Raw genomic sequence first — 56954 nt, 5'->3', positions numbered from 1 at the left:
CTGGGCTCTGCGGGCGCGTTCGGCGACGGCCGGCAGCGCCTCCAGAAAGGCGTCAACGTCGGCCTGCGTCGAGGTATGCCCGAGGGTGAGGCGCAATGCGCCGCGCGCTCGTTCCTCGGGGATGCCCATGGCGAGCAGGACGTGGCTGGGACGCGGCACGCCGGCCTGGCAGGCCGAGCCCGTCGAGCACTCGACGCCCGCGGCGTCGAGCAGGTAGAGCATCGAGTCGCCGTCACAACCGGGAACACGCAGGTGGGCGTTGCCGGGGAGCCGTGACGTGCTGTCGCCGCGCGTCCAGGCGCCGCTGATCTCGATACCGAGGTCGAGCGCGAGGGCGCCGTCGATGAGGGCGTCACGCAGGCCGACGAGACGCACGGCCTCATCTTCGCGTGCGGCACAGGCGAGTTCGACGGCGATGGCCAAGCCCCGGATGCCGGCGACGTCGAGCGTTCCGCTACGCACCTGACGCTCCTGGCCGCCGCCGTGGGTCAGCGGGTCGAGCTTCGCGTCGCGGGCGAGCAGCAGCGCTCCGACGCCTTGTGGCCCGCCGAGCTTGTGGCCGGTGAGCGCGAGCATCGTCGTGTTCGATGCGGCGAAGTCGACGTCGACGTGGCCGATCGCCTGCACCGCGTCGGTGTGGAACGGGATCGCGAACTCCGCGCAGACGGCACCGATCTCGGCGATGGGCTGCACGGTGCCGACCTCGTTGTTCGCCCACATGACGCTGACGAGCGCGACGGTCTGCGGCCCACCGTCAGCCTCGATCGCGGCACGGACGGCTGCTGCCGTGATGACACCGTCGCTCGTGGGTTCGACCCAGGTGACGGCCGCACCCTCGTGCGCGACGAGCGCCTCGACGGCGTCGAGGACGGCGTGGTGCTCGATGCCACTGACGACGAGCCGGCGCCGCGCGTCATCGATGCGGCGCGTCGCGCGGTAGGTGCCCTTGATGGCCATGTTGTCGCTCTCGGTGCCGCCGGAGGTGAAGATGACCTCCGACGGACGCGCCCCCAGAGCCGCTGCGATCCGCTCGCGCGACTCCTCGACGACGCCGCGCGCATTGCGGCCACTCGTATGCAGGCTGGACGCATTGCCCACGATTGCCATCTGTTTCGCCATCGCGTCGATCACCTCGGGGTGGATCGGCGAGGTGGCAGCATGGTCGAGATACACGCGATTCGGCACCCGCCAAGCTTAGTCCCGCCCGCCGACAGCGCCATGTCGCGCCCGATGAGCCTGGTGAACGCCTGGCGCGCAGGCCCGGTGTGGTCCCTGGAAATTCGGATGCATGCGGCGGACCTCACGGGTCACACTGACGGCGATGACCACCTCACCTGAATCCTCAGTCGGCCTCCACGACGCCATCACGACCGCTGCCCTGCGCGACGTCCACCCCCGATTGCGCGACTGGTACGACGAACCGACGCTGGCCACGAACATGCGGGCCCACCTCGCCGAAGGTGCCGAGTGGGTCGGAGACGAGGAGTTCGGCGCCGCCTACCGCGACGGCGTCGCCGTCATCGACGTGCCCGATGCCGTCGACTGGGCCAATCGCCTCCTCACCCTGCCCTGCGGTGGCTGGGCCGTCACCGGGATCCGGTTTCGAGGTCGCGACCTCACCAAGCCGTTCGTGGAGATCGCGGCGCACGACGTCGGCGACGCGTCGTCGGGCGATCACTGGCACGCCATGGCCGACGAGATCGCGCGGGCCTACGCCCCGTTCGCGCCCGGGAGGCTCCAGGTCTTCACGTCGTCGCCGGACTCGGCGCGCGTTTCCCTTGAAGCCTTCGGGTTTCAGACAGAGGTGGACACCTACCTCGTGGCCGGTCTCATTCGCGAGTTGCGAGAGCGTCCTCGGAGCACGAGGTTCGACGACGTGACCCTCGCGCCCATCTCGGCATCGGCGGCGTCGCGGCTCGCGGAGCGGGTCCACGACGATCTGGCGGAACAGAACCCCGAGACGCGTCTGTGGTCCACGCCCCAGACCCTGGAGGAATTCGACGAACACGCCGCGGCGGGAACGCTCTTCGGCATCCACCTCGCCGACCGACTCGTCGGGATCATCGCCGCCTTTCGCTGGAACGCCCATGGCATGACGGGATTCACCGTCGCCGAGAACGTCATCGACGCGCCGCACCGCGGCCAAAAGCTCGCCCCCGCTGCGATGCAGCACCTCTTCGAGATGCTGCCGGCCGCCGACGGCGACGTGCTGTGGGGCACCATCCACCCCGACAACACACCGTCACTGCACAACGCGTTGCGCGTCGGCCGCGAGATAGTCGGGGCTCACCTATGGCTCACGCCGGCGGGGTGGCCCGGCTGGTGACGCCGCCCCGACATCACCCTGCGCTCTCAGCATCGGGTGCCGGGATGTTGCGTACGGCATCTGAGAACGTCCCAACGGCTGCCGCGAGCAACAACAGGACGGCCACGCCCCCGGCGAGCGCCTCGAAGCCTGCCCAGTCGAGCACCAGACCGGACAATGCTTGCGCGCTGGAGCTGAACACGAGAGAAGCGAGGCCCGCGGCCGTCAGCACGCGTCCCCGCAGCTCGTCCGGAATGAGGCCGAGCAGGTAGGGCTGCGCCGCCACAGCGACGGTGGGCACGGGCATGAAGAGAAAGAGTGCGAGACCCACCATCCACCTGAAACTATGCGTGACGGCGAGAACGCTGGCGATCACCGCCATGGTGAGCATGGCTCCTGCTATGAGTTCACGAGCCGGCCAGCGTCCCATGACCCGGTGGGCGAGCATCCCGCCCAGCACGAGGCCGATTCCAGCGACGCCGTCCACCACACCCACACGCCAGGCGCCCTGCCCCGTTGCCTGCAGGTGCAGGTTGAGCCCGATGGCGAGTGAGATGACCGCGCAGTTCCCGATGAGCCCGAGTAGCAGGAGCGTCTGGGCCGCGCGCGAACGACGCAGCCACCCGAACCCTGCGAACAGCGCGGCATGCAGAGGCTCGGTGGGCCGCTCGCGGTCGAGTGTGCCGAGGCGGCGCGGCAAGCGCGTCGTGAATGCCCACTCCATTGCCGAGAGCACCACGTTGGACATGAACGGCACTACCGGCGCGATGCCGTAGAGCACACCACCGAGGGGCGGGCCGAGGGTGGCGATCACCGCGTCCCTCGTCTGCATGCGCGCGACGGCCTCTCCTAATTCATCCTCCTCGACGAGGTCAGGCAGAACGGTGTGGCGCACCGAGCCCAGTGCCCCACTGCACGCGCCTTGGATGACGGCCAGCGCTGCGAGCAGCCCGAGACTCAGCACGTCGGTGACGATGAAGGCAGCGAGCACGCCGTAGAGGAGCACCTCTACCCCGGCGTCGAGGAGGAGCAGGCTGCGACGGTCAAGGCGATCCGAGATCAGCCCGCCCGGTAGCACGGTGACGATCTGAGTGGCGGTGCGCAATGCACCCACCAGCGCCGCGGCCCTGACGTCGTGCGTCACGGAGTAGGCGAGGAGCGTCCAGCCAAGCATCGCCAAAGACGTGCCCAGCTGCGACACGGTCTCGCCCGCGAACCACAGGGAAAAAGCAGACCGACCTTTGGTAATCGTCATAGAACAGCTTCCCCGAGGACACTTTTGCAGACATCGATCGACAGTCTTCTCAGCGACGGGTCGAGGGCGCCAAGCCCATGCTCAGCCCCCCATACTCCGCGAGCCGTATGCGCAGGGGAGGACGTTCCCAAATCCAAGCGGCGGCCCAGCTGCGCGCGGTTGGCGGCGAGCCACGCCTGCGCGCTCGACGCATCGAGAGTTCTCAGCAAACCCGCCAAGCCGGCGTGCCACCCGAGACTGTGACTGTAAACGGGTCGAGAAAGACGATTTCGGAACATATCCAGACCGTGACTCACGCGGCGCCCGCCCACCTCAAGAGCTTTGGCGGCAAGAAGGAGGCCAGCAGCTCCCTCGACGAGATGAGGACTGCGCGCATCTGCCTGAGCGATAGATGGGAGTGAGTCTTGACTCACATTCAACATAGTCAAGCGACGCGAGACGTGGCGCGTACAGGCGTCCAAAACATCATCCTCGAGCCGGCCGACGATCGGTGGGATTGCCGGAAGTAGAGAGCAGACAATCTTCTCTTCACTCTGATCCTCGAAACATGTATTTTCCAACCAGAAGCCGGCAGCCCCTCGGAACTGCCCCAGTAGTCCCACATGGGCACCCCACCCCACGACGCGAGCCCCACCGCTCCAAATCAGTGATCCGACTCGGTCTGGATCAGAAGCGAGCTGATCACTGAGAAACAGGTCTTACTCGGGTGCCCTTCAGCGCGTCGACAGTCGGCGCGGACTCGATGGACTGCATTTCAATCGGTTGTATGGTGCTCTCCCAGAGTTTACACAATGTCAACTCTGGGAGGCTTGACTTCCTTGAGTATACTCGTAGAACTTTTCAAAGTTCGCTTTATGAGGCAGCCAGTTCTCGCGGTCGGCAGCGAAGCACGGTTCGCTGATCGTCGGACCCCCGCCGCGCGAGGCAGACCCCGGCAAGGATGAGTCAACGCTCGACGCCCCCGGTGTCGCACGTGTCGACGATCAGGCGCCTCGCGTTCTGGAAGGTGCAGCGACGACCAGCGAGTACTCCCCCGGCGACGAGGGTGGATCATGTCCCAACAGCGATCAGCAACCCACCGGGTGATGCCGCACCGGCGGCCCAGGACGGACAAGCGGCTCGCGGTCAGCTGTTGGAATGACGAAAGCGCCCGGCCTCCCTGATCGGAAGCCGGGCGCCTTCGACGCGCGAGAGGTGCGTCAGGTCAGTTCTTGGCCTTCGCGACGGCCTCGGTGGCCTGCGGCAGCACGTTGAACAGGTCGCCGACGACGCCGAAGTCGACGAGCTCGAAGATCGGCGCCTCCTCGTCCTTGTTGACGGCGACGATCGTCTTGGACGTCTGCATACCGGCGCGGTGCTGGATGGCACCGGAGATGCCGGCGGCGACGTACAGCTGCGGCGAGACCTGCTTGCCCGTCTGGCCGACCTGATTGGTGTGCGGGTACCAGCCGGCGTCGACGGCGGCGCGCGAGGCACCGACAGCCGCACCGAGCGAGTCGGCGAACGCCTCGACGGGCGAGAAGTCACCGTTCGTGCCGCGACCACCGGAGACGACGATGCGCGCCTCGCTGAGCTCGGGACGACCCGACTTCTGCTTCTCCTTGCGGTCGGTGATCTGGGCGCTCTTCGCCGCGTCCGACACAGACACGGTGACGGCGACCGGAGCAGCCTGCGACTGCGACGCCTGCGGCGTCGCCGAGTTCGGCTTCACCGTGATGATCGACATCGGCGTCGTGGCCTGTGCCTTGAGCGTCCAGGAACCGGCGAACACGGACTGCGTCGTCACCGGCGCACCACCGTCGCCGGCCTCGACGTTGACGGCGTCCGTCGTCAGACCCGAGTTGGTCTTGACGGCGAGGCGCGCCGCGGCCTCGTTGTTCGTGCCCGACGAGGGCAGCAGAACGGCGGCCGGCGAGGCCTGCTCGACGACGGCGGCGAGCGCCTCGGCGAGCGGGGCCGGGTGACCGTCGACCTCGGCGGAGTCGATGACGTAGACCTTCTCGGCGCCGAACTGCGCGAGACGCGGGCGTGCGGCGTCGACGTTCGAACCGACGAAGACGGCGGACGGCGTGCCGAGGCTGCGCGCGAGCGTCAGCAACTCAGCGGTGACCTTGCGGACCTGGCCATCGACGTGGTCGACCAGGACGAGAACTTCAGCCATGGTGTGTTTCTCCTCAGTCAGAAAGTGTCGGTGGCGATCAGATGAGCTTGGCGCCGGAGAGGAACTCGACGAGCTTCGTGCCGCCCTCGCCCTCGTCGGTGACGATCTGGCCCTGCTCGCGCGGGGGGCGCTTCGTCGTGTCGAGCACCTTGGTGGCCGCGGCGTCGAGACCGACCTGGCCGGCGTCGACACCGAGGTCGGCGAGGCTCATCTCCTCGACCGGCTTCTTCTTGGCCGCCATGATGCCCTTGAAGGACGGGTAGCGCGGCTCGTTGATCTGGTCGGTCACCGACACGACGGCCGGCAGCGACGCGACGACCGTCTCGGACGCGACGTCGGAGTCACGACGACCCGTCGCCTGAGCGCCGGAGACCTCGAGGGTCGAGACCTGCGTGAGCTGCGGCAGGCCGAGGCGCTCGGCGACCATGGCCGGGATGACACTCATGCCGCCGTCGGTCGAGGCGAGACCGAACATCACGATGTCGGGCTGGCCGACCTTCTTGACGGCCTCGGCGATGACGAGCGACGTCGCGAGGGCGTCGGAGCCGGCGATGGCGTCGTCGCTGATGTGGATGCCCTTGTCGGCGCCCATCTGCAGCGCCTTCTTGACTGCTTCGGCTGCGTCGGCGGGGCCGACGGTCAGCGCCGTCACCTCGCCGCCTTCGGACTCGACGATCTTGAGTGCTTCTTCGACCGCGTACTCGTCGAGCTCCGACAGGAGGCCGTCGACGTTCTCGCGGTCGGTGGTGTTGTCCTCGGAGAAGCCGCGCTCGCCCTGGGCGTCGGGCACGTGCTTGACACAGACGACGATGTTCATGCGTCTACCGTCCTTTTCGTAGGAGCTTGTCCGTCCGAGATTACGTTACCCGTCGGTAACGTCGGCGTCGAGCCCTCGCACGGATCGTGGATGTGAGGAAGTGAATCAGCCGTGCGTCAGCTTGACGACGAGCAGACCGATCAACGTCAGCGCGACGATGATCCAGGGCAGCAGACGGTTGACGAGAGTCGAGGCGGCACCCGTCTCCCCCTGTGTGAAGTCGGCCTTGCGGCCGAGGAGCGTGTCGACGATCGCGGCCGCGATCGCGATGACGAGGCCGACGACGAACCAGATCGTGGGGTTCGCGCCCCACACCTTGTCGACGTCGCGCACCATGCCGGTCCAGCCCAGCAGGGCGAAGAACATGCCGACGAGCCCGGCCAGGGCCAGCACGATGGCGCGCGTGCGCGCCTGGCCCGCCTCGCGGGCGGTCAAGGGCGATGACACGGGGTAGTCCTTTCCGTAGGCGACGGGATCTCCGAAGATCTCGCGTGCCGTCTTGTTCTGGCGGATGCAGGCGTCGTCGACGTCGCCGAGGGCGTCGTCACGCTGCGCGGGGGTCGCGCCCCGATCGGCGAGAGCCGCGAGGAACGGCTCCTGCCAATCGGGTTCGACCTTCCACTGCTTGATCATGCTCAGCGGCCTTCGAACTGCGCCTTGCCCGGCCCCTGCTCGACGAACGAACGCATGCCGATCTCGCGGTCCTTCGTGGCGAACAGGCCGGTGAACAGCTGCGACTCGATGGCGAGCCCCGTCGCGAGGTCGCCGTCGAGGCCACGGTTGATGGCCTCCTTCGCGGCGCGCAGGGCGACACGCGGGCCGTTGACGAACGGCTTGACCTTCGCGAGCGCCGCCTCGTACGTCGTGCCGGGCTCGACGAGTTCGTCGACGAGACCGATCTCCAGCGCCTCGTCAGCCTTGACGAAGCGACCGGAGAAGACGATGTCCTTCGCCTTCGACGGCCCGACGAGACGAGCGAGCCGCTGCGTGCCGCCCGCACCCGGGATGACGCCGAGCAGAATCTCGGGCTGGCCGAGCGTCGCGTCGTTCGCGGCGATGCGGAAGTCCGCCGTCATGGCGAGTTCGCAGCCGCCGCCGAGGGCGTACCCCTCGATGGCGGCGACCGTCGGGAACGGCAGCTCGGCGAGCGCGCGGAACGCGTTCTGCAGCTTCGTGCCACGTTCGACCATGTCGACGTAGTCGAGCTGCTGCATCTCCTTGATGTCGGCGCCAGCCGCGAACACCTTGTCTCCACCGGTGATGATGGCGGCGCGCACGTCGGCGTCGTCGAGCAGGTCGGCCGCGACACGCGCGAGCGAATCCTGGATCTCCGCGTCGAGCGGGTTCATCTTGGGTCGATCGATGCGGATGGTGGCGACACCGTCCGTCACATCCAGCTTGACCCACTGGCCGTAGGCGACCTGCTCAGCCATGGCTCAGGCCTGCCCGCCGGCGGGCGCGTCACCCTCGCCGGGCTGCGCGAACGCGGGGACGCCGCCCTCGGCCGCGTGCGGGCCGTCGGAGCTGGCGCTCTGGTGCCACAACTGCGTCGCCTGCAGGATCATCTGCGTCGTCGACGGCAGCACCATCTCGAGGTCGAGATCCGGCGTCACGAGGTGCTCACCGGAGACGACGACCATGTCGCGCGCGATGCCGACCTTGACGATGTTGAGGCTGAGGGTGACGTCGTTGGCCGCGTTGAGGCGCTTGGTCAGGTCGGACGTGATGTCGTCCGTGATCTGCCACTGACCGAACAGGCGAATCAGAGCGATCTCACCCTCCATGACGCGCACGAAGAGGTTCTGGTCCTCGACGGAGTACATGATGTCGCCGTCGGAGTCGATCTGCGGGTTGAAACCGAAACCGCCGAGGATGCCGACGATCTTGTCCGTGAGGGAGGCCGCGCCGGAGGTGTCGCCGGCGCCCGTGCCGGGCGCCGGAGCGGGCTGGCCGAAGTTGGGCAGAGCTGTGGGATCAGTCATGTGGCCAACCTACCGACTCTTATCCTGGTTCGCATGGCCGACCCGCAACGAGTCTTCGTCCGCACCCCTCGTCCGGGCGTCACGCTCGAGCGGGACGGCGCGATCTTCTGCGTCGTCGCGGCCCACGCGAGCGCAGTCGAACTGTGCCTGTTCGGCACGCAGGATGCCCCGGCGGGCGAGTCGCGCGTTTCGATGATGCGCTTCGACGGCGGCCATTGGGCGGCGTTCGTTCCGGCGGCCGGCCCCGGGACGACGTACGGGTACCGCGCGCACGGAGCGTGGGCGCCCGCGGCGGGCCTGCGTCACAACCCCGCGAAGCTGCTGCTCGACCCGTATGCGGGCGCCGTCAGCGCCGAGATGACGTGGCGGCCCGAAGTGTTTGGGCACGTCGTCGACGACGCGTTCGCGGGCGACGCCCGGGTGCGGGATGACCGCGATTCCGCGCCGTTCGTGCCGCGCGGCGTCGTCGTGAGCCACGATTTCGACTGGGGCGGCGACGCCCGCCCCCAGGTGCGTGACGCCGACCGCGTCATCTACGAGGCGCACGTCAAGGGTCTGACGGTGCAGCATCCCGACGTCCCCGAAGAACTGCGCGGCACCTACGCGGGGCTCGCGCACGCGTCGATGACGACGTACCTGCGCGATCTCGGCGTGACGAGCGTCGAACTGCTGCCGGTGCATGCGTTCGTCGACGAACCGCACCTGGTGAAGCTCGGGCTCAGCAACTACTGGGGTTACAACACGCTCGGTTTCTTCGCGCCGCACGCGGCGTATGCCCATGCGAGTGATGCGCAGGGGGTCGTCGACGAGGTCAAGTCGATGGTGAGGTCGCTGCACGCGGCGGGGCTCGAGGTCATCCTCGACGTCGTCTACAACCACACGTGCGAGCAGGGCGGCCACGAGGGCGCGATGTTGTCACTGCGCGGGCTCGACAATGCGACCGCCTACCGTCTCGGCGAGCACGGCGAGGACATCGACGTGACCGGCTGCGGCAACACCCTCGACGTGCGCGAACCCGCCGTCATGCGCCTCGTGCTCGATTCCCTGAGGCACTGGGTGAGCGAGTATCACGTTGACGGTTTTCGCTTCGACCTCGCCGTCGCGCTCGGGCGGGCGCCCGGTGATGACTTCGACCCGCGGGCGGCGCTGCTCATGGCGATGCAGGCAGACCCGGTGCTGTCGCAGGTGACGCTGATCGCCGAGCCGTGGGACATCGGCCTCCACGGGTGGCGAACAGGGCAGTTTCCCGCCGGCTTCGCCGAGTGGAACGACCGGTTCCGCAACACGGTGCGTGACTTCTGGCTCGCCGACCTTGCGGCGGCATCACGAGGCGACGGTGGCGGCGGGCAGCACCCCGGCGGCGGGGTGGCGGATCTCGCGACGCGTTTGACCGGGTCGCAGGACCTGGTCGGCGGCCCTCTGCGCCGGCCGCAGGCGTCGATCAACTACGTCACGGCGCACGACGGTTTCACGCTCGCCGACCTGACGGCCTATGAGACGAAGCACAACGAGGCCAACGGGGAAGACAACCGCGACGGCACGAGGGACAACCGGTCGTGGAATCACGGTGTCGAGGGTTGGCCGGGTGACGCGGTCGACGAGTCGGGTGGTGAGCCGACGTCAGACGCCGCCGCCGGGAGCGGCTCGGGTGGTGCGGGCGATGTGGCAGCGGATCTCGCAGCCCGACGACTGCGCTCGATGCGCAACATGCTCGGCACGTTGCTGCTGTCGGCCGGCGTGCCGATGCTGACCGCAGGCGACGAGTTCGCTCGAACGCAGCATGGCAACAACAACGCCTATTGCCAGGATTCGCCGATCGGCTGGGTCGACTGGAATCACTCCCCCGCCCAGCGTGATCTGCTCGCGACGACGCGGCACCTGCTCGCCCTGCGGCGCCGCTTCGGCGTGCTGCGCCATCCCGATTTCTATCCCGGTTCCCGCGCCGTGGCGGGTGAGCCTGACGTGCGCTGGTTCTCCGCGGCCGGGGTCGGGCTGAGTGACGCCGAGTGGACGTGCCCCTCGACGCGCACGCTGCAGGCGTTGTTCGACGGTGGTGACACGGACGACGAGTCGGTCCTGCTCGTCCTGCACGGGGCGCTCGACGCTGCATCGGTGACGTTGCCGCCGTCACCGGACGGGGGCGGCTGGAGCGTCGTGTGGGATTCGGCGCAGCCGCCGCCGCCGCCAGAGGGCCAGTTTGTAGCCGACGGTGGCACGTTCGCCGCCGATGGCCCCTCGATGCTCGTGCTCACGCCGTCGCGCGGCTGAGCTCCCGGAAGGGGTCGAGGAGAAACGCGCTCCAAGAAGCGCGAATCTCCACAACCCCTATCTGTCGTCACGACGACGCCAGATCCTCCAGGCGCGAGCGGACCCAATCGTCGAGGTCGTCGTCAGTCGTCAGCTCGCCGAAGCGAGCGAAATCCACTCCGTACACCTCGCGAGCCGTGGGCAGCTCCGCGACGACCAGTTCCCCGCGGTATTGCATCAGATGCGAGATCCGAACGGGCGTCTGCGTCAGAAAGGCTATCGGTCGTTTCGATAGCCCCGCGATTTTCCGCGCGACGAGGTCTGACGGGCTGATAGATTCGCATCTAATGCACGATTAGCGCGTTATGTGGATGGATTGGGTGGTTGATGGGACGAGTTCCACACGGTGCGTCGTCACTGTATCTTGCGGGCGGGGTGTCGTTCCTCAACGCTCATGAGGCCGTGTTTGAGGCGATGATCGAAGGCTGGCGGATGCAGCAGATCGGTGGCCGACATCTCAAGGAGGATTCGGTGTCGCGCGCTTTGGGCGTGGTCCGGAGGTTCGAGTCGTACGCGGGCAAGAAGCCGTGGGAGTGGTCCGCGGGCGACTTTGACGAGTGGATGGCGCTGCTGGTGTCGCAACGGAAGGTCGAAGCGTCGACGATCCGGTCGTACCAGGGGGCGGTGCGCGCGTTCTGCGATTACATCTGCTCGCCGCACTACGGCTGGGTTGACGAGTGCATGGAGCGTTTCGGGACGCACCCGGTTCAGGTCTGCCATGAATGGAACACGCTCGCGCACCTGCAGGATTACGAGGGCAAGCCGGGGCGACGCCCGTTGACGCGGTCGGAGCTGCAGCGCTTGCTGGATCATGCTGACGCCGAGGTGACGCGGTTGCTGGACGAGCGCCGCAAGGGTGAAGCGTCCCGGGTTTCGTGCCGCTCCTATGCGGGTGCCAACTCTCGGTTGAGGTTGGCGTAGTAGGCGGTCTCGTACTCGGCCGGGGTGGTCATGGCCAGAGACGAGTGGAGCCTTCGGTTGTTGTACCACTCGACCCATCCGGCGGTGGCGTACTCGACGTCGGCGATGGTCTTGTACGGGCTGTCGTGGAAGATCGTGGTGGTGATGCACTCGGTCTTGTACAGGCCGATGACGCACTCCATGAGTGCGTTGTCGTACGCGTCCGCGACGGTGCCGATCGATGCGGCGATGCCCTCGGCGGCCAGGTGCTCGGCGAAGCGCAGGCTGGTGTACTGCGACCCGGCATCGCTATGTGCGATCAGCTCGCCGGGTTGGACGGGGTGCCCGGCTCGGTCGCGTTCCCACAGCGCGATCCGCAGCGGTGTCAGGACCAGCGGTGTCGTCTTGCTCGTCGCGGCGTGCCAGGCCACGACCTTCTGGGAGTAGCAGTCCAGGACGAACGCGACGTACACGAAACCCGCCCACGTGCGTACGTAGGTGAAGTCCGCGACCCACTTCGTGTTCGGCGCTGCCGCGGTGAAGTCCCGGTTGAGCAGGTCACCAGCCCGATGCCCGTCCTTGGCCGGGATCGTGGTGCGTACCGGACGGCCGCGGCGTACCCCGTTCATCCCCGCGACGCGCATGAGCCGATCCACGCGACCGGCGCCGACCTGGTGACCTTGCCTACGTAGCCAGGCGGTCATCTTGCGACGCCCGTACAGCCCTTCCGGGGTACCGACGAGGTCGTGCAGGACGTTGAGCAGGACCGCGTCGGACGTGTCACGGGCCGATGCGCTGCGGTGGCGCCAGGCCCGGTAGGTGCGTGCGGCGATCTGGCAGCCCTCCTGGCGGAGCACCCTGCAGACCGACTCGACCGCGTGCCCCTCGGCGCGCATCTGATCGATGAAACCCATGATCATCGGTTGCGGGGGTCGAGCTCCCCCGCGAAGAAAATCGAGGCCTTGCGTAGGAGCTCGTTGTCCTCGCGCAACCGCTTGACCTCGCTGCGCAGACGACGCAGCTCGGCCAGGTCGTCGCTGGTCGGCCCGTCCTTCAGGCCGGCGTCGACGCGGTGTTGCGAGACCCAGCGGCGCAAGGTTTCACGGCCCACGTCGACCTTCGGTGACACCAACGCGACGGCCTTGGTGACGGACCCGGCTTCCTCGACGCGGTCCAGGACCATCCGCACCGCGCGGTCCTTCACCTCGGGATCGAACTTCTTCGGCATGAACAACATCCTCTCGAACTCGAAAGGAAGCGGCATCACACCCGGGACGCTTCAAGGGTGCTCTGCCTGCGTTCCGGGACGCGACGCTGTTCAAGGTCGTCTACGCATGGGGGATGCGGGCGAGCGAGGCGGTTGGGCTTGATGTGACCGACTTCTACAGGAATTCGAAGGCTCCACAGTTCGGGGAGTTCGGTGTGATGCAGATCCGGCACGGGAAGTCGTCGCGGGGCGGGCCGCCGAAACGGCGGGCGGTCGTGTCGTTGTTCGGCTGGGCGGTTGAGGCTCTTCAGGAGTATGTCGAGCAGGTGCGTCCGTTGATGGTCCGGGACGGGTCGCCGGCGCTCTGGGTCTCGGAACGCGGGACGAGGCTGCGCACGCGGGAGCTGGCGTCGAGGTTCGCCGTCTACCGGACGGCGCTGGGGCTGGATGAGGTGTTGACGCCGCACGCGCTGCGTCATTCCTACGTGACCCACCTGATCGAGTCCGGGGTCGATCCCGCGTTCGTGCAACGTCAGGTCGGGCACCTGCACCAGTCGACGACGGCGATCTATACGGGCGTGAGCGCGGACTACATGAACACGATGATGAGTCAGGCGATCGAGAAGACGCGGCACAGGCCGCGCGATGAGGAAGAGAGCGGGCGATGAGACTGATCGGGTTTGAGTGGCGGCTTCGGGAGGTGATGGCGGCGGCGGGAATGTTCTCCACGACGAAGCTGGTCCCGCTGCTGGAAGAGCGGGGCGTCTACTTGTCGACGAGCCAGGTATATCGGCTCGCCGCGGAGAAGCCGGAGCGGATGAACATGCAGGCGCTGGTCGCGCTGCTGGACATCTTCGATTGCATGTTCGAGGAGCTCGCGCCGCGGGTGGTCCTCGGCAGCGCGGTCGCAGCGACCGGGACGACCGATCCTGGGCCGGAGCGGGGCGATTCGGCGACGAACCGACTCCGGGAGTCGGGCCTGAAGCCGCGTAGGGCGCAGATTCTCCCGCCGGATGCTTGACCCGGTCTTCGCCGCGCTGACCACGCAGATCGCCGCCGTCGAGCAGGCTCTTCCGCGTGAGCGGATCGCCGAGATCGTGAACGGCTCGTTCCGGCAGCTGCCGGTTGCCCGCCGGACGCTCGACCTGGTCACGCAGGCACCCGGGCTGCTCACCGCGGCGGATCCGCAGACCACGCCGGCTCTGGCAAGTCTGTTGCTTCGCCTCCACGAGGCTGGAGCGCGGACTGTCCGACCGCCGCGTTGCGCACACTGCGGCGGGCTGCGGAAGCTGCTGCAGCGCACGCCGACCGGGCGGATCTGCGCTCCATGCGGTCGCCGTCTCGCTTCCAGGAGCGGACTCTGTGATCGTTGCGGGCACACCCGCCGCGTGCAGACAGGGCCCGGTGAGAGCGCGTACTGCAAACGATGCTGGGTCGACATGAAACCCGAAGCGGCCGAGCGCATCGTCGAGCAAGTCCGCCGCCATCGCCGTGTCGCGACCGCGACCATCCTTCGAGCGGTGGAGCAGATGGCGGCGGACGGGAGGGACCGCCGAGTGCGGCTGATGCTCGAGCTGCAGGCCCACGGCGCGGAGTGGTTCTCCGACCCGGCCGCGGGCTCTGTGCTGTTCGGCACGTTCTACGACCTTCTCCACGCGGACGGCGCGCGTCTGCCCGAACGACGCTGCGGAGGCTGCGGCACCACGCGCACGCTCACCGAACGCGTCGAGGGACGAGTGAGCTGCCGACGCTGCTACCGGATCGCGCACCATGCCCCCTGCGATGGCTGCGACGACGTCACCAACCTGGAGCGGGTGCTCTCCGACGGGCGGCGACTCTGCCAACGCTGCACGAACAAGCTCCCCGACGAGAACGCCGTCTGCGTGAGCTGCGGCAACCATCGACTGATCGCCTACCGCAGCCCGGAGGGCCCGCTGTGTTCAACGTGTCGGAGCTCCTCCCGGCTGGACACCTGCACGGACTGCGGGGAGCTTGCGCCCTGTTTGTTCCACGGCAGCGAGAAAGCGATCTGCAAACCCTGCTCCGACAAGGCCAGCGTCGACACCTGCACGATCTGCGGGAACGAGCGGCAATGCCGCTGGCCGGGAACCGCGCGCGCCGCCTGCGAGCAGTGCTCCAACCCTCGCCAGCCCTGCGTGAGCTGCGGGGAGGTCCGGCTGCGCCACAAGCGCACCGAAGACGGCTCCGGCTATCTCTGCTGGGCCTGCGTTCCGCCGATCATCGAGACCTGCACAAGCTGCGGAGACGCTCGGATAGTGAACGGCCGGATCGAGGGCCGGCCGTTCTGCCCGCTCTGCTATCCCCGCCAACCGGAGTCGTTCCGCCCCTGCACCAGCTGCGGGACCATCACACGGCTGATCGCGAAGCTCTGCCCCCGTTGCCGAGCCGATCAGATGATCCGGGAGATGGTGCCCGACGAGCTCGCCGCCTCCGATGCACGCATCGCGCATCTGCGAGAGCGGTGGTTCCAGGGTGCTCCGTCGAAGATCGTCTACGCCTTCGAACGCGGCACCGTCGCCTGCACGCTGATCACCCGAGTGCTCACCGCCCCATCCCTGCGCACTCACGCCTACCTCGACCAGGCCGGCTCGGAGTATCAGACCCGAGCGGTTCGGTCCGTGCTCATCGACCACGGGCTGCTCCCACCGCGGGACGAGCTGCTCGCCCGGTTCGAGCTCTGGCTCGACAGCGCACTTGCCGAGATCCCCGACCCGGGTGAACAGCGCACCGTCACCCAATACGCGCGATGGCGACACCTGCGCGCACTGCGCCGCAACACGATGCCGTCCCGATCAGGCCAGCTGTCCTGGCGGCGGCTCGAGATCGCGGGGATCATCGAACTGCTGGAATGGATCCATACCCGCGGAGGTTCTCTCGTGTCCCTCACCCAGGCGGATGTCGATGAATGGCTCACCGGCGGCCGACGCCCGTTCCTGCACCACTTCCTGACCTGGACCGCACGGGCCGGCGCATCCCGACCGCTCACCGCTCCACGCCCGCCATCAGGAGCCTTGAGCCCGCAAGCCATGAGCGACGAGGAACGCTGGCGGCTGCTCGCCGATGTCACCTCCGACCCGTCCATCAACCCGCACACGAAGCTCGCCGCGGGGCTGATGCTCATGTTCGGCGTCCGGGCGGCGAAGATCGTCCAGTTGCGCGCGGAAGACGTCACCGTCACGGACCAGGCCGTGGTCGTTCGCCTCGGCCAGGAACCTCTCGTGCTCCCCGCCGAGCTCGCGCCGGCGGCCGCGGGAGCCGCCAGCAACCGCACCGCGCCTCGCATGTTCGTGGAGAGCATCGAACAGGAGTGGGTCTATCCCGGAACCCGGGCCGGGCATCACATGGCCCCCGACACGCTGAATACCCGGCTCCGCGCTGCCGGCATCCCGCCGCGACTTGCCCGCACCGGCGCGCTGATAGCGCTCGCGCAGGAACTCCCACCCGTCGTTCTCAGCCGGCTGACTGGCCTGGACATCTCCTCCGCGATCGCCTGGTCCAACGCGATCGGCGCGAACAGCACCGCCTACGCCGCCGCGGTCGTCGAGCGCGTCGGCATGCCCCTCCCAGTCGTCCTGCACTGAAATCTGACGATGACGTTTCCAGGGATGTCACGTCGTGAGAATCGGGCGGCACCGATTCTGCTCGGCGGTCAACTCGTCCTGATCGTGGCCGCGCTCTCCTTCGACATAGGCCACGAACAACACCCACGCCGTGTCCGATGATCGGCGTCGGGTGGGAGGGCGTCTGGTGTCCGAGTTCGTCGTTCCGGTCAACCACGTCGTATGACCTTGACGTGCAGGAGCCGCTCAATGCCGCTCGGTCGGCACGCTCGGCCGGTCCCCGGGAGAGTGCGTCGACTGAGGGTCGCAGCAGTCCTCCTCGGTCCTCCGTCCGGAGTTCCGACGGCGTTGATGAAGGAATCCGCTTAGTAGCACGATGAGCACCACGGTGGTAGACAGGCCGGCGATGACGCCGGTGTTGCTTTGGAGCCAGTTCGATATCGTCGCCGAGACAGCGGCGACGTCGGTGCGCCCTGCGGAAGGGGCATCGCCGACGACAACTGGAAACCAGTACCAAGCCAGGTAGACGCCGGTGAGGATCAGGACGGCGGCGGTGACCTTGGGAACGAATCGTGTCAGTGCGGCGATCCGCCTGGACAGCACAGAACCGGCTACGGCGGCGACCACGGCGACAAGCAGCAGGACGGTGGCGGAGCCGGCGGCATAGATGGCGAAGACGAGGAGCAGCCCGACGAAACTGGCTGTCGCCTGGGCCTGGGCGATGACCGCGAGGAGTACGCCGAAGGTGCACGACAGCGAGGCCGCGGCGTAGCCGACGCCGAAGACGACCATGCGCACGGCGCTGGGCAGCCGTTCGATTGCGCGGCCGGGTATGCCGGGAAGCCGGAGGGACATAGAGCGTCCGGCTAGCATCGCCCCGCCGAGCAGCACCAACAGGATCCCGACGGCGAGGCCGAGGGCTGGGGCGGCCTGGATCAGGCCCCGTGCGCCGGCGCTTACCGCGACGCCAGCCAAGGCGAGCGTGCCCGCAAACCCGATCGTCAGCGCGAGGCCAGCCCGTAGGGCGCGCAGCAGGCGCACCGGGGCTGAGGAAGAGGCGGCGTCGCCCAGCGCATGGGTGATCCAGGCCGGGAGCAGCGCGAAGCCGCAGGGATTGACGGGGGCGATCATCCCGGCGGCGAAGGCAAGGGCGAGGAGTCCGCCCATCGCTCAGGCCCCGGCCTTGTGGAGCGCGGAGACGATCGTATCGGCGTCGGGGTCGGTGGCGCGGAAGGTCACCTGTCCGTCACTGTCGACGATGATCAGTGTAGACAGCGCGGCGACCCCGAAGCGCTGGGACAGCGCCGCGCCCTCGTCGATGGCGGCGGGGACATGCACGGCGTCGACGTACTCCATGAACCTCTGAATGGTCTCGGTAGGTTCGCGCGGATCCATGTCGACGGCGAGGAACTGGGCATCGATGCCGGCCTCCTCGGCCGCGGCTGCCGCCTGACCGAGGGATCGGACTCCGCCGACGCATTCGCCGCAGCCGACGGAGAAGAAGAACACCGCGGTGGGCTTCCCGGCGGCGGGCAGGCTGATCCGCTGAGCGTCGATGCTGGTCACCGTCGCGGCGGTGGCAGTCTCGGCAGAGACGGGATCCTTATCAACGGTGCCGCAGGCGGTCAGGATGAGCGAGCCTGCGAGCAGGAGGGTGGCGAGCGAACGACGGGCGCGGGAGCTGATCATTGGTTCTGTTCGCCCTTCGGGTCGGTGCGGTGAGCGGATTCGGTGGGCGGGCAGCAGTCAGGTTCGACACGGCCGCGGCGGGTTCGGCGGCGGACGACGACGAGCAGCACGATCGCGAGGAGCGCAATGCCCACGCCGATCACCCACGGGTTGCCGAGAAGGAGCCCGCCGATGCCAGTAAGCATTCCGCCGGCGATGAGCACGGGCAGCGCGCAGCAGATCGTCATGAGGAGCACGGCACCGGCTCCCAGGAGTAGGCCACCGCCTCGCGTTCGGTCGTCGTGTTTGGAGGTCATAGCGTTCTCGAATCCTTCTGTGTCGCGGGTCAACAGCAGCGGGGACAGTCGTCGGCCACCGGGATGTCGTCCTGAAGCAGGTCGAGCAGGCTCGTTGTGAGCTCGTTGCCGATCCGGTAGGCCTCGGCCACCGACACCACCTCGGCACCGGGATGCTCAGAGAGCCACCCGGTGGCGTCGTCGACGGAGGCGAAATAGTGCACCTGGTTGCAGAAGGCCGAGCGGATCGAGGTGATCTGCTCCAGGTTCACCAGCGACACCACGGCGCTCGGGGGTGTGACGCCGGTGACACCGGCAACCGGATCGATGGTGACGCGGATCGTCTCTCCGCTGGCCGGGGAGACGGACTCCACGCGCGCTGGGCGATCGAGGAGGGCCGGGAAGATGAGGGTGTCCAGGGCGCACCAGGTGTAGAGCTCCTCACCGTCGACGGTGAACCGGTGCGGTGTAGGGCGCAGCGTGAGGCCCTGGCCGACGATTCGGCCCTGGTCGTCGTACTCGGTGTCCTGCATCGCGGCCAGTCCGAGCCGTACCTCGTCGATCGTGCGGCCCGCAGCCACGGACAGCTGTTGGACGGTGACGGGGTCACCGTCGGCGAGCAGCCGCAGCAGCGGGATGAGCAGGCCGGTCTCTCCCAGTCGGCTGAGCCGCTCGGGCAGTTGCATGCTGAGGTCAGACATCGTGGGTTCCTCCAGTTCGTTCACGCGCAGCACGACAGGAGCGACGGGTCGGTGGTGAAGGCCTTGGCGGCGATCCGGATGCCCTCGGCCATGGTCAGGTAGGGGGCCCAGGCGTCGGCGACCTCGGCGACCGTCTTGCCGAGCACGTGGACCCCGGCGGCGGCGAGCTCGCCGGCGTCCTTGGCGACGGCGGTGATGCCGAGGATCTTCCCGGTGTCGGCGTCCACGACGATCTTGACGAAGCCGCGGGTGTCGCGGTTGACCAGTGCGCGGGGCACGTGGTGCAGGGGCAGGACGCGGCAGTCGCAGCGGATCCCGGCGGCGACGACGTCCTTCTCGGTCATCCCGACCGCGCCGATCGCCGGGCCGGTGAACGTCACCCTCGGCAGTCGGGCGTAGTCCACGGCCCGATCGGCGTCGGCGAACGCGTTCTCGGCGACGAGGGTGCCGTGGTGGGCGGCGACGTAGACGAACTCGGGGTGGCCGGTCACGTCGCCCGCGGCCCAGATCCGCGGGTGGGAGGACTGCATCCGGTCGGAGACGACCACCTCGCCGAGGTCCCCGGTCTTGACCCCGACCCTGTCGAGGCCGAGCCCATCGGTGGCCGGTCGTCGTCCGAGGGCGACGAGCACCTGGTCGGCGCGGAACTCCTCCCGGCCGCCGGCGACGTCCGCGGTGACGACGGCCTGCCCGGTCGCGGCGTCGCGGGACACCCGCGTCGGCAGCGCGCGGCGGACCACCCGGATGCCCTCGTCGGCGAACACCTCCTGCAGCGTCCTGGACACCTCCGGCTCCTCCTTCGACGCGAGCCGGGACCGGACCAGCACGGTGACCTGGGAGCCGAGCCGGGCGAACAGCTGCGCCTGCTCCAGGGCGACGTAGCCGCCGCCGAGCACGAGCAGGGACTCAGGGAGTTCGGTCAGCTCCATCGCCGTGGTCGAGGTCAGGTACCCGGTCTGGTCCAGGCCGTCGATCGGCGGGGCCCACGGCCGAGAGCCGGTCGCGACCAGGTAGTGCCCGGCCTCGATCGTCTCGGTGCTCCCGTCGTCCCCGGCGACCTGGAGGACCGGTGCGTCGGGGGTGCCGGCGAACGCGGCATCGCCGCGGTGGACGGCCCAACCGTAGGAGTCGGCGACGTCGGCGTACTTCTCGCCCCGCAGCGACTCGACCAGCGCCTGCTTCCCGGCGATCAGGGCGGGCATGTCCACTGGCCCCGCCGTCGTCGCGATCCCCGGGAACCGGTCGGCGGTGTCGGCCGCGGAGTGCCGTGCGTCGGCCGCGGCGATCAGGGCCTTCGACGGCACGCAGCCGGTGTTCACGCAGGTGCCACCGAGCGTCCCGCGCTCGATCATCACCACCGACTTGCCGAGCGTGGTCGCGCGGATCGCGGCGGCGAACGCACCACCGCCCGATCCGATGATGGCGAGGTCGTACTTCGTGGGCATCGCAGCTCCCGTCACTTGGGTTTCTCTTCTTTCTCGGCCATACTGGACCTTCCAGTGCAGGGGAAGGTCAAGAAGGCTTCTGCCGAAAGAAAAGGGGGCCTGCGATGCGCATCGGGGAACTCGCCGAGCGGGCGGGAACGACGGCGAAGACGCTGCGGTTCTACGAGGAGCAGGGCCTGCTGCCCCCGGCCGAGCGCACGCCGTCCGGATACCGCGACTACGCGCCCGAGATGGCCGCCCGGATCGACTTCGTCCACCGCGGCCAGGCCGCGGGCCTCACCCTCGCCCAGATCCGCCAGATCCTCGACATCCGCGACGGCGGCGCTGCTCCCTGCGAGCACGTGCGCGATCTCCTCGACGCGCGCCTCGCCGAGATCGGGCAGCAGATCGCCCAGCTCACAGCGCTCCGAGACACCATCGCCGAGCTCAGGCACGACGCCGCGCAGCCCGACCCCGACTCGTGCAGCGCGGACCAGGTCTGCCGGTACCTGTAGCTCACGGAAAATCCTCTCGGCTCTCCCAAGCGACGAGAACGGAAAGTCGTGCAGAATCCCCCGTCCGCCAAATAGCGCCAAATCAAATAACGCGCACTACCAATACGGCGTCGTCGCAGCAGCGAGCGCGTCGAGCGCATCGAGCACGGCTCGCAACTCCGCCTCCCGCCATGGCGCATGAGGAAGCCGACCCTCGATGTCCTCGAACAGGAGCGCCACCCACGTGCCGTCGTCGAACGAGGCGCGCAGGTGCGCACAGGGCACGTCCGGCCCGAGCAACTCGGCCGCCCGGATCTCGTCGCGGTAGAGGCCCGGCGTGACGGGGTTGAGGCTGGGATGGACGGCCTTGAGGAAGGCGCGCGAGCCGTCGGCGCACACGAGACGGTCGGCCGTTCCGGGCGACCTGCCCCCGGATTGCGAGCGCCACTCGACGACTTGCGAACCCAGTTCCCGCTCGACCCACGACGTCACGGGCTCGGGCACATCGACCCAGGTGATGCGCGACTTCTTCATGGAGGCAGTCTTTCGCGACGCCGGTGGGACGGGTGAACGATTTGTCGCAGGTCGCCGGCATCGGGGCCGATGCTCGGCGCGGGCGAGTCACTCAGTGCGCGCCGAGTCGGTCCTGACTGACGCAACGAGCAACAAGTGATTCGGCTGCGGGCGCTCGTCCGTCACGGAACGCGACCGCGGACGCAGCGTGACCGGGATGGCGCAGGTTCAGCGGGTGGCGTTGCGGCGCAGCCACCACAGGCCGACGATCGGCAGGATGAGCGGGACGAAGCCGTAGCCCTGGCCGAAGTGCGACCACACCGTCTTGTCGTGGAAGGCGCTGGGCTGCAGGACACTCCACAATCCGACGATGAGAACTCCGGCGAGCTCGAAGGTGATCGTCGCCCGTGCGAGGCGCACGGACGCGTGGTTGCCGCGCGCGAGCGCCACCGTCGCGACGATGTAGATGACGGCGGCAAGCGCCGATAGCAGGTACGGCACGGGCGCCTTGTCGAACGACTGCGCGATCTGCATGATCGAGCGCCCCGTCGCGGCGAGCGCGAACAACCCGTAGACGGCGACGAGCATGCGCCCCGGCCCGGTGTTGACGCGCCCGCGCGAACCCGACTCGTCGGGCGTCGGCGGCGTCGAATACGCCGCGCCGGGGGTGACGGGTGACGCGCCGTCAGGAAGTGCGTTCGTGGTCTTGCGAGGGGCTTCAGGCATCAGGCGTGTCCGTTCCACAGTTGCACGAGGCGGCCGATCATGACGGCGAGGCCGACGGCGCCGACGAGGAGCACCCCTGTACCCCAGCGCGATTCGCGTTCGGCGATGGCCCAGAACCCGGCGACGGGCAGCACGAAGATCAGACCGACGAGATAGGCGATGAAGACGCCGACGTTCATGTGCGGATCCGCCGAAGCCGACGTCGCGATGCCGACGATCAACTGGATGACGAGAAGAACCTCGATGGCGATCGTCAGGTAGAACATCGGGTTGTCGATCGGGCGTGCGCGGACGGTGGCGACGAGGGCCAGCAGGGCGAGGACGCACGTCGTCACGAGCAGCGCGACGGTCAACGGCAGAAACACCCGAACATCGTAGTCCCGCGGATGAGTACCAGCCCTACGACGCAGTCGCCGTCACCTCGCGGCGCGTGTCACTGTCCACGAAATCGCCGCCGGGAGGCGGTTGTCGGTGGCATTGGGTAGCGTGACGGACGTGACAGTTTCTCAGCCAGGTGAGATGCCCCCGTTCCCCGACTCAGAGCCCCTGACGTCAGATCTCACTGCCACGTCGGCCAGTGTCGACGACCTGGGCGCACCCGCCGCGTCCACCCCGGCGAGTTCCTCGCCCGAGACCGGCCGCTACACGCCCGACACCGAGGAGAAGCGTCCCGAACCGGACGCGCACGCACCCACCGTCGCGCGCGCGGATGACGCACCGCGCGGCATCGGCCGCATCCCCGTCACCGACGTCATGCCGATCGTCGACTGCGGCAACCTGCCGACGAAGTCGGTCGTCGACGAGCCGTTCACGGTGCGCGCCACCGTGTTCCGCGAGGGTCACGACGCCGTCAACGCCTCCCTCGTCATGACGTCGCCGCACGGCGTCGAGCGGATCGTCCCGATGACGTGCGTGAACCCGGGGCTCGACCTGTGGACGGGCGAGGCCGAAGCCGACCACGAGGGCGTCTGGCACTTCCGTGTCGAGGGCTGGAGCGACCCGTACAGGACGTGGGATCACGACGCGACGATCAAGGTCGCCGCGGGTGTCGACGTCGAGGTCATGTTCGAAGAGGGCGCCCGTGTGCTCGAGCGCGCGTGTGCGACCAACACCTACGACGATGCTGACGAGCGCGTCCTGCGCGACGCCGTCACGACCCTGCGCGACACCTCGCGCAGCGACGACGAGCGTCTCGCGGCCGGCACGTCTACCGAGGTCAAGGACGTGCTCGAGCGGCTGCCGCTGCGCGACTTCGTCTCCCCCAGCCGCGACTACCCCTGGCTCGTCGAGCGCAAGCTGGCGCTGACGGGCGCGTGGTACGAGTTCTTCCCCCGCTCCGAGGGTGCTCACTTCGACGAGGAGACGCAGAAGTGGGTCTCGGGCACGCTGCGCACCGCCGCCGAGCGTCTGCCCGCCGTCGCCGACATGGGTTTCGACGTCGTCTACCTCACCCCGATCCACCCGATCGGCGAGGTCAACCGCAAGGGCCCGAACAACACGTTGACGGCTGGCCCGGAGGATCCTGGTTCGCCGTACGCCATCGGGTCGAAGGACGGCGGTCACGACGCCATCGAGCCGTCGCTCGGTGACTTCGACGACCTCGACGCGTTCGTCGCCCGCGCGAACGAACTGGGCCTCGAGGTGGCGCTCGACATCGCGCTGCAGTGCGCGCCCGACCACCCCTGGGTCACCTCGCACCCGGAGTGGTTCACCACGCGCAGCGACGGCACGATCGCCTACGCGGAGAACCCCCCGAAGAAGTACCAGGACATCTATCCGCTCAACTTCGACAACGACCCGGCCGGCATCTACGCCGAGGTGCGTCGCGTCATCCAGGTGTGGATCGACCACGGCATCACGATCTTCCGCGTCGACAACCCGCACACGAAGCCCGTCGAGTTCTGGCAGTGGCTGATCGCCGACGTCGCGAAGGACCACCCCGAGGTGATCTGGCTCGCGGAGGCCTTCACGAAGCCCGCGATGATGCACAACCTCGGCCGCATCGGCTTCCAGCAGAGCTACACGTACTACGCCTGGCGCCACCAGCCGTGGGAGATCCGCGAGTACCTCGACGAACTCATCGGCGACACGGCGAGTTACATGCGTCCGAGCTTCTGGCCGACGACGCACGACATCCTCACGCCGTACATGCAGTACGGCGGCCCGGCGGCCTGGAAGCTGCGCGCGGCGCTGGCTGCCACGCTCGTGCCGACCTACGGCATCTACGCCGGGTACGAGCTCATGGAGTCGGTGGCGCGCCCCGGCGCCCAGGAGCAGAACGACAACGAGAAGTACCAGTTCAAGGACCGTCGCTGGGCCGACTACGCCCCCGGCGGGCCCAAGGAGGGCCAGTCGATCGACTGGTACCTGCGCCGGCTCAACGAGATCCGTCGCGCCCACCCGGCGCTCGAGCACCTGCGCAACCTGCGCTGGCACGGCGTCGACGACGAGAACTTCATCGTCTTCTCCAAGAGCCGCGACATCGGTGACGGCGCCAACGGCGGCCAGGACACGGTCATCGTCATTGCCAACACAGACCCGCACGCGACGCGCGAGACCTGGGTGCACCTCGACATGGGCGCGCTCGGACTACGCGGGGACGAAGGGTTCGTCGCGCACGACCTGCTGAGCGACGCCACCTGGCACTGGGGCGAGCACAACTTCGTCCGGCTCGGGCCGGACGCCGAAAACGTCCACATCATCCACGTGAGGAAGTTCTGAGCATGCAAGGTCTTGGTCTGCACCAGCCGGGTCTGAAGCACGACCCGCAGTGGTTCCGTAAGGCCGTGTTCTACGAAGTCCTCGTGCGCGGTTTCAGCGACTCGACGGGCAACGGATCCGGCGACTTCTCGGGCCTCATGGCCCGACTCGACTACCTGCAGTGGCTTGGCGTCGACTGCCTGTGGCTGCCGCCGTTCTACGCCTCGCCGCTGCGCGACGGTGGATACGACATCGCCGACTACAAGCAGGTGCTGCCCGATTTCGGCACGCTGCCCGAGTTCCAGGAGCTCGTCGCGCAGGCGCATGCGCGCGGCATCCGCGTCATCACCGACTTCGTCATGAACCACACGAGCGACCAGCACGCGTGGTTCCAGGCGAGCCGAGAGGACCCGGAAGGCCCGTACGGCGACTACTACGTCTGGTCCGACACGGACGAGAAGTACGAGGACGCGCGCATCATCTTCGTCGACACCGAGGAGTCGAACTGGACCTTCGACCCGGTGCGTCGTCAGTTCTTCTGGCACCGCTTCTTCTCCCACCAGCCGGACCTCAACTTCGAGAACCCGGCCGTGCAGGAGGAGATGTTCGACATCGTTCGGTACTGGATGGACATGGGCATCGACGGCTTCCGCCTCGACGCCGTGCCGTACCTGTTCGAGGAGGAGGGGCACAACGGCGAGAACCACCCGAAGACGCACGAGTTCCTCGTCGAACTGCGCCGGATGGTCGACGAGGAGTACCCCGGCCGCGTCCTGCTCGCCGAGGCCAACCAGATGCCGCACGAGGTCGTCGACTACTTCGGCACCGAGGAAGAACCGGAATGCCACATGTGCTTCCACTTCCCCGTCATGCCGCGCATCTACTACTCGCTGCGCGAGGAGAAGGCGACGCCCATCATCGACGTCCTCGCCGAAACGCCCCCGATCCCCAAGGGCACCCAGTGGGGCACCTTCCTGCGCAACCACGACGAGCTGACGCTCGAGATGGTGACGCCGGAGGAGCGCGCCGCGATGTACGGCTGGTACTCCCCCGATCCGCGCATGCGCGCCAACGTCGGTATCCGTCGTCGCCTCGCGCCGCTGCTCGACAACAGTCGCGCCGAGATCGAGCTGATCAACGCCCTGCTGCTGTCGCTGCCCGGCTCGCCGTGCCTGTACTACGGCGACGAGATCGGCATGGGCGACAACATCTGGCTCGACGACCGTGACGCTGTGCGCACGCCGATGCAGTGGACGCCGGATCGCAACGCCGGTTTTTCGACGGCCGACCCGGGCAAGTTGTACCTGCCGGTCATCCAGAGCCTCGTGTACCACCACAACAACGTCAACGTCGAGGCGCAGATGGCCTCGAGCGCGTCGTTGCTGCACTGGACGCGCGGCATGCTCTCGGTGCGTTCGCGCTACCCCGCGTTCGGCATGGGCGACTTCGTCGTCGCCCCGGCCGACAACGACGCCGTCCTCGCGTTCACGCGCTCGATGTCGGACGAGGACGCGAAGGCCGAGAACACGACGACGAAGCACCTGCTGTGCATCAACAACCTGAGCTCGCGCCCGCAGGGCGCCCGGGTGCAGGTCGCTGCCAAGTTCGCCGGCGCGAAGCTCACCGACATCTTCGGCGGTCAGGGCTTCGGTCAGATCGGTGAGGACGGCACGGTCACCGTCATGCTCGGTTCGCGCGGCTTCTACTGGCTGGCGATCGAGTCCGACGTCAGCGCCGACGACGCGCTGCCCGCCGCGACCGGTACCCCGGAGGCCAACGCCTCCGAGGTGCTCGACGAGTTCAAGGACGACACCACCTCGGACGCTGAGGGAAAGGACCTCTGATGGTCGCCGAGATCCACTCCGGCGCCACGTTGTCACCCGGCAAGCTCGAACTGCTCACGCCGTGGGTGGCGACGCAGCGCTGGTTCCAGGCCAAGGGCCGTGAGCCGCACCTGCGCAAGGTGAGTGCCTTCCGCTTCGAGGACCCGGCAGGTGAGGTCGGCCTCGAGGTGTTGTTCCTGCGCGATCTCGACGCCGAGCACGAGACCACCTACCAGGTGCCCGTCACCTACCGTGGTGAGCGCGCGCCGGAGCTGGAGCACGCCTTCATCGGCACGATCGAGCACTCCGCGCTCGGCACGCGCTACGTCTACGACGGCCCGCACGACCCGGTGTTCGCCGCCGTCCTGCTCGCGACGATGGCGTCGGGCGGAACGCAGGCCGAGCGCAGCGACGGTGTCGTCGAGATGAGCGTCGCAGGCCGGCCCGGTCCGCAGAGCGCCGATCTCGCCGCGATGCGCAGCGCCACGGTGCTGCGTGGCGAGCAGTCGAACACGTCGATCATCTACACCCTCGACGACGGCGAGCAGCTCATCGCCAAGCTGTTCCGTGTGCTCAACGTCGGCGCCAACCCCGACATCGAGGTGACGGGGGCCCTGACGAGCGCGGGCAACACGCACGTGCCGGCGCTGCTGGCATCTCTCAGTGGTTCGTACACGGAGGGGCGTCACTCTCGCGAGCAGCTCGTCGCGGACCTCGCGTTCGCGCAGGAGTTCCTGCCCGACGTGCGGGACGCCTGGCGTGAGGCCCTCGACGCGGCTCGCGAGAACCGTGACTTCACCGACGGCGCCCGCGAACTCGGTCGTACGACGGCGCAGGTGCACCGCACCCTCGCCGAGGTGCTGCCGAGCGTCGAGGCCGACACCGACCGTGTCGATGCCCTCGTCGACGAGATGCACGAGCGAGCGGCAGCGGCCCTCAACGACGCGCCGCAGCTCGCGGAGCGCGCCACGCAGATCGCCCACCGCATCGACGCCGGGCGCAGCGCGCAGTGGCCGCGCTTCCAGCGCATCCACGGCGACTACCACCTCGGCCAGGTGCTCGACGTACGCGGGCGTGGGTGGGTCCTGCTCGACTTCGAGGGCGAGCCACTGCGTCCGCTCGAGGAGCGCTCGGCACCGGACGTCGCCGTGCGCGACGTCGCGGGCATGCTGCGTTCGTTCGACTACGCCGGTGGCACGATCGAGAACGAGATCGCCGGCGCCGACGGCGACCGCCGCGCGTGGGTCAGCGCCGCTCAGGACGCCTTCCTCGCGGGTTACGAGAGCGAACTCGGCGCCGTCGACCGCGACCTGCTCGACCTGTTCGTGCTCGACAAGGCGCTCTACGAGTGCTCGTACGAGGCCCGCAACCGCCCCGACTGGCTGAGCATCCCCGCCGACGCCGTCGGCCGCATCCTCACCACCTCCACCGACTCGTCCGCGACCCACGGCGAGGCGCCCACGATGACGCCCGCCGACGAGGACGACGCCGCGCCCACCGGCGCCGCGGGAAGGAGCACCATGACCTCCGATGACAGCACGACGCCCACTCCTGCCTCGATGCGCCCGTCCGACACGAACGGCGCTCCCCTCGTCTCGACGCAGGATGCCGACGCTTCCGGCGCCGCTCCGCTCGTAGCGCCGCAGGGCGCACCCGCGACGGGTGACACGACCGTCGCGGCTGCGGGAGACAAGCCCGAGGCGGCCGCGAGCGACGCGGGTTCTGGCGGTGGCCTGAGCGCCGCCGGTGAGACGAGCAACGCTTCGACCACCGACGCGAGCGCCCTCGGCGCCGCCTCGCCCGCCGTCACGCCGTCGCGCGTCGAGGTGAGCGAACTCGACGCCGTCGTCGCCGGTGAGCACCGTGACCCGCACCGTGTGCTCGGCGCGCATGTCGAGAACGGCGTCATCACGTTCCGCGTCGTGCGCCCGATGGCGCGTGGCGTCGTCATCGACATGGGCGAGACTGTGCTCGAGCTCACGCACGAGCACGACGGCATCTGGGCCGGCGCGATTGCGGGTGAGTACATGCCCGACTACCGCGTCATCACGACGTATGACGACCGCAGCGAGCACCGCGGCGACGACCCGTACCGCTTCATGCCGACCCTCGGCGAGATCGACCTCCACCTCATCGGCGAGGGGCGCCACGAAGAGCTGTGGAACGTCCTCGGCGCCCACGTGCGCACCTACCCGAGCATCAAGGGTGACGTCACGGGCACCGCGTTCGCCGTCTGGGCGCCCAATGCCAAGGCCGTGCGCGTCGTCGGCGACTTCAACCACTGGGACGGTGTCGGCCACGGCATGCGCACGCTCGGGGAGTCGGGCGTGTGGGAGCTGTTCGTCCCCGACGTGCGCGAGGGCACCGCGTACAAGTTCGAGATCCTGTGCAGCGACGGCGTGCGTCGCGCGAAGGCCGACCCGATGGCGCGCCTCGCGGAGACGGCGCCCGCGACGGCGTCGAAGGTGACGAGCTCGCACTACGAGTGGAACGACGACGCGTGGATGACGAAGCGCGCCGAGACGAACGCGCACCACGGCCCGATGTCGACGTACGAGGTGCACCTCGGTTCGTGGCGTCAGGGGCTCAGCTACCGCGAGATGGCCGAGCACCTCGTCAACTACGTCAAGGATCTGGGCTTCACGCACGTCGAGTTCATGCCCGTGATGGAGCACCCGTACCCGCCGAGCTGGGGCTATCACGTCACGAGCTACTACGCGCCGAACAGCCGCTTCGGCGACCCGGACGACTTCAAGTTCCTCGTCGACCGCCTCCATCAGGAGGGCATCGGCGTCATCCTCGACTGGGTTCCCGGCCACTTCGCCACCGACGAGTGGGCGCTCGCCCGTTTCGACGGCCAGGCGCTCTACGAGCACCCGGACCCGCGCAAGGGCTGGCACCCCGAGTGGGGTTCGAACATCTTCGACTACGGCCGCCCGCAGGTGCGCAACTTCCTCGTCGCCAACGCGCTGTACTGGCTCGAGGAGTTCCACGCCGACGGTCTGCGCGTCGACGGTGTCGCCTCGATGCTGTACCTCAACTACGCCCGCAAGGACGGCGAATGGGTGCCGAACAAGTTCGGCGGCCAGGAGAACCTCGAAGCCGTGCAGCTGCTGCAGGAGACGAACGCGACGGCGTACAAGCGCACGCCGGGTGCCGTCATCATCGCCGAGGAGTCGACGTCGTGGCCGGGCATCACCCGCTCGACGGACACCGGCGGCCTGGGCTTCGGGCTCAAGTGGAACATGGGCTGGATGCACGACTCGCTCGACTACGTCGCACGTGAGCCGATCTACCGTCAGCATCATCACCACGACCTGACGTTCGCGCTCGTCTACGCGTTCAGCGAGCAGTTCGTGCTGCCCGTCAGCCACGACGAGGTCGTTCACGGCAAGGGCAGCCTGCTGCGCAAGATGCCCGGTGATCGCTGGCAGCAGCTCGCCAACGTGCGCGCCTACCTCGCGTACATGTGGGCCCACCCCGGCAAGCAGCTGCTCTTCATGGGTTCGGAGTTCGCGCAGGAGGCCGAGTGGGCCGACGGTCGCAGCCTCGATTGGTGGTTGCTCGACCAGCCCGCGCACTACGGCGTGCACGCGATGATGAAGGACCTCAACCGCGCCTACCGCGAGCGCCCGGCCCTGTGGGCTCTCGACCACTCGGAGGAGGGCTTCTCGTGGATCAACGCCGACGACGCGGGCCGCAACGCCTACACGTGGCTGCGATTCGCGCCCGCCGAAGCTGACGGGTACCGCCCCGTCGTCGCGATCGCCGCGAACTTCGCCGGCAACCCGCACCACGGCGTCCGCGTGGGCCTTCCCCACCTTGGTACGTGGAACGAGATCGTCAACACCGACGCCGAGGCGTACGGCGGCTCGGGCGTCGGTAACCTGGGTTCGGTCGAGGCCGAGGAGATCCCCTGGGACGGTCAGCCGTACTCGGCCGAGATCACGATGCCGCCGCTCGGTGTCGTGTGGTTCGAGCCGGCGACGCGCCCCGACATGACGCAGGTGGCTGCGCACACCGCTACCGAGCAGGCCGGTGGCGCCGATTCATCGTCCACCGCAACGGCACGACAGGAGAACACGATGAGCGACCAGAACGCAGCGACGAGTTCGTCCGACAAGCAGCCGTCCGAGGCCCTCATCGCGGGCGCGCCGCTCGAGGACGCCGCAGGCAACCCGGGCGCACTCGATCAGCCGCTCGACGGTTCGCGAGGCGGCGCGCAGGCCGAGGACGCTCAGGGAGCGGCCGGCGACCAGCAGGCGCGCTCGCGCACCGGCATCCCGGCGACGCACCCCGTCGACCACGCGGACGAGGGTGGTTTCGACGTCGAGCAGACCGAGTCGAAGGCGCACGAGCGTGCCTTCACGCCGGCCGGCGAGGACGAGACGGGTGACGAGCCCGTCGAGCACCTCAAGGGCATCACCGGCACGCCCGGTGGCGGCCTCGACGAGGACGTCGAGGGTGGCCGCTGGGGCGCCGACGACGAGGCTCGCGACGCCGCCGACCAGACGCGTCAGCGCGACTGACGACCCGCTCGATCGAGCGCATGAGGCCGGCCGTACCCGCCAGGGGTGCCGCCGGCCTCGTCACGTCTGCCCCGCCTCGCTCGAGGCATCGGTTCGGGCGTTTACGTCGCCGCTCAAAGAGGGCAGGATGAAGGTATGAGCAACCGCGCGGGCCAGTTGGCCGAACCTCGTGACCTGATCGACGTCCCCCACCTCGTCACGGCGTACTACACGCTGACGCCCGACCCTGAGAACGTCGACCAGCAGGTGGCGTTCGGCACGTCGGGGCACCGCGGTTCGAGCCTCAAGACCGCGTTCAACGAGGCGCACATCCTCGCCACGACGCAGGCGATCGTCGACTACCGCCGCTCGCAGGGCTTCGACGGGCCGTTGTTCCTCGGCCGCGACACCCACGCCTTGTCCGAGCCCGCATGGGCGAGCGCCATCGAGGTGCTAGTCGCCAATGACGTCACCGTCCTTATCGACGAGCGTGACGGTTACACGCCGACGCCCGCCGTCAGCCACGCCATACTGCGCGCGAACAAGGGCAAGGATCTGACGAACGGCTCGGGTCTCGCGGACGGCATCGTCGTCACGCCCTCGCACAACCCGCCCGCCGACGGCGGGTTCAAGTACAACCCGCCGCACGGTGGCCCGGCCGACTCGGACGCGACGAAGGTCATCGCCGCCGCGGCGAACGAGCACATCCGTGACGGGCTCAAGCGCGTCAAGCGCGTGCCGCTGACGCAGGCGATGGGCAAGGTCCAGCGCTACGACTTCCTCGGTACGTACGTCGACGACCTTACGAACGTCGTCGATCTCGACGCGATCAAGCGCGCCGGCGTGCGCATCGGCGCCGACCCGCTCGGCGGCGCGGCCGTCGCGTACTGGGGTGAGATCGCGGAGCGTCACGCGCTCGACCTCACCGTCGTCAACCCGCTCGTCGACCCGACGTGGCGCTTCATGACGCTCGACTGGGACGAGAAGATCCGCATGGACTGCTCCTCCCCCAACGCGATGGCGTCGCTCATCGGCGAGCGCGACAAGTACGACATCGCGACGGGCAACGACGCCGATTCGGACCGTCACGGCATCGTCACGCCCGACGCGGGGCTCATGAACCCCAACCACTTCCTGTCGGTCGCGATCCAGTACCTCTACGGTGGCGCGCGCCCTCAGTGGCGCCAGGACGGGTTCATCGGCAAGACGCTCGTCAGCAGTTCGATGATCGACCGCGTCGCCGACGACCTCGGCCGCACGCTCGTCGAGGTGCCCGTCGGGTTCAAGTGGTTCGTGCCGGGCCTGCTCGACGGTTCGGGCCCGTTCGGCGGTGAGGAGTCGGCGGGCGCGTCGTTCTGCCGCTTCGACGGCTCCGTCTGGACGACGGACAAGGACGGCATCCTGCTCGCGCTGCTCGCCTCGGAGATCAAGGCGACGAAGGGCAAGTCGCCGTCGCAGCTCTATGGCGAGCTGACGGCGAAGCACGGCGAACCCGCCTACGCGCGCGTCGACGCCCCCGCCACGCGCGAGGAGAAGGCCAAGCTCGGTGCACTGACGCCCGAGGCCGTCACGGCGGACACGCTGGCCGGCGAGCCCATCATCGCCAAGCTCACGGAAGCGCCCGGGAACGGCGCGAAAATCGGCGGCCTCAAGGTCGTCACTGATTCGGCCTGGTTCGCCGCGCGCCCGTCGGGGACCGAGGACGTCTACAAGATCTACGCCGAGTCGTTCCAGGGCCCCGAGCACCTTGCACAGGTGCAGGCTGAGGCGAAGGACGTCGTCGCGGCAGCCCTGGGCAACTGAGGCTCCGTTCCGTCACAACACGAACGAAGGGCTCGCTCTAGGTGGAGCGAGCCCTTCGCGTCCGTCACCCACCGCCGACAGCAGGGCGGCTACGTGCCTGCGTGCAAGTGCACCCGGGGCACTTGCACGCAAGGGGTCAGTGCGTCGTTGCCAGACGTCGCCCGGCCCGCCGGGGCTGTCAGTACAGCGCCGACATCAGCGCCGTGCGTGCCTTCTTGACGCGCGGGTCGGTGGCGCCGACGACGTCGAACAGCCCGATGAGGTGCTCGCGCGCGGCGTTGCGCTCGTCGCCGGAGGTCGCCTTGACGACGTCGACGAGACGCGCGAACGCGTCTTCGACGTGGCCACCGAGGACATCGAGGTCGGCGACCTGCGTCTGCGCGGTGACGTCGGCCGGGTTCTTCGCGGCGGCGTCACGTGCAGCCTGGAGGTCGACGCCTTGCGTGCGCTGCATGAGCTTGACCTGGCCGAGGGCGAGACGCGCCTCCTCGTCCTTCGGGTTCTCCGTCAGTGCCTGCTCGAACGCGGCGATGGCGCCGTCGTAGTCGCCCTTGTCGATCGACTCGTACGCGAGCTGGTGCAGCGGCGGCAGCTCGGGCTCGGCCTGCTCGCCGCCCTCAGCGCCGGCCTGGCCCGTTGCGTTCGGGTCGTAGTTCGCCACGCGGCCCGCAAGACCGTTCTGCACAGCGATCTGGACGATCTGGTCGACGAGCTCGCGCGTCTGCGCGTCTTCGACGACAGGCGGAATCGGGATCGGCTGGCCCTGGACGAAGGCCGCCGCGAGAATCTGCCCCGGCTGGCCCTGCTGCGCGGCCTGCTGCGAAAGCTGAGCGAAGACCTGACCGATCTCGGGCGCGGTGTCGAGGTCGGCGACGCCCATGAGGACGCGCCCTTCTTGCGCGCGCACCGCGCGCGCGAGCGAAGCGACGGGCGCCAGGGACGCCGGCTGCGAACCCGCCCAGATCGCGATGATGACGGGGTGCTGCACCGACTGCTGCACGAGGCCCTGGAAGTTCTCGGCTGTCACGTCGACGACAAGACCGTCGTGACGGAACGTCTCGGCGATGACGGCGTCGTCGGCGCCCTGCGGCATGGGGGGCTGCCCGGGATTCGCAGCGCTCGGCGCGTTTGCCGGCGCCGCAGCGCCGGCGCTGCCGGTCGGTGCGCCAGCGGCCGATGCGGGGCGCCCGGCAGGAGCGCCGCCCTGCGGCTTCTTGAGCGAGGACAGGTCAACGGCACCGCGCAGCGACGCGGCGTTCAACGGCTGATTCGACATGCCCTCATTGTTGCAGGGCGCACCGGGGCGGGCGACGCATGATCGCGCACAGCGAACACCTGGCCACACGTGGCGAGGCGCGTCCCTCGGGTCGGACCGTCACTCCGCGGCGGGTCCTCGCGCCCGGGCCGTCAGCCCCGCGGGCGCACCATCCGCAGGTCGTACGAACCCGAGGTGTCGTCCTTGCCGACGCCGTCGAGTTGGAACCCGTGCTTGCGGTAGAAAGCCTGCGCACGCTCGTTGCCGTCGACGACCCAGAGGTAGGCCTCTTGGTCGCCGAGTTCGCGTGTCATGAGTTCGTGCGCGAGGCCCGTGCCGTGGTGCGCCGTGTCGAGATTGAGCACCTGCAGTTCGACGTCCGCGGGCGCGTCGTCGTCGCGGGCCTTGCCGATGCAGATCCACCCGACGAGCGCACCGCTCGAGCGGTCGAATGCCCCGACGACCCGAGGCGCCTCGGCGGAGGTCAACCACGCGCGCCAGCGCTTCGCACCGTCGACGGGATCGAGCCCGTCGAGCTTCTCCTGCGGGATGAGCCCGGTGTAGGTGTCGCGCCAGATCGTGACGTGGAGCTGGGCGAGCTCGTCGGCGTCATCGCTTGTCAGGCCACGGATCTCGTAGCGCTCGTCGATGGTCATGTCGACGTCCTCTCTCGTGGTCATTATCCGCGCCCGGCGAGGCCCGGGCGTCAGTTCGACTCGGCGAGCCGGGCTTCGACGCGCTCGACCTTCGCGTCGAGCTGGCCGGTGTAGCCCGGGCGGATGTCGGCCTTCAGCACGAGCGAGACGCGCGGGGACGCGACTTGGACGGCCTCGCAGGCGCGCTTGATGACGTCCATGCACTCGTCCCACTCCCCCTCGAGGGTCGTGAACATCGAGTCGGTTCGGTTCGAGATGCCCGACTGACGCACGACGCGGATGGCTGCGGCCACCGCCTCGCTGACGGAACCGTCCGGGTCGTCGGTCGTCGACGGTGCGACGGAGAAAGCGACGAGCATGATGATCTCCTCGAAGGTGATGGGAACGATGCAGTCAGGTTCGCACGTCGGCCACCCCGCGCGGCGTGCGACGAGCGTCGCGTCTTGGGCCCGGCAGGATCAGCTCGCGCAGGCGTCCGGGTCGCAGGTCCCCGTCACGACGGCCTCGAGCCAGTGGTGAACGAGCGTCACGGCCCCCGCGCCCTCACCCGACGCCGCGGCGACGCGCTTCATCGACCCGGCGCGGATGTCGCCTGCGGCGAACACGCCAGGCACGCTCGTCGCGAGCGCTTCCGGGGGCAGCCCGTCACGCCAGAACTCCTGCGGCACGTCACGACCGGTGAGCACGAAACCCTTGGCGTCACGCGCCACGGTGCCGTCGAGCCAGTCGACGCACGGGTGCGCGCCGAGCAGGAGGAACAGCCCGCAGGCGGGAACCGTCAGCTCCTGGTCCTTCTCGTTGAAGCGGATCGTCACGTGCTGCAGCCGATCGGTGCCGCTCGCCCCGACGATCTCCGCATTCGTCTTGACGACGATTCGCGGGTTCGCCTCGATCTCGCGGATGAGGTAATCCGACATCGTCTCCGCGAGCCCGTCGCGACGCACGACGATGCTGACGGAGCGCGCGAAGCGTGAGAGGTGGATGGCGGCCTGGCCCGCCGAGTTGCCGCCGCCGACGACGAGGACGTGCCCGCCTTCGCACTCGCGGGCAGCCGACGACGCCGCGCCGTAGTACACGCCGCGTCCGACGAAGCCTTCGACCTCCTCGACGCCCAGGCGACGGTAGGCCACGCCCGTCGAGATGAGAACGGCGCGGGCGCAGACCGGCCCATCGTCGGTCTCGAGCACGTGCGGTTCGCCGCGATAGCCGGGCGTGAAACCGGTGACCTCGGTGGCCGAGTAGATGCCCGCGCCGAACCGAGTGGCCTGGAACCGTGCGCGCTGCGCGAGGCGCATGCCCGAGATGCCGCGGGGAAAGCCCAGATAGTTGCGGATCATCGCGCTCGTGCCGGCCTGCCCGCCCACGGCGTCGGCCTCGATGACGGCTGTGCTCAGCCCCTCGCTCGCGCCGTACACCGCGGCAGCGAGACCGGCTGGGCCCGCACCGACGATCGCAAGGTCGACGACGTGGCCCTCACCCAACTCGTCGACGGTGGCGCCGAAGGCGCGCCCGAGCACACGGACGTCCGGGTTGGCGTGTACCTCGCGCTCGGCGATGCGCACGAGCGGATAGGCGATCTCGATGCCCTGCGAACGCGCCATCTCGAGCGTCTTGGCTGCGTGCGGAGCCTCCGGCGGCCAGACCCCCGTCGGGATGCCCTGGCGATCGAGGAAGTCGCGCAGCACCCCGACGTTGGGGTCGCCTGGGGGCGCCACGATGTTGACGAGCTCGATCTCGGGGCCACCCGCCGACCACCCCCAGTCCGAGAGCAGCTCGGTGACGGCGGTGTGAAACTCCTCGTCGCGCGGGCCGCTCGGCAGCAGGAGCGCGGCCTCGATCTGGCCGCTGATCTGCGCAACGCGCTGCTCCTCGACCGCCCACGGTTCGCTGCGCAGGCGCACCATGACCCGCTTGGCCGCCGGCATGACGGCATGCAGGCACTGCAGCGTGACGAGGCCCGTCGCGTCGCCCACCTGCGTCGTCGCGGCGAACATCGCGACCGGGAGGCCGCGCGCGTTGAGGCCCTGCGCCATCGTCATCGATTCGCTGAGCGTCGTGGCGAGTTGCAGGTCGTAGTCGGCAGCGTAGCGGTGGTCGAATTCTTCCCGCATCTCTTCGGCGTGCTCAGCGGCCGCGATGAGCATGATGACGGGCGTAGGAGGCTTCATGCTCCGAGTGTAGGCACCGGCGCCGACAACCCCGATATTCCGCGGAATCAGAGCTGATACCGGCCGTCGCCGCACGTCAGAACTCGCTCTGGCGACGCCTCGCCGCCATGGGCTCTCGCGCGGTTTCGGGACGCGCATCGAGCCCCTCACCCTCAACCCGCGACGGCCTGCGCCGCGGCGTAGGGGTCCAGAACCCCTCGAGCGACAGCCTCAGCGAGATCCTCGAGCTTCACCTCGGCGTTGGGGCGTTCCCAGCGCTCACGCAGTCGCCGCACCGCGAGCTCTTCGATCTCGCCCGCGGCCCGACGTCGGCGGCGCAGGCTCAGCTCGTCGTGCTCGCTCAGCCACGCTCGGTGGGTCGCGATGGCGTCGATGACGTCCGTCGCCCCTTCGCCGCGTTCTGCGACCGTCGTGACGATCGGTGGGCGCCACTGCCCCGGCTCCCCCGTCTGGCCGAGCGAGATCATGGCGCGCAGGTCGCGCACGGTCGCCGCCGCGCCGTCGTGATCGGCCTTGTTGACGACGAAGACGTCAGCGATCTCGAGGACCCCGGCCTTCGCGGCCTGGATGGAATCTCCGGCCCCGGGCGCGAGCAGGACGATCGTCGTGTCGGCGAGCGAGGCGATGTGCACCTCCGACTGGCCGACGCCCACCGTCTCGACGAGCACGATGTCGAAGCCGGCAGCGTCGAGCAGCCGCAGTGCAGCGGGCGCCGCCGCCGACAGCCCGCCGAGGTGGCCGCGGGTCGCCATCGAGCGGACGAACACCCCGGAATCACCCGAGTGACCGACCATGCGGATGCGGTCGCCGAGCAGCGCGCCACCGGAGAACGGCGACGAGGGGTCGACCGCGAGCACCGCGACGCTGAGGCCCTGCGCGCGATAGGCCGCGACGAGTGCGTCCGTCGACGTCGACTTGCCGACGCCGGGCGGCCCCGTCAGACCGATGATCTGGGCGTGGCCCGTGAACTGGGCGATGGCTACACCCAGTTCCGGCAGCGCCGGGTGGTCGTTCTCGATGGCCGTGAGCAACCGCGCGAGGGCGCGCCGGTCACCGCCACGCATCCGCGTGACGAGTGGGTCGACGACGATCTCACGCGGCATGCTCGGGCCGTGTCCTGGTCAGCGCTCAGGCGTCGACGCGCACGATGAGCGCGTCACCCTGGCCGCCACCGCCGCACAGTGCGGCAGCACCGACGCCACCACCGCGGCGTTTGAGTTCGTGGGCGAGGGTCAGCACGAGACGCGCGCCCGACATGCCGATCGGGTGGCCAATCGCGATGGCGCCGCCGTTGGGGTTGACCTTCTCCGCGTCGAGGCCGAGCTCCTTCGTCGAGGCCAGGCCGACGGCGGCGAACGCCTCGTTGATCTCGACGACGTCGAGGTCGGCCGGCGTGAGGCCCTCCTTCTCGCAGGCCTTCGCGATTGCGCGCGCCGGCTGGCTCTGCAGCGTCGAGTCGGGGCCGGCGACGACGCCGTGCGCGCCGACCTCGGCGATCCAGGTCAGGCCCAGCTCCTGGGCCTTCGTCTTGCTCATGACGACGAGCGCCGCGGCACCGTCGCTGATCTGGGAGGCGGAGCCTGCCGTGATCGTGCCGTCCTTGCTGAAGGCGGGGCGCAGCTTGCCGAGCGACTCGGTCGTCGTGTCGGCGCGGATACCCTCGTCGTTCTTGAACACGACTGGCTCGCCCTTGCGCTGCGGGATCTCGACGGGGATGACCTCGTCGTCGAAGAGGCCCTTCTCCCAGGCCGCGGCGGCCTTCTGGTGAGAGGCGGCCGAGAAGGTGTCCTGCTCTTCGCGGCTGAACTCGACGTCGCCGGCGTTGGCCTGCTCGGTGAGGTTGCCCATCGCCTGGTCGGTGAACGCGTCCCACAGTCCGTCGAAGGCCATGTGGTCGCGCATCGTCACGTCGCCGTACTTGTAGCCCTCGCGCGACTTCTCGAGCAGGTGCGGCGCGTTCGTCATCGACTCCTGGCCGCCCGCGACGACGACGTCGAACTCGCCCGCGCGGATCAGCTGGGCCGCGAGCGCCACGGCGTCGAGCCCGGACAGGCAGACCTTGTTGATCGTCAGCGCCGGCACGTCCATCGGGATGCCGCCCTTGACGGCGGCCTGGCGCGCGGGGATCTGGCCGGCGCCGGCCGTCAGCACCTGGCCCATGATGACGTAGTCGACCTGGTCGCCCTTGACGCCGGCCTTCTCGAGCGCACCCTTGATGGCGAGGCCACCGAGGTCGGCACCTGAGAAGCCCTTGAGCGAGCCGAGCAGGCGACCCATCGGGGTGCGCGCTCCGGCGACGATGACGGCGGTGGTGTCGGTCATGGTTCCTCCAGTGAGCGGGCGGGCGTGGGTCACGGTGCCGCACGGCCGCCGGTTCGTGTCGATCGCCCGAGTTAATCGTCGTTAACCCGGCTTCCTCGTCCAAGCAAACCATAGAGTGAGGTCATGACCGGCGAAATCACGCACTTGTTCGAGGCCATCGACCACGTCGGCATCGCGGTGCCCGACCTCGATGCCGCCATCCGTTTCTACGAGTCGACGTACGGCATGACGTGCGCGCACACCGAGACGAACGACGAGCAGGGCGTGCGTGAGGCGATGATGACGGTCGGCCCGGCCGATGCCCCGCACAGCCACATCCAGCTGCTCGCGCCGCTGTCGCCGGAGTCGAGCATCGCGAAGTTCCTCGACCGCTCCGGCCCCGGCATGCAGCAGCTCGCCTACCGCGTCCGCGATCTCGACGCCGTGTGCGCGACGCTGCGCGAGCGCGGCATGCGGTTGCTCTACGACGCGCCGAAGATCGGCACCGGCGGCAGCCGCATCAACTTCATCCACCCCAAGGATGCCGGCGGAGTGCTCGTCGAACTCGTCGAGCCGGCGGCTGAAGGACACTGAGGCAGCCCATCGTTTCTACCCCAAGGCTCGGCGTCGTATCAAAACGTTCGTTTGAGCTACGTCGCGGTGGGTGTGCGTAGCTCGTCAGGTGCTGCTGCCCCGGAGGGGTGTGACGTGTTCAGGCGCGCAGCGTCGTCGCCCGACGACCGTGCCCCGCAAAGGCTGCGCCTAGGCAAGCGGCGCGGACCGTGTGCTGGAACGTGCGTATGGGGCAGGACTACCGTTGTGACGGCGACGGACATGGCGCTACGCAGCTTCACACGTTTCGCTTGGCCAGGGCGCCGCAAGAATCTCACGCCCGATGACACGAAGGAAACATGCTGGTGAGCACTCTTTCCACCTCAGACGCCCATCTCGACTCGGGCCGTGATGGACGCCAAGGCCCGAGTCGTAGCGTGACCATCGTGGGGGTAGGCCTGACCCTGGTAATCGTTGTGATCGGGCTGGCGTGGGCCAAGTGGATCCCGTATGACGACAAAGCTCACGCCCTCGCGAAATCGGGTGCGTGGAGTGGCAAGGCCATCTTCGGCGAGGCCGGCCACCCCGGTGACGCGCCAAGCTGGCATGGAGCCCTCGATTTCACCCGCGCCTACGTCAAAGCCGTGTGGAAGGCCGCGCTCGTCGCGATCTTGGTGGCCTCAGCACTCGAAGCATTCATCCCGAAACGGCTCCTGTTGAACGCCATGAACCGCCGCAGCTCATGGGGCCAAGGCCTCAGTGGCGGGCTACTCGCCCTGCCGAGCATGATGTGTACCTGCTGTACCGCGCCGGTGGCAATCGGTTTGCGTCGCCGCGGTGCACCCGCGGGTGCGGTGATGGCGTACTGGCTCGCTAACCCGCTACTCAACCCCGCTGTCATGCTTTTCCTCGGTCTGACGATGTCCTGGCAAGTGGTCTCCACCCGTGCCGTCGTCGGCGTCGTCGTCGTCCTGGGTGCCGCCTTCATTGCTCAACGTCAAGCACGCGAGGTCGATGCCGACGAACTCATCGACGTCGACCACGACCCGCAGGGCGTCGCTGGCATGCCGTGGCGCTTCGCTAAAGCCCTCACGCGTTATGTCGCCATCGTTGTGCCTGAGTACCTGATCCTCGTCGCACTGACCGGTTTGTTCTCCGGGTGGCTGTCCGACTTCACCCACCTAGGGAACGGGTCTGGCCTTCTGGCCTTGCTCCTCGTCGGTGTGGTCGGCGCCCTGCTCGTCATCCCCACCGGTGGGGAGATTCCCGTCGTCGCCGGTTTGAGTGCCGCCGGCGCGAGTCTTGGTGTTGCAGGGGTTCTGCTCATCACCTTGCCCGCGCTCAGCATCCCGTCGCTGGCCATGGTGGCACGCAGCTTCGGCACTCGGACCACCGTGAGCGTCATCGCTTGGGTCGTCGCCGGGGGGCTGTTGTCAGCCGCTTTGCTCACCGCCCTCACCTGAGGGCCGCAGGCGGGGTGTAGCAGCCAGGGACGGGATCACTGAAATCAGGGATGCTGATGCGAAAACGGTGGGTTGAGCCACGAGGTCGACCCGATGGTGCAAAAACCTTCGTTTGAGCTACAGCAGGACTTGCGCTCAGACCGGGCGGCGGCGTTTGAGCTGCACGGAAAGAGCTCCGACCTAGGATTGCCGCATGAGCCCCGACCAACTAGACGCCACGGCGCAGGCGTGCCGCGTGCTGATCGAAGACCGCTTCCCTGAAGGGGGGCACGATGGTGCCGCAGCCATGCTCCTGGCCGACGGCACGATCGTCACAGGTACAGCGCCAAGCGCGGTCAACCCCTCAGTCGAGGTGTGCCACGAAATCGAACCTTACGCAGCGGCATACCGGCTCAATCAGGGAATCAAAGCGTCCATCTGCTTGCACCGACATGAAGATGGACGATTCCTCGTCCTGAGCCCCTGCGGAGTCTGCCGAGAGCGACTCGCCGTTCACGGCCCAGACGTCCTCGTTGCTGTCGCTGACCGTGAGGACGCAACACGGATCATATCGAAGTCACTGCGTGACGTCCTGCCCGACTATTGGATGACGGCCTTCCCCGAAGAACTCTCCGACCGCTGGTAAGTACGCGCTTGCTGTCGGTGCAGAAACGGTGGCGAGTTCAACCGGTCAACGCACCACCACCGATAGGGGATCGTGGGTGTCATGGCCGGGTTGTCGAACGAGCAGCAGGAGAACGTCTGGGCGTTGTGGGCGAAGGGTGAGTCGATCAGGCTCATCGCCCGCACGATCGGCGTCAGCCAAACCCCAGTCCGGACGCTGCTGCGCCGCCATGGCGGAGTGAAACCGCCGCCGCGCGCCCGGAACCGGCGGCACCTGTCGCTGAGTGAACGTGAAGAGATCTCCCGCGGCCTCGCCGCCGGCTTGTCGTGCCGTGTCATCGCCGCTCGGCTGGGACGGCATCACACGAGCATCAGCCGCGAAGTCGCCCGCCACGGCGGCCCCGGCACCTATCGCGCGGCCAGCGCTGACGCGGGCGCGTGGCGCAACGCGCGCCGCCCGAAACCCTCACGTCTTCACCGCGACCCGGCGCTGTCGAGCCTAGTCGCGGCGAAGCTGGAACGAGGGTGGTCACCCACCCAGATCGCCCACTGGCTACGGCGCGAACAGCAGGATTCGTTGTCGCACGAGTCGATCTACCACGCCCTGTACACCGGCCAGATCCGTGCGCCACGACAGGGAAGCCTCCTGCGATCAGGGCGATCCCTGCGCCATGCGCGCGTCGCGAAACCCCGACAACGCCGCGGCGTGTTGCGGAACATGACCTCCATCCACGATCGACCCACCAGCGTCGAAGACCGGGCCGAAGTCGGCCATTGGGAAGGTGACCTCATCATGGGCCAGCGCCCATCAGCCGTGGCCACCCTCGTCGAACGCTCCACCCGCCTGGTGCGCGTCGTCGCCCTGCCAAACGGGTACAAGGCTGACGCCGTCAGAGACGCTCTCATCGAGAATCTCGCCGACGTGCCGCCGCAGTTTCGTCGGTCGTTGACGTGGGATCGCGGCAGGGAAATGGCCTTCCACGACCAGGTGACGCACGCCCTGGGCATGCAAGTGTTCTTCTGTGACGCCCGTTCGCCATGGCAGCGCGGCACGAACGAAACTCCCCCGCGCGCTTCGCTCCAAGCAGGAGGTGCCCCCAGCGAACCGGTTGCTGCGTCAGTACCTCGCGAAGAACGCCGACCTACGCTCCTTCACCCAGACCGACCTCGACACCATCGCGACGCGCATCAACGAACGGCCCCGCAAGGTCCTCGGCTGGGCCTCATCCCACGATGTCTTCACCGATAGCCTGAACACCATCAATGGTGCGTTGACCGGTTGAATCCGCCGTCGTTTCTGCACCACTCAAGCTGGGGTGGGTCTGCACGTGGTCATGCCCCGGTCAGGGGGTAGCAGAACGACGTGCAGAACCTCGCGGCGCCGAACGTCAGTGTCGACAACCGGTCCGAGACAGCCACCAAGGGTGCCCGGGCTCACAGAGGCGCCCACCGCTTGCGTGTCAACTCAGCCCTCGACCACGAGCGAAGCGTCGACCTCGGTCGGCAGGCCACCCTCGGGCAGCTTCGACGGCGCGACGATGCGCACGATCTCGTCGAGCACGCGCCGCACGTACTTCTCCCCCACCCACAGGTGCTTCGCGCCATCGACGCCGATGACGTCAGCCTGCGGAATGGCCGCGAACCGCTCGCGCGCCTCGTCGGGGCGCAGGTTGTCATCCAGTTCGGGCACGAGCGCCGTCACCGGCTTGCGCGATTCGGCCCACGCCGCCAGGTGCTCGGGCTGCGACCACCGCAGCGGCGGCGACAGCAGGATCGCGCCCTCGATCGACGGATCGAGCCCGTGCATGAGCGCCAGATCCGTGCCGAAGCTCCACCCCACCAGCCAACGATTGGTCAGCGCCGGCGACTCGTGGAACTCCGCGAACTCGATGGCGGCGGCGACGTCGAAACGCTCGCCGTCAGCCGAGTCGAACGCACCCTCCGACGTCCCGCGCGGCGACGACGTGCCACGCGTGTTGAACCGCAGCACCGCGATGTCCGCGAGCGCCGGCAGCCGGTTGGCGGCCTTCTTGTAGACATGGCTGTCCATGAAACCGCCGTGCGTCGGCAGCGGATGCAGCGTGACGAGCGTGGCCACCGGGTCTCGCTCGAGCGGCAGCGCCAACTCACCGACGAGCGTCAACCCGTCGGCGGTGTGCAGTTCGACGTCCTGACGGCGCGCAGCGAGCACCGTGTTCGAGCGAATCTCCTGCAGGCTCAACGCCCCTCCTCGACGATCACGACGAAACCCGGACTTCGTCGTCCGCCCTCGACCCTATGCGACCGCGAGCGCACACTCACCGCCACGAACCCCGCGGCGGACGGCGATCTCGCGCTCGCCAGCAACTCGTGTGCCAGTGACGACGATCCGTCACGTCACCCAGCCGATCATTCGGCCACACGACGACGTGCGGCAGCGATGACGCCAACTGCTGCTGACACCCCGGGCACGTGTAGATCTTGCCGTCGGCGTTACCGCGCAGGACCCGCACCGTCCACTGGCCGCCCGCGTAGGTCTGCACCGTGTCGACAGGACGAAACGCGCGGCTCACGTCGCCGCGCGTCTCGTCCTGCGCTCTGTTGTTGCGCCGTGGCATCAGCCTCGGAAGGACCGCTCCGCGAGCAGGTGCTCCGTCAGCAGCGGCGACGGCACGAGGTGCGTCTCCCCCGCCTCGAAGTACATCTCCGACAGCACACCGGAGACGTCGTCGTAGCCAGCCTCGTCGAGCAACTCGAACGGGCCCTTCGGGTAACCGCAGCCGGCCTTCATCGCCGTGTCGATGTCCTCGACGCTCGCGTAGCCCGAGTCCAACATCTTCACCGCGTCGTTGAGGTGCGGGTAGAGCAGCGCGTCGACGACGAGGCCCGCGCGGTCCTTGCCGACGACCGGCGTCCAACCCGCAGCCGCGGCGAGCGAGCGAACGGCCTCGACCGCGTCGTCCGCGATGGCGACGCTGCGGCCGATCTCGAGCACCTGGCCGGCGCGCTGCTTCTCACGCAGGACGACGGGAACGACGCGCGCATCGAGCGACGGCTCACCGGTCGCGGCCTCCGTCGCCGCGCCCTCACCGAGCGTGGCGATGACGCCGCCGTCACCGATCGCGTCGCGCACGGCGCGCATGAGCGGCTTCTCATCGATCTGCAGCGCGTGCTCGGAGACGTCGCCCTCGACATGACCGCACGAGCACTCGTCACCACAGGCGCACGAGCCGCCGCAGCACCCGTCATCCTCGACGCCGCCGTCGACGGCGAAGACGAACGTGACGTCCTCGAGCGCCGACGCCTCGTCAACCGCCGTGACCCGCACGAGCTCGAGGCCCGCTGACGACATCTCCTCGGCGAGCGAGTCGACGAGCTCACCCTCGCCGACGAGACCGACGCGGCCACTGTGCGCCTTGCTCTCACCGGGCGTGCGCTCGTCGGCGACGAGGGTGCCCGAGCCGGCCGCCTCGTACGTGTAGAAGCCCTTGCCACTCTTGCGACCGAGGTAGCTGGCCGCCACCATCTGACGCAGCAGCGGCGGCGACGCGACGCTCGGATCATGTGTCGCGTCGTACAGCACGCCGCAGACCTCGTGGACGACGTCGAGGCCGATGAGGTCGCACAGCGTCAGCGGGCCCATCGGGAAGCCGACACCGGCCGCCATCGCAGCATCGAGGTCCTCACGGGAGGCGAGACCCGTCTCGTAGGCGCGGATCGAACGCGCGAGATAGGCGATGAGCAGCGCGTTCGCGACGAAGCCCGCACGGTCGCCGACGACGACCGGCTTCTTGCCCAGGCGGACGGCGAGTTCGCGGACGTCCTCGACGAGCTTCACGTCGGTCAGCAGCGAGTGGATGACCTCGACGAGCGGCAGCACCGGCGCCGGGTTGAAGAAGTGCATGCCGATGACGCGCGACGGCTCCTTCGTCGACTTCGCGATCTCGGTGATCGACAGCGACGACGTGTTCGTCGCGAGCACGCAGTCGTCACGAACGATGTCGTCGAGCGTCGTGAAGATCGACGTCTTGATCTCGAGCAGCTCCGGCACCGCCTCGATGACGAGGTCGGCGTCCTTCATCGCGGCGAGGTCGTCGCCGAACGCGACACGGCCGACGATCTCGTCACGCTCACTCTCGGAGAGCTTGCCCTTGCTCACGGCACGCCCGAGGGACTTCGTGAGGAACCCCTTGCCGCGCTCGGCGAGCTCCGCCGAACCGTCGACGGCGATTACGCTGAGCCCCGCCTTGGCGAAGACTTCGACGATGCCGGCACCCATCGTGCCGAGCCCGATGACACCCACTGTGTTGATCATGCGCCCAGTCTTTCAGATGCGACGACCAACCGCTCGTGGGACGATCTACCGCGTGATGACCTCATGATCTTCGGATTGCTCGGCGCCCTCGTCGCCGCCCTCGCCTACGGCGGAGCGACGATCGTCCAGGCGATTGGCGTGGCGCGCATGAGGGAGGCGCCCGACGGCGCCGACCTCATCACCCGTGCGCGCTTCGGCTGGCTGTACGGCGTCGGCCTCGCGCTCGACGGCGTGGCCTTCCTCGCCTCGAGCGGCGCCCTGCGTACCCTGCCACTGTTCCTCGTGCAGTCGGTCATCGCCGGGTCGGTCGCGGTGACGGCCGTGCTCGCCGTCGTCGTCCTGCACGCCAAGCTGACGCGACGCGAGATCATGGCGCTCGTCGGAGTCGGCGTCGGTCTCGTCATGCTCGCCGTCTGCGCCAAGGAGGGTCACGCCACCGGGGTGCCGACCTGGCTGGCCCCCGCCGCGCTCGTGGTCGCGGCCCTCCTGGTGCCGTTCGGGTACGCGGCGTATCGCGCCCGCAACAGCGCGCTTCTCGCCGTCACCGCGGGGCTCGGATTCGCAGGTATCGCGATCGGCGCGCGCATCCTGCCGTGGGACGGCAACGTCCTGCACACGATCGCGAGCTGGCCGTTCTGGGTGCTCATCGCCCACGGCATCATCGCGATGACCGCCTACGGCTTCGCCCTCGACGCGGGAGAGGCGACGTCCGTCGCCGCCATCACCTTCGCCATCGAGACGGTGGTGCCCGCTGCCATCGGCCTCGCCCTGCTCGGTGACGCCGTGCGCGGCGGCACGTGGCCGCTGGCCATCGCGGGGTTCGTCGTCACGCTCGGCAGCTGCTTCGTCCTGGCCGGGCAGTCGGAGCCCGACGCGTAAGGTTGTCCGGTGCGAATCGTGATTGCCGAATGCAGCGTCGACTACGAGGGACGCCTGCAGGCCCACCTCCCCCTCGCCAAGCGCCTGCTCATGGTCAAGGCCGACGGCTCGGTGCTCGTCCACTCCGACGGCGGCTCCTACAAGCCGCTCAACTGGATGGCGCCGCCGTGCACGATGGCCGAGGTCGAACCCGAGGACGTCGAGGTCGCCGACGGCGTGACGAGCGTGTGGCTCGTGCAGCACGGCAAGTCGGACGACCGGCTGCGCATCCGGTTGCACACCGTCCATCACGACTCGGCCCATGACCTCGGCGTCGACCCGGGCCTCGTCAAGGACGGCGTCGAGGCGCAGCTGCAGAAGCTGCTCGCACAGCACATCGAGACCCTCGGTGAGGGCTACACGTTGATGCGGCGCGAATACATGACGGCGATCGGGCCGGTCGACATCATGTGCAAGGACTCGGGCGGAGCCACCGTCGCCGTCGAACTCAAGCGCCACGGCACGATCGACGGAGTCGAGCAACTGACGCGCTACCTCGAACTACTCAACCGCGACCCGCACATCGCCCCCGTCAGCGGCGTCTTCGCCGCCCAGACGATCAAACCGCAGGCCCGCACGCTCGCGGAGGATCGCGGCATCCGCTGCGTCGTGCTCGACTACGACGCGCTCAAGGGCATCGACGACTCCGAGCGCCGGTTGTTCTGATCCGCCTCGAGGTTCGGGGGTGCTCAGGTCGCGAGGCTGGGCGCACGCGTGCGTCGTGCCTTCGCCACGCGTCAGGCCGTGCGCGTCAGGCAGTGCGCGCCAGCGGGACGTAGCCGCAGGCGCCGGAGACGTTCATGACCCGGTCGAGGCGGGTGCCTGCGAGCAAACGGCACAGACGCGGCGAGGCATCGGCGACGACGAGGCGACGCCGCCGACGCTCGGCCCGGTGATGCGCGCCGACCATGACGCCCAGCCCGGCCGCATCCCACACCTGCGCGTTGGCCAGGTGGACGACGAGGTCGCCGTCACCGCCCGCCAGTGCGGTGTGCAATGCCGTGCGGACGCGGTCGCTCGTGCGTGCGCTGACGGGGCCGTTGATGATGATCTCGCGCCCGGGGACGGGGTGGTCGATGACGAGGTGCGCACCCGTCGCGAGTGTCTCGGAGCGCGACGCGTGCGTGCGCCTCGTCGTCTCGGCCATGATCGCCCCCCTCGTCACTCGCCCGTGCGGGCCGAGCTGTTCGTGGACGGCCGGCGCGTCGCGCGCCCCACCCGGCGTGGAGGCGTCGCCTCCGGCGGGTGCCGTCATTGGTAAAGACGCACGGCGCCGGGTGAACGTTCGCCGCACGGCGTAACGAAGTGGCAACGGTCTGAACGCCTCCCATCGGGCGTACGTGAAACAGTGGGGGCATGGTGGTTCTCAGCACGATCTACACCCGCACCGGTGACGACGGGAGCACGGGCCTCGGCGACTTCAGCCGGACGTCGAAGAACGACCCGCGCCTCGTCGCCTACGCCGACGCGGACGAGGCCGGCGCCGCGCTCGGCCTCGCGCTCACGTGTGCCCCCGATCTGCCTGAGCGGCTGCGCCCAATGCTCCTGCGCATCCAGAACGACCTGTTCGACGTCGGCGCCGACCTGTCGACACCCCTCGTGACACAGCCCGCGCACCCTCCCCTGCGCGTCCAGCAGGAGTGGATCGACGAACTCGAGACCGCCTGCGACGAGTTCGGTGCCGACCTGCCGACGCTGCGTTCCTTCGTCCTCGCCGGCGGCACTCAGGCGGCGGCCTATCTCCACCTCGCGCGGACGGTCGTGCGGCGCGCCGAGCGTGCCTGCTGGGCGGCCATCGACGCCCACGGGAGCGAGAGCGCCGAGCCCGACGACGAGCGTCCCGGCGGCGTCAACCCGCTGACGGCCAGGTATCTCAACCGGCTCTCGGACGCCCTGTTCGTGTTCGCGCGCTACGCCAACGCCCAAGGCCCCGGCGACGTGTTGTGGCAGCCCGGCGGGGGGCGCTGAGCCCCAGCCCGCTCCAGACGTGGGATGCGGCCGACGGGGCGGCCTTGGGAACGAGGCGCGCTCTCCGTGCCAAACCCGACCATCGCGGCGGTCGAGGTCGCGAAAGCAATGCCGCTGGGCGGGGCGTCGACCGTCAGAGACGCCGGACGGGGGTCTCAGACCAGGGCGTCCGCGTGCAATCCGGGCGGTGCGGACTCGCTCCACGAGCGCATCGCGGTGTAGTCACCGGGCGCCATGGCGATGGTGAAGGCCTCTTCACCGCAGCGCACGTCGACGCTCACCGCGTCACCCGACAGGGCCGCCGGGCGGTCACCGTCCGCGAGCTGAGCGCGCGAACCGAGGAAGAAGTCGCCGCGCGCCCAGGTGCGCCGCGGCGACATCGTCATCGAGCGGAACGAGAACCACTCGAGACGATCGTGGCGGTACCGCACCATCCCGGTGCGCCACGACGCGCCGGGGTAGCGAACCGCCATGACGGCGAGGTTGCCGTCGCGGCCGATGGCGCGCGTGCGCAGCACCATCGCCGCCAGAGCCAGCAAGACCAGGATGACGGCCAGCGCGAGAGTGATCTCGCCGGCCGTCATCGCTGAATCCATGGTTCGAAACCGCCTCAGACCCCGGCCATCTCGACGTGCTGAGCGACGACCGTCACCACGTCCTTGTCGACGGAGAGAAACCCGCCGTCGATCTTGACCGTACGGCGCTCGCCCTGCGCGGGCACGACGACGACGTCGCCCTCGACGAGGACGGACAGGATCGGCTGGTGACCGGGCAGGATGCCGATCTCACCTTCGGTGGTCCGTGCGATCAGGCGGCTCGCCTCGCCCTCCCAGACCTCACGGTCGGCAGCGACGAACTTGACGTTCAGGGTGCTCATGCGGGCTTCCTCTTCGAGTCGGTGATTTCCCCCATGATAGCGGGCGAATCGGGCCGGGGCGCGCGGCCCACCCGGTGGGTGTGCACGCCCGTGCGACAGGGGTCGTCAGCGACGCCCGTCCGCTCGCGCGTCGGCGTCTGCGTCGGCCGACGCGCCCGCGACGGACGCACCTTCGTGCGGCAGCGGCGCGAGCGGATCGGCGAGCGCCCCCGAAACCCGCGCCCCGGCGCGCATGAGGTGGAACACGACGACCGCCGCGAACGTACCGAGGGCGATGCCGGCAAAGGCGACGTCACCGATCGTCCACGTGTAGTCGGCGATGCCGACGATGAGCGCGACCGCAGCCGTCATGAGGTTGACGGGGTTGGCGAAGTCGACGCGGTTCTCCATCCAGATGCGCACGCCGAGCATGCCGATCATGCCGTAGAGGACCGTCGCCGCTCCCCCGAGGACGCCGGGCGGGATCGTCGAGATGATCGCGCCGAACTTCGGCAGGAACGACAGCCCGATCGCCGTGATGGCCGCGACCCAGTAGGCCGCCGTCGAATACACCTTCGTCGCCGCCATGACGCCGATGTTCTCGGCATACGTCGTCGTGCCCGAGCCGCCACCGAAGCCGGCGAGCGTCGTGGCGAGGCCGTCACCGAGCAGCGCACGCCCCGAGACGTCGTCGAGGTTGCGGTCCGTCATCTGCGCGACCGACTTCACGTGGCCGATGTTCTCCGCGATCAGCACGAGCACGACCGGCACGAACAGCCCGACGACCGACCACGAGAACGACGGCGACGCGAAGTGCGGCAGTCCGATCCAGGCGGCGGAATCCACGGCGTCGAAGTCGACCTCACCGCGCAGGCACGCGACGAGATACCCGGTGAGCACACCGATGAGGATGCTGAGGCGCCCGAGCAGCCCCTTCGCGAGCACCGTCACCGCGAGGATGACGACCAGGGTGACGGGCGCCGTCACAGGCGCCTTCATGAAGTTGCCCTTGGCCGCAGGCGCGAGGTTGAGGCCGATGAGCGCGACGATCGTGCCCGTGACGACCGGCGGCATGAGCGCACGCAACCAGCCGTCGCCGGCGACCTGGACGACGAGCCCGACGAGCGCCAGAGCCAGGCCCGCCATGACGACGCCGCCCAGCGCCGTCGCCATGTCGTGCGCCTTCGTCGCGGCCGTCAGCGGCGCGATGAACGCGAACGACGAGCCGAGGTAGCTCGGCACGCGCCCCGCCGTCAGCAGCAGGAAGACGACCGTGCCGACGCCGGAGAAGAACAGCGTCGTCGACGGCGGGAAGCCCGTCAGCAGCGGCACGAGGAACGTCGCACCGAACATGGCGACGACGTGCTGCATGCCGATGCCGATCGTCTTCGGCCACGCCAAGCGCTCGTCCGGCGCGACGACCGCGTCACCGCGCGTGAGGTCGTCCTCACGCACCCGCCACTTCAGACCCAGATCCATCCCTGCTCCTCATTCCTGCGCGCCGCGACTCAACGACGCGCTCTGCTCACGATGCACGACGAAGGGCCGGGGGTCGAAACCCCCAGCCCTTCGTCGTTCTCACTCCCCGCCTCGGGTCATCCCCGCCGCGGCGCGCGAATCAGTCCTGCTTGGCCAGCTCCGCGGCCTGACGCTCGACGTCGTCGAGGCCACCACACATGAAGAAGGCCTGCTCGGGGACGTGGTCGTAGTCGCCGTCCGCGATCTTCGTGAAGGCCTCGATCGAGTCCTGCAGCGACACCGTCGAACCCTCGATGCCGGTGAACTGCTTGGCGACGTAGGTGTTCTGCGACAGGAAGCGCTGGATGCGGCGAGCGCGGTTGACGAGAATCTTGTCCTCTTCGGAGAGCTCATCGATACCGAGGATCGCGATGATGTCCTGCAGTTCCTTGTTGCGCTGCAGGATCGACTTGATGCGAACCGCCGTCTCGTAGTGCTCCTTCGAGATGTAACGCGGGTCGAGGATGCGCGACGTCGACGTCAGCGGGTCCACGGCCGGGTAGATACCCATCGACGCGATGTCACGCGAGAGCTCGGTCGTCGCGTCGAGGTGCGCGAACGTCGTCGCCGGGGCCGGGTCGGTGTAGTCGTCGGCCGGCACGTAGATGGCCTGCATCGACGTGATCGAGTGACCACGCGTCGAGGTGATGCGCTCCTGGAGCACACCCATCTCGTCGGCCAGCGTCGGCTGGTAACCCACGGCGGACGGCATGCGGCCGAGCAGCGTGGAGACCTCGGAACCGGCCTGCGTGAAGCGGAAGATGTTGTCGATGAACAGCAGCACGTCCTGCTTCTGCACGTCGCGGAAGTACTCCGCCATCGTCAGCGCCGACAGGGCGACGCGAAGACGCGTTCCCGGCGGCTCGTCCATCTGGCCGAACACGAGCGCGGTCTGGCCGAGGACGCCGGCCTCTTCCATCTCGACCATGAGGTCGTTGCCCTCACGGGTGCGCTCACCGACACCGGCGAACACGGACACACCACCGTGGTTGCGAGCGACTCGAGCGATCATCTCCTGGATCAGAACGGTCTTGCCGACACCGGCACCACCGAACAGGCCGATCTTTCCGCCCTGGACGTACGGGGTCAGCAGGTCGATGACCTTGATGCCCGTCTCGAACATCGTCGTCTTGGACTCGAGCTGGTCGAACGCGGGCGCCGTACGGTGGATACCCCAGCGCTCCTTGACCTCGAGCTGCTCGCCCTCTTCGAGGTCGAGGCAGTCACCCGTCGCGTTGAAGACGTGGCCGAGGGTGACGTCGCCGACCGGTACGGAGATCGGCCCGCCGGAGTCGCGCACCTCGGAGCCGCGGACGATGCCGTCCGTCGGCTGCAGCGAGATGGCGCGAACCATCCAGTCACCGATGTGCTGGGCGACCTCGAGGTTGATGTTCTTCTGCTCGCCGTTGAGCGAGACCTCGAGCGTCAGGAGGTTGTAGACCTCCGGCATCGTGTCGGCCGAGAACTCGACGTCGACGACCGGGCCGATGACGCGCGAGACGCGGCCCACGCCGCCCGCGGCCGGGGCCGCGGTTGCGCTTTCGTTGATGGTGGCAGTCATGAGGATTCCTTTACGTGAAGGCGGTCAGCTGGCATCGGCGAGGGCGCTGGCGCCACCCACGATCTCGCTGATCTCTTGCGTAATCTCGGCCTGACGGGCCTGGTTGGCCAGTCGGGTGTAGGTCTTGATGAGTTCGGTCGCGTTGTCCGTGGCGGACTTCATCGCGCGCTGGCGGGCAGCGAGCTCGGAAGCGGCCGACTGCAGGAGCGCGTTGAAGATGCGAGCCGTGACGTACTTCGGCAGCAGCGCATCGAGCACGCCCTCGGCGTTCGGCTCGAAGTCGTAGAGCGGAAGCGGTCCGTCGGGCTTGCCGTCGCCGTCGAGGTCGAGCTGACCCTCGGCCACCTCGAGCGGCAGCAGACGGATGACGCGGGCCTGCTGCGTCACCATCGACTGGAACTCGGTGTAGACGACGTGCAGTTCGTCGACCCCGCCACCCTCGGCACCGGCATGGAAGTCGGCGGTCAGACGCTCACCGATCTCCTCGGCGTTCTCGAACTTGGGGCTGTCGGTGAAGCCCGTCCACTCTGCCTCGTACTCGCGACGGCGGAACTTGTAGTAGCTCACGCCCTTGCGGCCGACGAGGTAGGGGACGACCTCCTTGCCCTCGTGCTCGAGCTTGGTGATGAGCTGCTGGGCTTCCTTCATCGCGTTGACCGAGTACGAGCCGGCGAGGCCGCGGTCAGCCGTGACGATGAGGACGCCGGCGCGCTTGACGTTCTCGCGCTCCGTCGTCAGTGCGTGGTCGATGTCCGACGTGGAGGACGCGACCGAGGAGACGGCTCGGGTCAGGGCCACGGCGTAGGGCGTCGACTTCGCGACGGCCTCGCGCGCCTTGACCACGCGCGAGGCAGCGATGAGCTCCATCGCGCGCGTGATCTTCTTGGTCGCCTGGACGGACCGGATGCGCTGGCGGTAGACCCGCTGCTGCGCTCCCATAGCTTTCCGCCTCTCTGTACTGGTGCTGGCTTGGGTGGTGGTGTCGACCTGGCGGCCGACCTCGGCGGGTGCTCGTCACACCCGCCGAGGTGCGATCACGAAGATCACGGCTTGTGCTTGGTGATCTTCTCCTGGTTGATGTGGTCCGCAGCGATCTCGTCGAACTGCTCGGAACCCTCACCACCGTGGTCGGACGACGCCTGGAACTGCTTGCGGAAGTCGTCCATCGCACCGGCGAAGACGTCCTTGCCGTCGTCGGCCAGCTTGCCGCTCTCGCGGATCGCCATCATGAACTCACCGTGGTTGCGGTGCATGTACTCGAGCCACTCGGCCTCGAAGCGCTGCACGTCCTCGGTCTTGACATCGTCGAACTTGCCCGTCGTACCGGCCCACAGCGACGCGACCTGGTCCTCGACCGGGTACGGGCTGTTCTGCGGCTGCTTGAACATCTCCATGAGACGCTCACCGCGAGCGAGCTGACGGCGCGACGCGGCGTCGAGGTCGGAGGCGAACATGGCGAACGCCTGCATCTCGCGGAACTGCGCGAGGTCGACCTTGATCGAACCGGTGACGGCCTTCATGGCCTTCGTCATGGCCGCACCACCGACACGCGACACGGAGATACCCACGTCGACAGCCGGGCGCTGGTTGGCGTTGAACAGGTCGGCCTGGAGGAAGATCTGGCCGTCCGTGATCGAGATGACGTTCGTCGGGATGTAGGCCGAGACGTCGCCGGCCTTCGTCTCGATGATCGGCAGACCCGTCATCGAACCGGCACCAAGGTCGTCCGACAGCTTTGCGCAACGCTCGAGCAGACGCGAGTGCAGGTAGAACACGTCACCGGGGTAGGCCTCGCGGCCCGGCGGACGGCGCAGCAGCAGCGACATGGCGCGGTAGGCCTCAGCCTGCTTGCTCAGGTCGTCGAACACGATGAGGACGTGCTTGCCCTGGTACATCCAGTGCTGGCCGATGGCCGAACCGGTGAACGGAGCGAGGTACTTGAAGCCCGCCGCGTCACCCGCCGGAGCGTTGACGATCGTCGTGTACTCCATCGCGCCGGCCTCTTCGAGCGTGGCGCGGACCTCGGCGACAGTCGAGTTCTTCTGACCGACGGCGACGTAGATGCAGCGAACCTGCTTCGACGGGTCGCCCGTCTCCCAGTTCTGCTTCTGGTTGATGATCGTGTCGGTGGCGATCGTCGTCTTGCCCGTCTTGCGGTCACCGATGATCAGCTGACGCTGACCGCGACCGACCGGCGTCATGGCGTCGATCGCCTTGATGCCCGTCATGAGCGGCTCGTGGACCGACTTGCGCTGGACGACGGTGGGCGCCTGCAGCTCGAGGGCGCGACGGCCTTCGGCCTCGATGTCGCCCAGGCCGTCGATCGGCTGACCGAGCGGGTTGACGACGCGGCCCATGAACGCGTCACCGACGGGAACCGAGAGGACCTCGCCCGTGCGCTTGACGCTCTGGCCTTCTTCGATGCCGCCGAACTCACCCAGGATGACGACGCCGATCTCGTGGACGTCGAGGTTCTGGGCGATACCGAGCGTGCCGTCTTCGAACTGAAGCAGCTCGTTGGTCATGGCCGAGGGAAGACCCTCGACGTGTGCGATGCCGTCAGCGGCATCGACGACGCGGCCGACCTCTTCACGGGAGGCCGCGCCGGGCTCGTAGGACTGAACGTAACCGTTCAGTGCATCCCGGATCTCCTCCGGACGGATCGAAAGCTCCGTCATCATCACTCCTTGTCATGGGCCCGCATCGGGCGCCGTGCTTCTTGGCTCAGGGCCGCGGATGCGGCAATTCTTTGGGCGTCGATCAGCCGGACAGGTGCGCGCGGGCCTCGTCGAGGCGACGCGCGATCGTTCCGTCGATGACGTCGTCACCGACAGCCACCTTGATGCCGCCGACGACCGAGGGGTCGATGACGACGTTCGTCTGCACGGGCTTGCCGTACATCTTCGTCAGAGCCGCGCGCAGCCGCTCGTTCTGCTCCGGGGTCAGCTCGACCGCACTCGTGACGATCGCGCTCGACTGGCCGCGGCGCCCGGCCACGCCCTCGAGGAACTCCTCGATGGCCCGCTCGAAACCGCGCCCACGGGGGGAGCCTGCGGCGCGAGTGGCGAGCAGCGCCGTCTCGGGGGCGACCTTGCCCTCAAGCAGACGGGCGACGAGCCCGGCCTTGTCCGCACCGCTGCGAGAGCGGTCGGACAGGGCATCCCTGAGGCCCGCGTCGGAAGCGACGGTCCGCTCGAAGCGGAACAGCTCGTTCTCGAAAGCATCCGCGCGACCGGCCTTCTCCGCCGAAGCGGTGGCGGCCTCGACCGCAAGACGCTCCAGAGCGTCACTGAGGTCGCGCTCGCTCGACCAGCGTTCACCGGCGACAGCCGTCACGACCGCCATCGCGTCGTAGCCGATCTTGCCGCTGAACAGACGCTGGACAAGGCCACGCTTGGCCTCGCTCTCGCGCGACGGGTCACCCAGCGCGCGACGCAGCGTCGCGTTGGAATCGATGACGTCGACGACCGCGAAGAGCTCACGAGCCGTGTTCATCGGGTCACCGGGGCCGGACAGGGTGCCGTTGAGCACCTGCCGGGCCGCGGAGAGAGCCGTCCTCGACGAACCCTGCATCAGGCTTCGACCCGCGTGCTGCCTGCGCTCGAGGCGGCGGCCTCGGAGCCGGCGGTGGCGGACTCGGGACGGATTCTGCCCGCCTCGAGCTCGGCGA

At 68.6% G+C, this 56954-nt stretch carries 52 protein-coding genes and 1 other annotated feature (2 of these 53 only partly in view); of the genes, 18 read left to right on the top strand and 34 right to left on the bottom strand.

What is annotated here, in order from left to right; genetic code table 11:
• On the bottom strand, positions 1–1119 hold the 5' portion of the coding sequence (locus tag EDC82_RS04795; protein ID WP_235006282.1) for a cysteine desulfurase family protein. 24 nt of this gene lie to the left of the window's left edge; only the first 1119 of its 1143 coding nucleotides appear in the window; its start codon is at positions 1117–1119; its stop codon lies off the left edge, out of view.
• Between the two features lie 202 nt (positions 1120–1321).
• Here EDC82_RS04795 and EDC82_RS04790 point away from each other — a divergent pair, with 202 nt between their 5' ends.
• On the top strand, positions 1322–2326 hold the full coding sequence (locus tag EDC82_RS04790; protein ID WP_131940755.1) for a GNAT family N-acetyltransferase: 1005 nt from the start codon (positions 1322–1324) through the stop codon (positions 2324–2326).
• 13 nt (positions 2327–2339) lie between these two features.
• On the opposite strand, the gene EDC82_RS04785 is transcribed toward EDC82_RS04790, so the two are convergent.
• The 6 genes from EDC82_RS04785 to EDC82_RS04760 all read right to left on the bottom strand — a co-directional run bounded on the left by EDC82_RS04785 (position 2340) and on the right by EDC82_RS04760 (position 8520).
• The gene (locus tag EDC82_RS04785) at positions 2340–3560 is read right to left on the bottom strand and encodes an MFS transporter (RefSeq protein ID WP_074040762.1); all 1221 of its coding nucleotides are present in this window, start codon (positions 3558–3560) and stop codon (positions 2340–2342) included.
• Positions 3561–4764: 1204 nt separating this feature from the next.
• On the bottom strand, positions 4765–5721 hold the full coding sequence (locus tag EDC82_RS04780; protein ID WP_074040761.1) for an electron transfer flavoprotein subunit alpha/FixB family protein: 957 nt from the start codon (positions 5719–5721) through the stop codon (positions 4765–4767).
• Between the two features lie 37 nt (positions 5722–5758).
• The gene (locus EDC82_RS04775; RefSeq protein ID WP_131940753.1) at positions 5759–6538 is read right to left on the bottom strand and encodes an electron transfer flavoprotein subunit beta/FixA family protein; all 780 of its coding nucleotides are present in this window, start codon (positions 6536–6538) and stop codon (positions 5759–5761) included.
• 105 nt (positions 6539–6643) lie between these two features.
• Positions 6644–7171 (bottom strand): hypothetical protein, encoded by a 528-nt coding sequence (locus tag EDC82_RS04770; protein WP_006945992.1) that lies wholly within the window; start codon positions 7169–7171, stop codon positions 6644–6646.
• Between the two features lie 2 nt (positions 7172–7173).
• Positions 7174–7971 (bottom strand): enoyl-CoA hydratase/isomerase family protein, encoded by a 798-nt coding sequence (locus EDC82_RS04765; RefSeq protein ID WP_006946011.1) that lies wholly within the window; start codon positions 7969–7971, stop codon positions 7174–7176.
• Between the two features lie 3 nt (positions 7972–7974).
• Positions 7975–8520, bottom strand: coding sequence for a hypothetical protein (locus tag EDC82_RS04760; protein ID WP_006945928.1), 546 nt, complete (start codon positions 8518–8520; stop codon positions 7975–7977).
• Positions 8521–8553: 33 nt separating this feature from the next.
• Between EDC82_RS04760 and glgX the strand changes: the two genes are divergently transcribed.
• Positions 8554–10788, top strand: coding sequence for a glycogen debranching protein GlgX (glgX, locus tag EDC82_RS04755; RefSeq protein ID WP_131940751.1), 2235 nt, complete (start codon positions 8554–8556; stop codon positions 10786–10788).
• Between the two features lie 414 nt (positions 10789–11202).
• Positions 11203–11748 carry a hypothetical protein gene (locus EDC82_RS04750; RefSeq protein ID WP_235006115.1) on the top strand — a complete coding sequence of 182 codons (546 nt, stop codon included), beginning with the start codon at positions 11203–11205 and terminating at the stop codon, positions 11746–11748.
• Here EDC82_RS04750 and EDC82_RS04745 read toward each other — a convergent pair.
• Positions 11712–12955 (bottom strand): IS3 family transposase gene (locus EDC82_RS04745; RefSeq protein WP_131940167.1). Its coding sequence is split into 2 segments (ribosomal slippage): positions 11712–12682 and positions 12682–12955, totalling 1245 coding nucleotides; the frame shifts between segments, so codons are not numbered across the junction. The two genes, EDC82_RS04750 and EDC82_RS04745, sit on opposite strands and share 37 nt — an antisense overlap.
• Positions 12552–12686, bottom strand: a sequence feature (AL1L pseudoknot). Its footprint overlaps the gene before it by 135 nt.
• Before the next feature lie 62 nt (positions 12956–13017).
• Here EDC82_RS04745 and EDC82_RS04740 point away from each other — a divergent pair.
• From EDC82_RS04740 to EDC82_RS04730, 3 genes are read left to right on the top strand one after another with little or no spacing between them, the layout of a single operon-like run.
• Complete coding sequence (locus EDC82_RS04740) at positions 13018–13602, top strand: tyrosine-type recombinase/integrase (RefSeq protein WP_255569626.1); 585 nt, start codon at positions 13018–13020, stop codon at positions 13600–13602.
• Positions 13599–13955 (top strand): helix-turn-helix transcriptional regulator, encoded by a 357-nt coding sequence (locus EDC82_RS04735; protein ID WP_131940747.1) that lies wholly within the window; start codon positions 13599–13601, stop codon positions 13953–13955. Before EDC82_RS04740 ends, EDC82_RS04735 begins: the two co-directional genes overlap by 4 nt.
• Complete coding sequence (locus tag EDC82_RS04730; protein ID WP_131940745.1) at positions 13948–16536, top strand: hypothetical protein; 2589 nt, start codon at positions 13948–13950, stop codon at positions 16534–16536. Before EDC82_RS04735 ends, EDC82_RS04730 begins: the two co-directional genes overlap by 8 nt.
• Positions 16537–16761: 225 nt before the next feature.
• On the opposite strand, the gene EDC82_RS04725 is transcribed toward EDC82_RS04730, so the two are convergent.
• The 5 genes from EDC82_RS04725 to merA are packed head-to-tail and all read right to left on the bottom strand — an operon-like array spanning position 16762 to position 20625.
• A complete protein-coding gene (locus tag EDC82_RS04725) occupies positions 16762–17682 on the bottom strand; it encodes a cytochrome c biogenesis CcdA family protein (protein WP_006947554.1) in 921 nt (306 codons plus the stop codon).
• A 3-nt stretch (positions 17683–17685) separates the two neighbouring features.
• Complete coding sequence (locus tag EDC82_RS04720) at positions 17686–18204, bottom strand: redoxin family protein (RefSeq protein WP_006947551.1); 519 nt, start codon at positions 18202–18204, stop codon at positions 17686–17688.
• Positions 18201–18500 carry a hypothetical protein gene (locus EDC82_RS04715; RefSeq protein WP_006947549.1) on the bottom strand — a complete coding sequence of 100 codons (300 nt, stop codon included), beginning with the start codon at positions 18498–18500 and terminating at the stop codon, positions 18201–18203. The genes EDC82_RS04720 and EDC82_RS04715 overlap by 4 nt, the downstream gene beginning before the upstream one ends.
• Before the next feature lie 29 nt (positions 18501–18529).
• A complete protein-coding gene (gene merB / locus EDC82_RS04710) occupies positions 18530–19213 on the bottom strand; it encodes an organomercurial lyase MerB (RefSeq protein WP_235006114.1) in 684 nt (227 codons plus the stop codon).
• Positions 19201–20625 carry a mercury(II) reductase gene (gene merA / locus EDC82_RS04705; RefSeq protein WP_131940162.1) on the bottom strand — a complete coding sequence of 475 codons (1425 nt, stop codon included), beginning with the start codon at positions 20623–20625 and terminating at the stop codon, positions 19201–19203. The genes merB and merA overlap by 13 nt, the downstream gene beginning before the upstream one ends.
• Positions 20626–20729: 104 nt before the next feature.
• Here merA and EDC82_RS04700 point away from each other — a divergent pair, with 104 nt between their 5' ends.
• On the top strand, positions 20730–21119 hold the full coding sequence (locus tag EDC82_RS04700; RefSeq protein ID WP_131940743.1) for a heavy metal-responsive transcriptional regulator: 390 nt from the start codon (positions 20730–20732) through the stop codon (positions 21117–21119).
• A 96-nt stretch (positions 21120–21215) separates the two neighbouring features.
• Here the strand turns inward: EDC82_RS04700 and EDC82_RS04695 are convergent, their stop codons facing one another.
• From EDC82_RS04695 to EDC82_RS04685, 3 genes are all read right to left on the bottom strand, one after another.
• Complete coding sequence (locus tag EDC82_RS04695; protein WP_131940741.1) at positions 21216–21632, bottom strand: hypothetical protein; 417 nt, start codon at positions 21630–21632, stop codon at positions 21216–21218.
• Positions 21633–21839: 207 nt separating this feature from the next.
• A complete protein-coding gene (locus EDC82_RS04690; RefSeq protein ID WP_006945960.1) occupies positions 21840–22337 on the bottom strand; it encodes a hypothetical protein in 498 nt (165 codons plus the stop codon).
• On the bottom strand, positions 22337–22702 hold the full coding sequence (locus EDC82_RS04685) for a hypothetical protein (protein WP_006946006.1): 366 nt from the start codon (positions 22700–22702) through the stop codon (positions 22337–22339). Before EDC82_RS04685 ends, EDC82_RS04690 begins: the two co-directional genes overlap by 1 nt.
• A gap of 154 nt (positions 22703–22856) precedes the next feature.
• On the opposite strand from EDC82_RS04685, the gene EDC82_RS04680 reads away from it, so the two are divergent.
• The 4 genes from EDC82_RS04680 (at position 22857) to pgm (ending at position 33171) form a co-directional block, all read left to right on the top strand.
• Positions 22857–25058 carry an alpha-1,4-glucan--maltose-1-phosphate maltosyltransferase gene (locus EDC82_RS04680; RefSeq protein ID WP_255569625.1) on the top strand — a complete coding sequence of 734 codons (2202 nt, stop codon included), beginning with the start codon at positions 22857–22859 and terminating at the stop codon, positions 25056–25058.
• Positions 25059–25060: 2 nt separating this feature from the next.
• On the top strand, positions 25061–26881 hold the full coding sequence (gene treS, locus EDC82_RS04675; RefSeq protein WP_006945942.1) for a maltose alpha-D-glucosyltransferase: 1821 nt from the start codon (positions 25061–25063) through the stop codon (positions 26879–26881).
• On the top strand, positions 26881–31389 hold the full coding sequence (gene glgB, locus EDC82_RS04670; protein WP_062257737.1) for a 1,4-alpha-glucan branching protein GlgB: 4509 nt from the start codon (positions 26881–26883) through the stop codon (positions 31387–31389). The genes treS and glgB overlap by 1 nt, the downstream gene beginning before the upstream one ends.
• 135 nt (positions 31390–31524) lie before the next feature.
• Positions 31525–33171, top strand: a complete 1647-nt coding sequence (gene pgm / locus EDC82_RS04665; RefSeq protein WP_062257739.1) for a phosphoglucomutase (alpha-D-glucose-1,6-bisphosphate-dependent) — start codon at positions 31525–31527, stop codon at positions 33169–33171.
• Positions 33172–33349: 178 nt separating this feature from the next.
• Here pgm and EDC82_RS04660 read toward each other — a convergent pair whose 3' ends face one another.
• The 6 genes from EDC82_RS04660 to EDC82_RS04635 form a co-directional block, all read right to left on the bottom strand.
• The gene (locus EDC82_RS04660) at positions 33350–34447 is read right to left on the bottom strand and encodes a co-chaperone YbbN (RefSeq protein ID WP_062257741.1); all 1098 of its coding nucleotides are present in this window, start codon (positions 34445–34447) and stop codon (positions 33350–33352) included.
• A 131-nt stretch (positions 34448–34578) separates the two neighbouring features.
• Positions 34579–35082, bottom strand: a complete 504-nt coding sequence (locus EDC82_RS04655; RefSeq protein ID WP_160126191.1) for a GNAT family N-acetyltransferase — start codon at positions 35080–35082, stop codon at positions 34579–34581.
• 50 nt (positions 35083–35132) lie between these two features.
• Positions 35133–35441 carry a thiamine-binding protein gene (locus EDC82_RS04650; protein WP_062257745.1) on the bottom strand — a complete coding sequence of 103 codons (309 nt, stop codon included), beginning with the start codon at positions 35439–35441 and terminating at the stop codon, positions 35133–35135.
• A gap of 99 nt (positions 35442–35540) precedes the next feature.
• Positions 35541–37250 (bottom strand): FAD-dependent oxidoreductase, encoded by a 1710-nt coding sequence (locus tag EDC82_RS04645; protein WP_006946003.1) that lies wholly within the window; start codon positions 37248–37250, stop codon positions 35541–35543.
• Between the two features lie 152 nt (positions 37251–37402).
• On the bottom strand, positions 37403–38353 hold the full coding sequence (gene meaB, locus EDC82_RS04640; protein ID WP_062257747.1) for a methylmalonyl Co-A mutase-associated GTPase MeaB: 951 nt from the start codon (positions 38351–38353) through the stop codon (positions 37403–37405).
• 25 nt (positions 38354–38378) lie between these two features.
• Positions 38379–39572 carry an acetyl-CoA C-acetyltransferase gene (locus tag EDC82_RS04635; protein WP_131940739.1) on the bottom strand — a complete coding sequence of 398 codons (1194 nt, stop codon included), beginning with the start codon at positions 39570–39572 and terminating at the stop codon, positions 38379–38381.
• Positions 39573–39695: 123 nt separating this feature from the next.
• Between EDC82_RS04635 and mce the strand changes: the two genes are divergently transcribed.
• The 4 genes from mce to EDC82_RS04615 all read left to right on the top strand — a co-directional run bounded on the left by mce (position 39696) and on the right by EDC82_RS04615 (position 43418).
• On the top strand, positions 39696–40145 hold the full coding sequence (mce, locus tag EDC82_RS04630) for a methylmalonyl-CoA epimerase (protein ID WP_038567399.1): 450 nt from the start codon (positions 39696–39698) through the stop codon (positions 40143–40145).
• A 317-nt stretch (positions 40146–40462) separates the two neighbouring features.
• Positions 40463–41566 carry a permease gene (locus tag EDC82_RS04625; RefSeq protein ID WP_131940737.1) on the top strand — a complete coding sequence of 368 codons (1104 nt, stop codon included), beginning with the start codon at positions 40463–40465 and terminating at the stop codon, positions 41564–41566.
• A 193-nt stretch (positions 41567–41759) separates the two neighbouring features.
• Entirely contained in the window at positions 41760–42191 is a 432-nt protein-coding gene (locus EDC82_RS04620) for a cytidine deaminase (RefSeq protein ID WP_131940735.1), read from the top strand.
• 81 nt (positions 42192–42272) lie between these two features.
• Positions 42273–43418: an IS30 family transposase gene (locus tag EDC82_RS04615; protein WP_131940733.1), complete on the top strand. Its 1146-nt coding sequence runs from the start codon at positions 42273–42275 to the stop codon at positions 43416–43418.
• 216 nt (positions 43419–43634) lie between these two features.
• Here EDC82_RS04615 and EDC82_RS04610 read toward each other — a convergent pair whose 3' ends face one another.
• From EDC82_RS04610 to EDC82_RS04600, 3 genes are all read right to left on the bottom strand, one after another.
• A complete protein-coding gene (locus EDC82_RS04610; protein WP_006946044.1) occupies positions 43635–44390 on the bottom strand; it encodes an alpha/beta hydrolase in 756 nt (251 codons plus the stop codon).
• A 76-nt stretch (positions 44391–44466) separates the two neighbouring features.
• The gene (locus tag EDC82_RS04605; RefSeq protein ID WP_231729374.1) at positions 44467–44721 is read right to left on the bottom strand and encodes a hypothetical protein; all 255 of its coding nucleotides are present in this window, start codon (positions 44719–44721) and stop codon (positions 44467–44469) included.
• 44 nt (positions 44722–44765) lie between these two features.
• On the bottom strand, positions 44766–46463 hold the full coding sequence (locus EDC82_RS04600) for a 3-hydroxybutyryl-CoA dehydrogenase (RefSeq protein WP_131940731.1): 1698 nt from the start codon (positions 46461–46463) through the stop codon (positions 44766–44768).
• Between the two features lie 63 nt (positions 46464–46526).
• Here EDC82_RS04600 and EDC82_RS04595 point away from each other — a divergent pair, with 63 nt between their 5' ends.
• Positions 46527–47342: a hypothetical protein gene (locus tag EDC82_RS04595; protein ID WP_038567386.1), complete on the top strand. Its 816-nt coding sequence runs from the start codon at positions 46527–46529 to the stop codon at positions 47340–47342.
• Positions 47343–47351: 9 nt separating this feature from the next.
• On the top strand, positions 47352–48047 hold the full coding sequence (gene nucS, locus EDC82_RS04590) for an endonuclease NucS (protein ID WP_038567383.1): 696 nt from the start codon (positions 47352–47354) through the stop codon (positions 48045–48047).
• Positions 48048–48132: 85 nt separating this feature from the next.
• Here nucS and EDC82_RS04585 read toward each other — a convergent pair whose 3' ends face one another.
• Positions 48133–48528 carry an STAS domain-containing protein gene (locus EDC82_RS04585; protein WP_160126190.1) on the bottom strand — a complete coding sequence of 132 codons (396 nt, stop codon included), beginning with the start codon at positions 48526–48528 and terminating at the stop codon, positions 48133–48135.
• 209 nt (positions 48529–48737) lie between these two features.
• Here EDC82_RS04585 and EDC82_RS04580 point away from each other — a divergent pair, with 209 nt between their 5' ends.
• Positions 48738–49349: a cob(I)yrinic acid a,c-diamide adenosyltransferase gene (locus EDC82_RS04580; protein WP_074046540.1), complete on the top strand. Its 612-nt coding sequence runs from the start codon at positions 48738–48740 to the stop codon at positions 49347–49349.
• A gap of 155 nt (positions 49350–49504) precedes the next feature.
• Here the strand turns inward: EDC82_RS04580 and EDC82_RS04575 are convergent, their stop codons facing one another.
• From EDC82_RS04575 to EDC82_RS04540, 8 genes are all read right to left on the bottom strand, one after another.
• Positions 49505–49945 carry a DUF2550 family protein gene (locus EDC82_RS04575; protein ID WP_006945926.1) on the bottom strand — a complete coding sequence of 147 codons (441 nt, stop codon included), beginning with the start codon at positions 49943–49945 and terminating at the stop codon, positions 49505–49507.
• Between the two features lie 14 nt (positions 49946–49959).
• The gene (locus EDC82_RS04570; protein ID WP_006945873.1) at positions 49960–50226 is read right to left on the bottom strand and encodes a F0F1 ATP synthase subunit epsilon; all 267 of its coding nucleotides are present in this window, start codon (positions 50224–50226) and stop codon (positions 49960–49962) included.
• 105 nt (positions 50227–50331) lie between these two features.
• Positions 50332–51684: a uracil-xanthine permease family protein gene (locus tag EDC82_RS04565; RefSeq protein ID WP_131940729.1), complete on the bottom strand. Its 1353-nt coding sequence runs from the start codon at positions 51682–51684 to the stop codon at positions 50332–50334.
• 139 nt (positions 51685–51823) lie between these two features.
• On the bottom strand, positions 51824–53284 hold the full coding sequence (gene atpD, locus EDC82_RS04560; protein WP_062256367.1) for a F0F1 ATP synthase subunit beta: 1461 nt from the start codon (positions 53282–53284) through the stop codon (positions 51824–51826).
• 24 nt (positions 53285–53308) lie between these two features.
• The gene (locus EDC82_RS04555) at positions 53309–54223 is read right to left on the bottom strand and encodes a F0F1 ATP synthase subunit gamma (RefSeq protein WP_006946039.1); all 915 of its coding nucleotides are present in this window, start codon (positions 54221–54223) and stop codon (positions 53309–53311) included.
• A gap of 104 nt (positions 54224–54327) precedes the next feature.
• On the bottom strand, positions 54328–55962 hold the full coding sequence (atpA, locus tag EDC82_RS04550; protein WP_038570542.1) for a F0F1 ATP synthase subunit alpha: 1635 nt from the start codon (positions 55960–55962) through the stop codon (positions 54328–54330).
• A gap of 82 nt (positions 55963–56044) precedes the next feature.
• Complete coding sequence (locus EDC82_RS04545) at positions 56045–56857, bottom strand: F0F1 ATP synthase subunit delta (protein WP_062256364.1); 813 nt, start codon at positions 56855–56857, stop codon at positions 56045–56047.
• Positions 56857–56954, bottom strand: partial view of a F0F1 ATP synthase subunit B gene (locus EDC82_RS04540; protein ID WP_074046545.1) — the 3' portion only. The gene runs 508 nt beyond the window's last position; only the last 98 of its 606 coding nucleotides appear in the window; its start codon lies off the right edge, out of view; the stop codon is at positions 56857–56859. The genes EDC82_RS04545 and EDC82_RS04540 overlap by 1 nt, the downstream gene beginning before the upstream one ends.

Source organism: Dermacoccus sp. SAI-028, assembly GCF_004346775.1.
GTDB lineage: Bacteria > Actinomycetota > Actinomycetes > Actinomycetales > Dermatophilaceae > Dermacoccus > Dermacoccus nishinomiyaensis.
This window is presented reverse-complemented; position numbering and strand designations above follow the sequence as displayed.

Excerpts from the sequence above, each read along its gene's own strand:
- EDC82_RS04555 (WP_006946039.1), bottom strand. The coding sequence starts at position 54,223 with ATGGGAGCGCAGCAGCGGGTCTACCGCCAGCGCATCCGGTCCGTCCAG.
- EDC82_RS04585 (WP_160126190.1), bottom strand. The coding sequence starts at position 48,528 with ATGGCCGAGACGACGAGGCGCACGCACGCGTCGCGCTCCGAGACACTC.
- EDC82_RS04725 (WP_006947554.1), bottom strand. The coding sequence starts at position 17,682 with ATGGGCGGACTCCTCGCCCTTGCCTTCGCCGCCGGGATGATCGCCCCC.
- EDC82_RS04545 (WP_062256364.1), bottom strand. The coding sequence starts at position 56,857 with ATGCAGGGTTCGTCGAGGACGGCTCTCTCCGCGGCCCGGCAGGTGCTC.
- EDC82_RS04660 (WP_062257741.1), bottom strand. The coding sequence starts at position 34,447 with ATGTCGAATCAGCCGTTGAACGCCGCGTCGCTGCGCGGTGCCGTTGAC.
- EDC82_RS04575 (WP_006945926.1), bottom strand. The coding sequence starts at position 49,945 with ATGGATTCAGCGATGACGGCCGGCGAGATCACTCTCGCGCTGGCCGTC.
- atpA (WP_038570542.1), bottom strand. The coding sequence starts at position 55,962 with ATGACGGAGCTTTCGATCCGTCCGGAGGAGATCCGGGATGCACTGAAC.
- EDC82_RS04720 (WP_006947551.1), bottom strand. The coding sequence starts at position 18,204 with ATGATCAGCTCCCGCGCCCGTCGTTCGCTCGCCACCCTCCTGCTCGCA.
- EDC82_RS04700 (WP_131940743.1), top strand. The coding sequence starts at position 20,730 with ATGCGCATCGGGGAACTCGCCGAGCGGGCGGGAACGACGGCGAAGACG.
- mce (WP_038567399.1), top strand. The coding sequence starts at position 39,696 with ATGACCGGCGAAATCACGCACTTGTTCGAGGCCATCGACCACGTCGGC.
- EDC82_RS04775 (WP_131940753.1), bottom strand. The coding sequence starts at position 6,538 with ATGAACATCGTCGTCTGTGTCAAGCACGTGCCCGACGCCCAGGGCGAG.
- EDC82_RS04625 (WP_131940737.1), top strand. The coding sequence starts at position 40,463 with ATGCTGGTGAGCACTCTTTCCACCTCAGACGCCCATCTCGACTCGGGC.
- meaB (WP_062257747.1), bottom strand. The coding sequence starts at position 38,353 with ATGCCGCGTGAGATCGTCGTCGACCCACTCGTCACGCGGATGCGTGGC.
- EDC82_RS04645 (WP_006946003.1), bottom strand. The coding sequence starts at position 37,250 with ATGAAGCCTCCTACGCCCGTCATCATGCTCATCGCGGCCGCTGAGCAC.
- EDC82_RS04635 (WP_131940739.1), bottom strand. The coding sequence starts at position 39,572 with ATGACCGACACCACCGCCGTCATCGTCGCCGGAGCGCGCACCCCGATG.
- merA (WP_131940162.1), bottom strand. The coding sequence starts at position 20,625 with ATGCCCACGAAGTACGACCTCGCCATCATCGGATCGGGCGGTGGTGCG.
- EDC82_RS04600 (WP_131940731.1), bottom strand. The coding sequence starts at position 46,463 with ATGATCAACACAGTGGGTGTCATCGGGCTCGGCACGATGGGTGCCGGC.
- EDC82_RS04680 (WP_255569625.1), top strand. The coding sequence starts at position 22,857 with ATGCCCCCGTTCCCCGACTCAGAGCCCCTGACGTCAGATCTCACTGCC.
- EDC82_RS04790 (WP_131940755.1), top strand. The coding sequence starts at position 1,322 with ATGACCACCTCACCTGAATCCTCAGTCGGCCTCCACGACGCCATCACG.
- EDC82_RS04565 (WP_131940729.1), bottom strand. The coding sequence starts at position 51,684 with ATGGATCTGGGTCTGAAGTGGCGGGTGCGTGAGGACGACCTCACGCGC.
- EDC82_RS04760 (WP_006945928.1), bottom strand. The coding sequence starts at position 8,520 with ATGACTGATCCCACAGCTCTGCCCAACTTCGGCCAGCCCGCTCCGGCG.
- pgm (WP_062257739.1), top strand. The coding sequence starts at position 31,525 with ATGAGCAACCGCGCGGGCCAGTTGGCCGAACCTCGTGACCTGATCGAC.
- EDC82_RS04580 (WP_074046540.1), top strand. The coding sequence starts at position 48,738 with ATGGTGGTTCTCAGCACGATCTACACCCGCACCGGTGACGACGGGAGC.
- glgX (WP_131940751.1), top strand. The coding sequence starts at position 8,554 with ATGGCCGACCCGCAACGAGTCTTCGTCCGCACCCCTCGTCCGGGCGTC.
- EDC82_RS04765 (WP_006946011.1), bottom strand. The coding sequence starts at position 7,971 with ATGGCTGAGCAGGTCGCCTACGGCCAGTGGGTCAAGCTGGATGTGACG.
- EDC82_RS04770 (WP_006945992.1), bottom strand. The coding sequence starts at position 7,171 with ATGATCAAGCAGTGGAAGGTCGAACCCGATTGGCAGGAGCCGTTCCTC.
- EDC82_RS04570 (WP_006945873.1), bottom strand. The coding sequence starts at position 50,226 with ATGAGCACCCTGAACGTCAAGTTCGTCGCTGCCGACCGTGAGGTCTGG.
- EDC82_RS04620 (WP_131940735.1), top strand. The coding sequence starts at position 41,760 with ATGAGCCCCGACCAACTAGACGCCACGGCGCAGGCGTGCCGCGTGCTG.
- EDC82_RS04785 (WP_074040762.1), bottom strand. The coding sequence starts at position 3,560 with ATGACGATTACCAAAGGTCGGTCTGCTTTTTCCCTGTGGTTCGCGGGC.
- EDC82_RS04780 (WP_074040761.1), bottom strand. The coding sequence starts at position 5,721 with ATGGCTGAAGTTCTCGTCCTGGTCGACCACGTCGATGGCCAGGTCCGC.
- EDC82_RS04595 (WP_038567386.1), top strand. The coding sequence starts at position 46,527 with ATGATCTTCGGATTGCTCGGCGCCCTCGTCGCCGCCCTCGCCTACGGC.
- atpD (WP_062256367.1), bottom strand. The coding sequence starts at position 53,284 with ATGACTGCCACCATCAACGAAAGCGCAACCGCGGCCCCGGCCGCGGGC.
- glgB (WP_062257737.1), top strand. The coding sequence starts at position 26,881 with ATGGTCGCCGAGATCCACTCCGGCGCCACGTTGTCACCCGGCAAGCTC.
- treS (WP_006945942.1), top strand. The coding sequence starts at position 25,061 with ATGCAAGGTCTTGGTCTGCACCAGCCGGGTCTGAAGCACGACCCGCAG.
- EDC82_RS04735 (WP_131940747.1), top strand. The coding sequence starts at position 13,599 with ATGAGACTGATCGGGTTTGAGTGGCGGCTTCGGGAGGTGATGGCGGCG.
- EDC82_RS04715 (WP_006947549.1), bottom strand. The coding sequence starts at position 18,500 with ATGACCTCCAAACACGACGACCGAACGCGAGGCGGTGGCCTACTCCTG.
- EDC82_RS04615 (WP_131940733.1), top strand. The coding sequence starts at position 42,273 with ATGGCCGGGTTGTCGAACGAGCAGCAGGAGAACGTCTGGGCGTTGTGG.
- EDC82_RS04695 (WP_131940741.1), bottom strand. The coding sequence starts at position 21,632 with ATGAAGAAGTCGCGCATCACCTGGGTCGATGTGCCCGAGCCCGTGACG.
- EDC82_RS04650 (WP_062257745.1), bottom strand. The coding sequence starts at position 35,441 with ATGCTCGTCGCTTTCTCCGTCGCACCGTCGACGACCGACGACCCGGAC.
- EDC82_RS04690 (WP_006945960.1), bottom strand. The coding sequence starts at position 22,337 with ATGCCTGAAGCCCCTCGCAAGACCACGAACGCACTTCCTGACGGCGCG.
- EDC82_RS04655 (WP_160126191.1), bottom strand. The coding sequence starts at position 35,082 with ATGACCATCGACGAGCGCTACGAGATCCGTGGCCTGACAAGCGATGAC.
- EDC82_RS04730 (WP_131940745.1), top strand. The coding sequence starts at position 13,948 with ATGCTTGACCCGGTCTTCGCCGCGCTGACCACGCAGATCGCCGCCGTC.